At 62.3% G+C, this 55610-nt stretch carries 59 protein-coding genes, 7 pseudogenes and 1 other annotated feature (2 of these 67 only partly in view); of the genes and pseudogenes, 37 read left to right on the plus strand and 29 right to left on the minus strand.

Going from position 1 to position 55610, the window contains the following annotated elements; translation table 11 throughout:
• Positions 1–749, plus strand: partial view of an MFS transporter gene (locus ABID37_RS06000; protein WP_354193259.1) — the 3' portion only. Its footprint begins 424 nt before the window's first position; the window shows 749 of its 1173 coding nt (coding positions 425–1173); its start codon lies beyond the left edge, outside the window; the stop codon is at positions 747–749.
• A gap of 139 nt (positions 750–888) precedes the next feature.
• Here ABID37_RS06000 and ABID37_RS06005 read toward each other — a convergent pair whose 3' ends face one another.
• Positions 889–1089, minus strand: a complete 201-nt coding sequence (locus tag ABID37_RS06005; protein ID WP_354193260.1) for a hypothetical protein — start codon at positions 1087–1089, stop codon at positions 889–891.
• Positions 1090–1432: 343 nt separating this feature from the next.
• On the opposite strand from ABID37_RS06005, the gene ABID37_RS06010 reads away from it, so the two are divergent.
• Positions 1433–1837: a single-stranded DNA-binding protein gene (locus ABID37_RS06010; RefSeq protein WP_354193261.1), complete on the plus strand. Its 405-nt coding sequence runs from the start codon at positions 1433–1435 to the stop codon at positions 1835–1837.
• Positions 1838–1908: 71 nt separating this feature from the next.
• Here ABID37_RS06010 and ABID37_RS06015 read toward each other — a convergent pair whose 3' ends face one another.
• The gene (locus tag ABID37_RS06015) at positions 1909–2349 is read right to left on the minus strand and encodes a hypothetical protein (RefSeq protein WP_354193262.1); all 441 of its coding nucleotides are present in this window, start codon (positions 2347–2349) and stop codon (positions 1909–1911) included.
• Positions 2350–2612: 263 nt separating this feature from the next.
• Here ABID37_RS06015 and ABID37_RS06020 point away from each other — a divergent pair, with 263 nt between their 5' ends.
• From ABID37_RS06020 to ABID37_RS06105, 18 genes and pseudogenes are all read left to right on the plus strand, one after another.
• Positions 2613–2858: a helix-turn-helix domain-containing protein gene (locus ABID37_RS06020; RefSeq protein WP_354193264.1), complete on the plus strand. Its 246-nt coding sequence runs from the start codon at positions 2613–2615 to the stop codon at positions 2856–2858.
• Positions 2859–2986: 128 nt separating this feature from the next.
• Positions 2987–3250 carry a DUF2285 domain-containing protein gene (locus ABID37_RS06025; RefSeq protein WP_354193266.1) on the plus strand — a complete coding sequence of 88 codons (264 nt, stop codon included), beginning with the start codon at positions 2987–2989 and terminating at the stop codon, positions 3248–3250.
• Positions 3251–3423: 173 nt separating this feature from the next.
• Positions 3424–3513, plus strand: a pseudogene (locus ABID37_RS06030) (transcriptional regulator domain-containing protein); the annotation flags it as partial.
• The gene (locus ABID37_RS06035) at positions 3497–4147 is read left to right on the plus strand and encodes a DUF2285 domain-containing protein (protein WP_354193267.1); all 651 of its coding nucleotides are present in this window, start codon (positions 3497–3499) and stop codon (positions 4145–4147) included. The pseudogene ABID37_RS06030 and the gene ABID37_RS06035, both read left to right, overlap by 17 nt.
• Before the next feature lie 132 nt (positions 4148–4279).
• On the plus strand, positions 4280–4561 hold the full coding sequence (locus ABID37_RS06040) for a helix-turn-helix transcriptional regulator (protein ID WP_240578778.1): 282 nt from the start codon (positions 4280–4282) through the stop codon (positions 4559–4561).
• A 12-nt stretch (positions 4562–4573) separates the two neighbouring features.
• The gene (locus ABID37_RS06045; RefSeq protein WP_354193268.1) at positions 4574–5749 is read left to right on the plus strand and encodes a replication initiator protein A; all 1176 of its coding nucleotides are present in this window, start codon (positions 4574–4576) and stop codon (positions 5747–5749) included.
• Positions 5746–6399, plus strand: coding sequence for a ParA family partition ATPase (gene parA, locus ABID37_RS06050; protein WP_354193269.1), 654 nt, complete (start codon positions 5746–5748; stop codon positions 6397–6399). Before ABID37_RS06045 ends, parA begins: the two co-directional genes overlap by 4 nt.
• Positions 6396–6779 (plus strand): annotated as a pseudogene (locus tag ABID37_RS06055) (DNA methyltransferase); the annotation flags it as partial. The gene parA and the pseudogene ABID37_RS06055, both read left to right, overlap by 4 nt.
• A 122-nt stretch (positions 6780–6901) precedes the next feature.
• Positions 6902–7420, plus strand: a complete 519-nt coding sequence (locus ABID37_RS06060) for a DUF2840 domain-containing protein (protein WP_354193270.1) — start codon at positions 6902–6904, stop codon at positions 7418–7420.
• The gene (locus tag ABID37_RS06065; protein WP_354193271.1) at positions 7417–7977 is read left to right on the plus strand and encodes a S26 family signal peptidase; all 561 of its coding nucleotides are present in this window, start codon (positions 7417–7419) and stop codon (positions 7975–7977) included. Before ABID37_RS06060 ends, ABID37_RS06065 begins: the two co-directional genes overlap by 4 nt.
• 35 nt (positions 7978–8012) lie before the next feature.
• On the plus strand, positions 8013–8345 hold the full coding sequence (locus tag ABID37_RS06070; protein WP_354193273.1) for a DUF736 domain-containing protein: 333 nt from the start codon (positions 8013–8015) through the stop codon (positions 8343–8345).
• Between the two features lie 3 nt (positions 8346–8348).
• Positions 8349–9116: a lytic transglycosylase domain-containing protein gene (locus ABID37_RS06075; RefSeq protein ID WP_354193274.1), complete on the plus strand. Its 768-nt coding sequence runs from the start codon at positions 8349–8351 to the stop codon at positions 9114–9116.
• Positions 9117–9363: 247 nt separating this feature from the next.
• Positions 9364–11151 (plus strand): relaxase/mobilization nuclease domain-containing protein, encoded by a 1788-nt coding sequence (locus ABID37_RS06080; RefSeq protein ID WP_354193276.1) that lies wholly within the window; start codon positions 9364–9366, stop codon positions 11149–11151.
• Positions 11152–11166: 15 nt separating this feature from the next.
• Entirely contained in the window at positions 11167–13170 is a 2004-nt protein-coding gene (locus ABID37_RS06085) for a conjugal transfer protein TraG (protein ID WP_354193278.1), read from the plus strand.
• Between the two features lie 9 nt (positions 13171–13179).
• On the plus strand, positions 13180–13665 hold the full coding sequence (locus ABID37_RS06090; RefSeq protein ID WP_354193279.1) for a ribbon-helix-helix domain-containing protein: 486 nt from the start codon (positions 13180–13182) through the stop codon (positions 13663–13665).
• A 507-nt stretch (positions 13666–14172) separates the two neighbouring features.
• Positions 14173–14228, plus strand: a sequence feature (sul1 is cis-regulatory element that is thought to sense ions involved in sulfur or methionine metabolism; They are found in Alphaproteobacteria).
• A 67-nt stretch (positions 14229–14295) separates the two neighbouring features.
• A complete protein-coding gene (locus tag ABID37_RS06095) occupies positions 14296–15780 on the plus strand; it encodes a SulP family inorganic anion transporter (protein ID WP_354193280.1) in 1485 nt (494 codons plus the stop codon).
• 152 nt (positions 15781–15932) lie between these two features.
• Positions 15933–16376, plus strand: a complete 444-nt coding sequence (locus ABID37_RS06100) for a PPC domain-containing DNA-binding protein (protein ID WP_354193281.1) — start codon at positions 15933–15935, stop codon at positions 16374–16376.
• Positions 16377–16465: 89 nt separating this feature from the next.
• The gene (locus ABID37_RS06105) at positions 16466–16762 is read left to right on the plus strand and encodes a hypothetical protein (RefSeq protein ID WP_354193282.1); all 297 of its coding nucleotides are present in this window, start codon (positions 16466–16468) and stop codon (positions 16760–16762) included.
• Positions 16763–17065: 303 nt separating this feature from the next.
• Here ABID37_RS06105 and ABID37_RS06110 read toward each other — a convergent pair whose 3' ends face one another.
• Genes ABID37_RS06110 through ABID37_RS06135 form a run of 6 tightly spaced genes read right to left on the minus strand, consistent with a single transcriptional unit; the run spans position 17066 to position 21371 of the window.
• Positions 17066–17788, minus strand: coding sequence for a dihydrofolate reductase family protein (locus ABID37_RS06110; protein ID WP_354193283.1), 723 nt, complete (start codon positions 17786–17788; stop codon positions 17066–17068).
• Between the two features lie 30 nt (positions 17789–17818).
• Positions 17819–18496, minus strand: a complete 678-nt coding sequence (locus ABID37_RS06115; RefSeq protein ID WP_354193284.1) for an NAD(P)H-binding protein — start codon at positions 18494–18496, stop codon at positions 17819–17821.
• A 58-nt stretch (positions 18497–18554) separates the two neighbouring features.
• Positions 18555–19292: an SDR family oxidoreductase gene (locus ABID37_RS06120; protein WP_354193285.1), complete on the minus strand. Its 738-nt coding sequence runs from the start codon at positions 19290–19292 to the stop codon at positions 18555–18557.
• Between the two features lie 32 nt (positions 19293–19324).
• Entirely contained in the window at positions 19325–19720 is a 396-nt protein-coding gene (locus tag ABID37_RS06125) for a (R)-mandelonitrile lyase (protein WP_354193286.1), read from the minus strand.
• Positions 19721–19738: 18 nt separating this feature from the next.
• On the minus strand, positions 19739–20179 hold the full coding sequence (locus ABID37_RS06130; RefSeq protein ID WP_354193287.1) for a cyclophilin-like fold protein: 441 nt from the start codon (positions 20177–20179) through the stop codon (positions 19739–19741).
• A 1-nt stretch (position 20180) separates the two neighbouring features.
• Entirely contained in the window at positions 20181–21371 is a 1191-nt protein-coding gene (locus ABID37_RS06135) for an MFS transporter (RefSeq protein WP_354193288.1), read from the minus strand.
• 137 nt (positions 21372–21508) lie between these two features.
• On the opposite strand from ABID37_RS06135, the gene ABID37_RS06140 reads away from it, so the two are divergent.
• A complete protein-coding gene (locus ABID37_RS06140; protein ID WP_354193289.1) occupies positions 21509–22417 on the plus strand; it encodes a LysR family transcriptional regulator in 909 nt (302 codons plus the stop codon).
• Positions 22418–22480: 63 nt separating this feature from the next.
• Here ABID37_RS06140 and ABID37_RS06145 read toward each other — a convergent pair whose 3' ends face one another.
• The gene (locus ABID37_RS06145; RefSeq protein WP_354193291.1) at positions 22481–22681 is read right to left on the minus strand and encodes a hypothetical protein; all 201 of its coding nucleotides are present in this window, start codon (positions 22679–22681) and stop codon (positions 22481–22483) included.
• 661 nt (positions 22682–23342) lie between these two features.
• Here ABID37_RS06145 and ABID37_RS06150 point away from each other — a divergent pair.
• Entirely contained in the window at positions 23343–24992 is a 1650-nt protein-coding gene (locus ABID37_RS06150; protein ID WP_354193293.1) for a BCCT family transporter, read from the plus strand.
• Between the two features lie 157 nt (positions 24993–25149).
• Here ABID37_RS06150 and ABID37_RS06155 read toward each other — a convergent pair whose 3' ends face one another.
• The 11 genes and pseudogenes from ABID37_RS06155 to ABID37_RS06205 form a co-directional block, all read right to left on the minus strand.
• Positions 25150–26430, minus strand: coding sequence for a sigma-54-dependent transcriptional regulator (locus ABID37_RS06155; RefSeq protein ID WP_354193295.1), 1281 nt, complete (start codon positions 26428–26430; stop codon positions 25150–25152).
• 20 nt (positions 26431–26450) lie between these two features.
• Positions 26451–27872, minus strand: coding sequence for a sensor histidine kinase (locus ABID37_RS06160; protein WP_354193296.1), 1422 nt, complete (start codon positions 27870–27872; stop codon positions 26451–26453).
• 57 nt (positions 27873–27929) lie between these two features.
• Complete coding sequence (mnhG, locus tag ABID37_RS06165) at positions 27930–28790, minus strand: monovalent cation/H(+) antiporter subunit G (RefSeq protein WP_354193297.1); 861 nt, start codon at positions 28788–28790, stop codon at positions 27930–27932.
• The gene (locus ABID37_RS06170; RefSeq protein WP_354193299.1) at positions 28787–29083 is read right to left on the minus strand and encodes an MrpF/PhaF family protein; all 297 of its coding nucleotides are present in this window, start codon (positions 29081–29083) and stop codon (positions 28787–28789) included. The genes mnhG and ABID37_RS06170 overlap by 4 nt, the downstream gene beginning before the upstream one ends.
• Entirely contained in the window at positions 29080–29400 is a 321-nt protein-coding gene (locus tag ABID37_RS06175) for a Na+/H+ antiporter subunit E (protein WP_354193300.1), read from the minus strand. The genes ABID37_RS06170 and ABID37_RS06175 overlap by 4 nt, the downstream gene beginning before the upstream one ends.
• Positions 29397–30935: a proton-conducting transporter transmembrane domain-containing protein gene (locus tag ABID37_RS06180; RefSeq protein ID WP_354193301.1), complete on the minus strand. Its 1539-nt coding sequence runs from the start codon at positions 30933–30935 to the stop codon at positions 29397–29399. Before ABID37_RS06180 ends, ABID37_RS06175 begins: the two co-directional genes overlap by 4 nt.
• Positions 30932–31330, minus strand: coding sequence for an NADH-quinone oxidoreductase subunit K (locus tag ABID37_RS06185; RefSeq protein WP_354193302.1), 399 nt, complete (start codon positions 31328–31330; stop codon positions 30932–30934). Before ABID37_RS06185 ends, ABID37_RS06180 begins: the two co-directional genes overlap by 4 nt.
• A gap of 1 nt (position 31331) precedes the next feature.
• Positions 31332–31730, minus strand: a complete 399-nt coding sequence (locus ABID37_RS06190; protein WP_354193303.1) for an MnhB domain-containing protein — start codon at positions 31728–31730, stop codon at positions 31332–31334.
• Positions 31727–34030 carry a hydrogen gas-evolving membrane-bound hydrogenase subunit E gene (gene mbhE / locus ABID37_RS06195; protein WP_354193305.1) on the minus strand — a complete coding sequence of 768 codons (2304 nt, stop codon included), beginning with the start codon at positions 34028–34030 and terminating at the stop codon, positions 31727–31729. The genes ABID37_RS06190 and mbhE overlap by 4 nt, the downstream gene beginning before the upstream one ends.
• Positions 34031–34235: 205 nt before the next feature.
• Positions 34236–34393: pseudogene (locus tag ABID37_RS06200) on the minus strand (LysE family translocator); the annotation flags it as partial.
• A 209-nt stretch (positions 34394–34602) separates the two neighbouring features.
• Positions 34603–35325 carry a hypothetical protein gene (locus tag ABID37_RS06205; RefSeq protein WP_354193306.1) on the minus strand — a complete coding sequence of 241 codons (723 nt, stop codon included), beginning with the start codon at positions 35323–35325 and terminating at the stop codon, positions 34603–34605.
• A gap of 176 nt (positions 35326–35501) precedes the next feature.
• On the opposite strand from ABID37_RS06205, the gene ABID37_RS06210 reads away from it, so the two are divergent.
• From ABID37_RS06210 to ABID37_RS06245, 8 genes are all read left to right on the plus strand, one after another.
• Complete coding sequence (locus ABID37_RS06210) at positions 35502–36404, plus strand: lysozyme inhibitor LprI family protein (RefSeq protein WP_354193307.1); 903 nt, start codon at positions 35502–35504, stop codon at positions 36402–36404.
• Complete coding sequence (locus ABID37_RS06215) at positions 36401–36937, plus strand: hypothetical protein (protein ID WP_354193309.1); 537 nt, start codon at positions 36401–36403, stop codon at positions 36935–36937. Before ABID37_RS06210 ends, ABID37_RS06215 begins: the two co-directional genes overlap by 4 nt.
• Complete coding sequence (locus tag ABID37_RS06220; protein WP_354193310.1) at positions 36934–38418, plus strand: ankyrin repeat domain-containing protein; 1485 nt, start codon at positions 36934–36936, stop codon at positions 38416–38418. Before ABID37_RS06215 ends, ABID37_RS06220 begins: the two co-directional genes overlap by 4 nt.
• Positions 38415–39542, plus strand: coding sequence for a peptidoglycan-binding domain-containing protein (locus ABID37_RS06225; protein ID WP_354193311.1), 1128 nt, complete (start codon positions 38415–38417; stop codon positions 39540–39542). Before ABID37_RS06220 ends, ABID37_RS06225 begins: the two co-directional genes overlap by 4 nt.
• 34 nt (positions 39543–39576) lie before the next feature.
• The gene (locus tag ABID37_RS06230; RefSeq protein WP_354193312.1) at positions 39577–41121 is read left to right on the plus strand and encodes a hypothetical protein; all 1545 of its coding nucleotides are present in this window, start codon (positions 39577–39579) and stop codon (positions 41119–41121) included.
• A gap of 121 nt (positions 41122–41242) precedes the next feature.
• Positions 41243–41812, plus strand: a complete 570-nt coding sequence (locus ABID37_RS06235) for a hypothetical protein (RefSeq protein WP_354193313.1) — start codon at positions 41243–41245, stop codon at positions 41810–41812.
• Between the two features lie 32 nt (positions 41813–41844).
• The gene (locus ABID37_RS06240) at positions 41845–42330 is read left to right on the plus strand and encodes a hypothetical protein (RefSeq protein WP_354193314.1); all 486 of its coding nucleotides are present in this window, start codon (positions 41845–41847) and stop codon (positions 42328–42330) included.
• 17 nt (positions 42331–42347) lie between these two features.
• A complete protein-coding gene (locus ABID37_RS06245) occupies positions 42348–42935 on the plus strand; it encodes a hypothetical protein (protein ID WP_354193315.1) in 588 nt (195 codons plus the stop codon).
• Positions 42936–43405: 470 nt separating this feature from the next.
• Here ABID37_RS06245 and ABID37_RS06250 read toward each other — a convergent pair.
• The 6 genes and pseudogenes from ABID37_RS06250 to ABID37_RS06275 form a co-directional block, all read right to left on the minus strand.
• Positions 43406–43956, minus strand: a pseudogene (locus ABID37_RS06250) (transposase domain-containing protein); the annotation flags it as partial.
• Between the two features lie 45 nt (positions 43957–44001).
• Complete coding sequence (gene tnpB, locus ABID37_RS06255; RefSeq protein ID WP_354193316.1) at positions 44002–44349, minus strand: IS66 family insertion sequence element accessory protein TnpB; 348 nt, start codon at positions 44347–44349, stop codon at positions 44002–44004.
• Positions 44346–44744 carry an IS66-like element accessory protein TnpA gene (gene tnpA / locus ABID37_RS06260; protein WP_354193317.1) on the minus strand — a complete coding sequence of 133 codons (399 nt, stop codon included), beginning with the start codon at positions 44742–44744 and terminating at the stop codon, positions 44346–44348. The genes tnpB and tnpA overlap by 4 nt, the downstream gene beginning before the upstream one ends.
• Before the next feature lie 251 nt (positions 44745–44995).
• Positions 44996–45163 (minus strand): annotated as a pseudogene (locus ABID37_RS06265) (LysE family translocator); the annotation flags it as partial.
• A gap of 124 nt (positions 45164–45287) precedes the next feature.
• Complete coding sequence (locus tag ABID37_RS06270; protein WP_354193318.1) at positions 45288–47057, minus strand: SLC13 family permease; 1770 nt, start codon at positions 47055–47057, stop codon at positions 45288–45290.
• Between the two features lie 231 nt (positions 47058–47288).
• Positions 47289–47471: a hypothetical protein gene (locus ABID37_RS06275; RefSeq protein WP_354193319.1), complete on the minus strand. Its 183-nt coding sequence runs from the start codon at positions 47469–47471 to the stop codon at positions 47289–47291.
• A gap of 257 nt (positions 47472–47728) precedes the next feature.
• Between ABID37_RS06275 and trkA the strand changes: the two genes are divergently transcribed.
• The 6 genes and pseudogenes from trkA to ABID37_RS06305 form a co-directional block, all read left to right on the plus strand.
• Positions 47729–49114 carry a Trk system potassium transporter TrkA gene (trkA, locus tag ABID37_RS06280; protein WP_354193320.1) on the plus strand — a complete coding sequence of 462 codons (1386 nt, stop codon included), beginning with the start codon at positions 47729–47731 and terminating at the stop codon, positions 49112–49114.
• Complete coding sequence (locus tag ABID37_RS06285; protein WP_354193321.1) at positions 49111–50613, plus strand: TrkH family potassium uptake protein; 1503 nt, start codon at positions 49111–49113, stop codon at positions 50611–50613. Before trkA ends, ABID37_RS06285 begins: the two co-directional genes overlap by 4 nt.
• 151 nt (positions 50614–50764) lie before the next feature.
• Entirely contained in the window at positions 50765–50959 is a 195-nt protein-coding gene (locus ABID37_RS06290; protein ID WP_354193323.1) for a hypothetical protein, read from the plus strand.
• Positions 50960–51194: 235 nt separating this feature from the next.
• Positions 51195–51458 (plus strand): annotated as a pseudogene (locus ABID37_RS06295) (ATP-binding cassette domain-containing protein); the annotation flags it as partial.
• Positions 51459–51472: 14 nt separating this feature from the next.
• Positions 51473–51598 carry a hypothetical protein gene (locus ABID37_RS06300; RefSeq protein WP_354193325.1) on the plus strand — a complete coding sequence of 42 codons (126 nt, stop codon included), beginning with the start codon at positions 51473–51475 and terminating at the stop codon, positions 51596–51598.
• A 49-nt stretch (positions 51599–51647) separates the two neighbouring features.
• A pseudogene (locus tag ABID37_RS06305) lies at positions 51648–51834 on the plus strand (IS481 family transposase); the annotation flags it as partial.
• Between the two features lie 32 nt (positions 51835–51866).
• Here the strand turns inward: ABID37_RS06305 and ABID37_RS06310 are convergent.
• From ABID37_RS06310 to ABID37_RS06320, 3 genes are all read right to left on the minus strand, one after another.
• Positions 51867–52511, minus strand: coding sequence for a DUF924 family protein (locus ABID37_RS06310; protein WP_354193326.1), 645 nt, complete (start codon positions 52509–52511; stop codon positions 51867–51869).
• An 89-nt stretch (positions 52512–52600) separates the two neighbouring features.
• A complete protein-coding gene (locus ABID37_RS06315; protein ID WP_354193327.1) occupies positions 52601–54550 on the minus strand; it encodes a heavy metal translocating P-type ATPase in 1950 nt (649 codons plus the stop codon).
• Between the two features lie 80 nt (positions 54551–54630).
• Complete coding sequence (locus ABID37_RS06320) at positions 54631–54852, minus strand: heavy-metal-associated domain-containing protein (RefSeq protein ID WP_354193328.1); 222 nt, start codon at positions 54850–54852, stop codon at positions 54631–54633.
• A gap of 83 nt (positions 54853–54935) precedes the next feature.
• Between ABID37_RS06320 and ABID37_RS06325 the strand changes: the two genes are divergently transcribed.
• A protein-coding gene (locus tag ABID37_RS06325) for a LysR family transcriptional regulator (protein ID WP_354193552.1) crosses the window boundary here: on the plus strand, positions 54936–55610 show its 5' portion. The gene runs 369 nt beyond the window's last position; the window shows 675 of its 1044 coding nt (coding positions 1–675); its start codon is at positions 54936–54938; its stop codon lies beyond the right edge, outside the window.

Raw genomic sequence — 55610 nt, forward strand, 5'->3', positions numbered from 1 at the left:
TCGGCGTGCCTGCCGGCACATGGCTCGCGCAGGTCTATGATTGGCGGCTGGTGTTCTGGCTCATCGCCGGCATCGGTCTTGTCACCATTCTCAGCGTCACGCTGCTGGTGCCGCGGATCGACGCGGGCAAGGCCATCGCCCTGAAGGAAGAACTGCACGCCTTCGTCGACCCTCAGGTTCTGCTGGCTATGGGCATCACCATCTTCGGCCCTGCCGCCTTTTTTACCTCCATCACCTACATCGCCCCGATGATGGCCGAAGAAGCAGGATTCTCCGATCCCGCCATAGCCTGGCTGATGGTGCTCTTCGGCCTCGGGCTGGCCGTCGGCTACTGGGTGGGCGGCCGCTTCGCGGATCGATCGCTCTTCGGAACTCTGTTCGTGACACTTGCGGCGCAGGCTGCTGTATTGATCGTGTTCTGGCTCGGCGTCGGCAATGGCGTCGTCGCCTATGTCTCGGTATTCCTTATGGCCGCCTTTGGATTTGCAACCGTCTCCCCGATCCAGAAACTGGTGATGGACCGCGCCAGCCGCGCTGGCGCGCCCACCATGGCCGCCTCGGTCAATATCGGCATGTTCAACCTCGGCAACGCCATCGGCGCATGGGCCGGCGGCGCGACGATTGCGGCCGGCTTCGGCCTTGCGTCTCCGAACTGGGCGGGGGCAATCCTTTCGCTCGTGGCTCTTGGGCTGGCTGCGGTCGCCTGGGCGGGCTCCCATGACGAATATGCAGCGGTGCCCGCTGAATAGAGACCAACACGGTCCGGATCGGGCAGAATAGAGCGCAAACTACTCCCGCGAATGACAGCTCTCGCGCGAACACGGCGATCATATCAACCCTGCCTTGCCGCCGTCGTTTTCAGTCTGATTCGCCCGACACGGAAATCTGTCATCGGCATAAACCCGGCAGCCGCCAGGTGATCGTTACCTGCAAATCCAACCATTGGATGCGAATGCGTTCACCGTCATGATTCTCGCCGCTTTGCCTCTGGCCCGGCGCGAGCCATTTCAACCGATGCGTCGCCATACCGTATCCGAAACCCGATTCCGGGCTGTTCTCATCACAGACGACTTCCAGCGGCGCGCGCAAGGATGGTTGGTGGAAGAAGGAGTGAGAGTTGGGTCTGCCCGATGTCCCAGCTTCTGGGCCGGTCTGTTCGCTGTTGGCAAGGATGATGGTTCTGTCGCGCGTCCCCGTATTCGTGCTTTCAGCGGCGCCATCCCTCCGACTGACTGATCCCCTAAGTCCGTGCGGTTTCCGGCCGCAACCCACGCGGCTCCGGACCGTGTTGCCGCGCAAGCGCGGCTGCCCGCTCCACTCCGGGCCTTATGGGCGAGCTGCCAGCGAGCAGGCAGTTGCAGGCGTCTCCCGCCGGCCTTGGCCGGGTCTCGTCGGAGGGATGGTCCCTCCGAGAAGCAACGGAGACTTGAAAATGCAGAACATCGTCATTCTCGCCGGCAACATCGGTCAGGACCCCGAAACCCGCACCACCCAGGGCGGCACCAGCATCACCCACTTCACCCTGGCCACCTCGCGCCCCCGCTACTCGGAAGGCAAGGTCGTCCGCGACGAGAACGGCTACCGGGTTCAGGATACCGAATGGCACCGGATCACCTGCTTCAACGGCCTCGGCAAGACGGTCCAGCAATACTGTGAGAAAGGCATGAAGGTTCTGGTCCGCGGGCGCATCCACTACACGAAGTGGAAGGACCAGCAGGGCAACGACCGCTACGGCTGCGAGATCATCGCCGAGACGGTCGATTTCCTGAGCCGGGCAAAGCAGACTGAAAACAACAATGGCAGCCAGCCCGACTACGACGACGAAATACCGTTCTAGCGGGAAGAGATGGAACCCGGCGGCGCAAGCCGCCGGGTTTTCCTCATGTTTTCCCGGATATTTACTCGGGTCTACCCGCAGGAGATCGATGTGATCTTGCGTGAAACATCGTCGTAGAAAACGTTCATCCGTTCACGGCCGAGATCCGACGTTACCGCGCATATCGAGCACGCCATTCGCCATGTTGCGTCAGCCGGCCTTTCAGGGAGCGCATCAAGCTGTTTGCCGATAAAACCCTGAAACTCCGAAGCTCGGCACCTGTCGCCAAAATAGTAGATCCGCGGACCATCCGCCGTCTCAGCGATCCAGACGCCGGAAAGGCGTGGATGTTTGCGGATCGTCGAATTCTCCGGCGCCCAATAGGTGAAAGGCGGCAACGGATCGGCTTCCATGATCACCTTTGGTTCAGATAGCTGAACCGGCGTTGTGGTTGTCCCCTGGGACAAGGCGACTCCCGACGCCGCAACCATGGTCATAAAGAAGATGGTGAACAGAGCAGCGACAAACTGCAATTGAGATACTCTCGCACTTTTGTTGGGGGGCCCAGCGTCCAGTTTTGATCGTCAATCGACAAGCTATCCCGTGAAGGGGGCAACAAGACGGCTGGATAGGCGAGTTGTGGTGGACGCGGCGCTCGGCCAGCCGAATCACTCGATATCTCTTACGTTCGCATGACTGCCCCGGCGAGCGATTATGGCTCGATTCTTTCGTAAACTACGACTATTATAGCCGTAGTTCTGGCGCGAGACTCAGTGCCGGTGGGAGGTGATCGTGTATGATCACCGCCCATCAAACTCGGGCCGCGCGCGCATTGCTGGGTTGGACACAGGAGACGCTCGCAGACAGGGCCACCGTATCTCTGACCGCGCTCAAGCGCATGGAGTCGGTCAATGGTGAGCGCGTCTTCGAAAGCACTGCCGACAGGGTTCGCAGGGCGTTGGAAGCGGCAGGCATTGTCTTCATCAATTCCGACCGGCATATCGGAGTGATGCTGGATGTCCCGAGCACTGGGCGTCGCTGACGCCATTTCCCCAAACCGGACGCGATGCCGCATGCGTGTGCGTTATGGTGAATCGCCGTTTACCAATCACGTCATTGTGATATTGTGCGCGCCATCGCACCAGACGTCGCAATTGGGGAAAGGGCGCAATGGCGACGCTATCCTTTCGTGATGAAGCGCCCAACGGCGATTTTCTCACCGACTACGACCGCACGCATGTGAAGCTCTATTGTCGCCTGCTCGATGCCGAGGCGGATGGCGCCGACTGGCAGGAAGCCGTCGAAATCCTGTTCGGCATCGACCCCGGCACCGAGCCTGAGCGCGCGCGCCGGGTACACGATACGCACCTCGCCCGCGCCCACTGGATGACCGAACACGGCTACAAGATCCTGCGCCTCGGCCGCCTGAACTGAAGTTTCGTAGCCCGTCGCATTGCTGACAAGGCAAGGCGGTTTGCGGCCCGAGGCACTTGCGCGGTGCGCAACCCGACCGGATCATCTTCCTGTTTGACCTGCGTTCGTAGCCTGGGAGGAATATCATGAGACCCGACACGTCGCGCTGGCGGGCAGAGTCCGCTTATGGGTTTATGGACGAGGCAGGCGTCGATCATCTCGCCTGGGAGTGTCTGCGCCGGAACGGCGACTATCAGCAAGACTATCGTGACCTGTGGCGCGCAGACCGCCTCGGCCAGCCGCTCCCCGAACCGATGGAGAGCCGCTGGGGGCTGCGATTTCGCGGCCCGGCCACGTCTGACAGCAGGCGACCAACCGATCTTCTGGAGCGAGACCGCCGACACCACTATTCTGCGGGTGGCGGGCAACCTGGCGCCCGCGCGGGAGGGAGCCGTCACCCTGCGCGCCTTCCTTGCCGGTGAGAAGAGGATCGCGCCAGACGAACTCCATCTCCTCCTGCGCGAGATCGGCCCTGGCCTGCACCTGATCGCCGATCCCGAGATTCGGCCCGACGATCCGATATCGGTTGCTATCGCGCTCGACCGCGACGGTCTCGACCGCGTCGCCGCGCTGGATCGCCTGCTGCGTCACTTGGCCGGCTACCGTGTTCCACCCGATCAGCGCATGACCGCGCAGCAGCGACGACGCCTCAAGGTGATGCTGCGCGCCGTCGACGCCCGCCAGCATCGCGCCAGCCAGCGCGAGATCGCCCAGGTTCTGTTCGGCGTCGAACGCATCGCCGAGGAGCACTGGCAATCCTCGCCACTCCGCGACACGGTGCGCGATCTCCTCCGTGACGGCACCGCCATGATCGCGGGCGGTTATCTCAAGCTTCTGCGCTTCCGCCGCCGCCCCTGACCACTCCCGGTCAGGGTGGGGATATTTGACACTCCCTTAAATCCCCCACTCCCTGCGCCCCGCTTCTTCGCCACCGTGACCCCTGACCGCCGCTCGCCCCGAGCGGCATCCCCCAGAGCCACGGAGGCATCCATGCACCCCAATCCCGCTCTCCTGCCGCCGCGCTTTCTGCGCACAAGGGAAGCCGCAGACTTTCTCGGTCTCTCGCCCCGCACGCTGGAAAAGCACCGGACCTATGGCACCGGGCCGCTGTTCCGCAAGCTCGGCGGCCGCGTCGTCTACGCGATCGACGAACTCGAAGCCTGGGCCGAGCGCGGCACGGTCGCCTCGACCTCCGATCCGCGCGGCAGCGTGCTGCCCGCCCTGCCGGGCAACAGGCAGCACTATCCCGCGCCCGGTCGCTCCGCGCGCTGAGGGCCGTCACGCATGTCCCGACGCCTTCCCGCCTCCGAGCGCACGCGCCTCGATCCCTTTGTCATCGCGACGGGCGACGCCAGCCCGCGCGACCAGCGCGACCTGATGGAGCGCCCGTTCTTCTCGCTGGCGAAATCACGGCGCACCGTGCCGATCCTCTACGAGGCCGGTGCCGTGCGTGTCGAGGTTCTCGCCGTGCCGCAGCATGGCATGGCGACCATCTGGGATGCGGACATCCTCATCTGGGCCGCGGGGCAGATCGTCGAGGCCGAGAATCTCGGCTTGGGCACCTCCCGCTCCCTCCGCTTCATTCCCTTTCACCTTCTGACCGCCATCGGGCGCGAGACCGGCGCCAGCGACTACAAGCTGCTCAAGGCCGCGCTCGCCCGCCTGCAATCGACCTCGATCCGCACCACCATCCGCAACGGCGAGCATTGGCGGCGGCACCAATTCTCCTGGGTGAACGAATGGGAGGAACTCACGCGCCATGACGGCCGCGTCGAAGGCATGGAGCTGGTCCTGCCCGACTGGTTCTATCGCGGCGTCGTCGACCGCTCGCTGGTCCTCGCCATCGACCGCGCCTATTTCCGTCTCAAGGGCGGCATCGAACGCTGGCTCTACCGCGTCGCCCGCAAGCATGCCGGCCGCCAGCCGCAGGGCTGGGTCTTCGACCTCCATCACCTGCATGAGAAATCCGGCAGCCTGGCGCGCGTCTCCGACTTCGCGCTCCAGATCCGCCGCATCGCCGCACGTCAGCCATTGCCCGGCTACCGCCTGCGCATCGAGCATGATGGCGGCCGCGAGATGCTGCGTATCCTGCCGGCGCACTTATCCACAGGGCCTGTGGATAATCCTGTGGAAACGATCGGGAGATCACACGCAAGGACCATCGGGAGATCACACGCAGGGCCATCGGGAGATCACACGCAGCGACACCAGCTAACCCTTTGGCCAGACACGACGATTCCGGGCCTTAACTTAGAGTCTAACAATAAGAATAACTTTAAAGGGCGCGCGCGCGATGTGGAAAACCTCATCCGTGAGACCGCCCGGAGCCTCGACGCTGCCGTGAAGTCGGGCCGTTCGAGCGCCGCGTCCAGCAGATCGCCGACCCCGTTCGACCGCCTGGACCCTTCCGACCCCATTGACCCGCTCCTCCCTCTCGATCCGCCGGGAGGCCGCCGATGATCGTGGCGCTCCTCAACCAGAAAGGCGGGGTCGGGAAGACCACGCTCGCGCTCCATCTCGCCGGCGAGCTGGCGGTGGGCGGGAGCCGCGTTACCCTGGTCGACGCCGACCCGCAGGGCTCGGCCCTCGACTGGTCCCAGCAACGCCCGCGCGAGGGCCTGCCGCGCCTGTTCGGCGTCGTCGGCCTGGCGCGCGACACGCTGCACCGCGAGGCCCCCGAACTTGCCCGCGAAGTCGATCACGTCGTCATAGACGGCCCACCGCGTGTCGCCGGCCTCATGCGCTCCGCGCTGCTCGCCGCCGATCTCGTGCTGATCCCGGTGCAGCCGTCGCCGCTCGACGGCTGGGCGTCGGCCGAGATGCTGGTGCTGCTCGCCGAGGCCCGCATCTACCGGCCGCAGCTCGTCGCCCGCTTCGTGCTCAATCGCTGCGGCGCGCGCACCGTCATCGCCCGCGAGACGGCCGAGACGCTGGCCGACCACGATCCGCCCCTGCTCGCCGCCACGGTCGGGCAGCGCGTCGTCTTCGCCGACGCTGCCCAGACCGGACGGCTCGCCTCGGACATCGACCGCCAGTCGCCCGCCGCGCGCGAGATCGCGGCGCTGGCGGTCGAGGTCGAGCGCCTCGGCACCGGGAGGGCCGCGCCATGATGGTGCTCCCCGAGATCATCCTGTCCGGCGACTGCCGCGACCGCATGCCGGCGCATGGCCCCTACGACATGATCTTGGCCGATCCCCCTTATGGCGACACATCGCTCGCCTGGGATCGGCGCGTCGAGGGCTGGCTGGCTCTCGCGCGCGCCGCGCTTGCGCCGACCGGCTCGATGTGGGTCTTCGGCTCGCTGCGCAGCTTCATGGCGACCGCCGACCGCTTCGCCGACGCCGGGTTGCGGCTCGCTCAGGAGATCGTCTGGGAGAAGCAGAACGGCACGAGCTTTCATGCCGACCGCTTCAAACGGGTCCACGAGCTGGCCGTCCAGTTCTATCCGGCCGAGACGCCCTGGCGCGAAATCTACAACGATCCGCAGACCCACATCACGCCGGCGCTGCGCGGCCGCATCAAGATCGCGGCCTTTCGGCGCGGTGTCACTGTCGCCGACATGCTGCGCGACCTTCTCGCACGGGAGTTTCCGCCGAACGACGGAGACACGCCATGACCGACTTTCATGACCACCGCATGGGCGGCCATGCGCGGCCGAACGACGCGCCGCCCTTCACCACGCTGGTTCACCTCACCTGGGAGGAAGGCCGCATCGAGCACCGCATCCGCTTCGGCAAGCCGATCTACCAGCGGACGATCGACCGGCATAGCCGCGTCGTCGGCTTTGCGCCGAACAGCGTCTTCGCCTTCGTTCGCTGGGCGTCGAACGACTATGGCACCGTCGTGTCGCGCATCGACATCCTGCGCGCCATTGGACGCGGCGAGCCGTTCCAGACGCTTCCCTTCGTGCGGCCCGGCGGCGATCTTCTCCTGAAGCTCCACGGCTGGCCGAAGGTCGAGCGCGTGCTTCAGCTCATCGACGCGATCGAGGCGCTTCGCATCCACCCGGCAGACGCCGCGCCTGCATATTGGCGGCACGTCCACAACCGGCTGACCGCCGGTGTGGAACCGCGTCTCTATACGCGCGAGCAGCACGACGCCTGGCGCGTGCGCCGGAGCATCCTGCCATGAGCCCGCGCAGCATCACGCTCCTCGCCATGCTCGCCGGTGCGGCTCTGGTCGCCACGCCCGTCGTCACCGGCCATGCGCCGCGCTTCATCTGGAACGCATCGCCGAGCGTTCCGATCGGGCTCTACGAGATCGCCCCGGCCGACGCGGTCGACGTCGGCGATCTGGTCGCGGTGCTGCCGCCCGACGACCTCGCCGCCTTCCTCGCCGCGCGCGGCTACCTGCCGCGCGGCGTCCCGCTCATCAAGCGCGTCCTGGCGCTGCCCGGCTCCGAGGTCTGCCGCCGTGGATTGACGATCATCGCCTACGATCACGCCTATGGCGACGCGCGGCCGCGCGATCGCTTCGGTCGCGACCTGCCCCAATGGCAGGGCTGCCGCACCATCGCGGACGGCGAAATCTTCCTGATGAATTGGGACGCACCCGACAGCCTCGACGGCCGCTACTTCGGCGCGCTTCCGGCCTCGACCGTCATCGGCCGCGTGCTCCCTCTCTACACCGACGAATACGGCGACGGACGCTTCCGCTGGCGCTTCACCGATCCGGCCTTGGAGCCGTGAGCCTTCCGCAACCATCAACCACAGGAGACACGACCATGGCGAACCTCGGTAATTTCACCCGCACGGAAACCGGCTTCAAGGGACGCTTCCGCGCAGTCGGGATGGACGAGCCGCTGACCTTCGTTCCGGCCAAGCCGTCGGAGGCCGAGAACGCGCCGGCCTACCGCATCCTGCTCGGCGACGAAGACGGCCTCGACATCGGCGCCGGCTGGTCGCATGTCGGCGAGAAGGCCGGCGAGTTCGTCTCCATCGAAATCTACAGCCCGCCTATCGGCTGGCTGCGCGCCAACCTGTTCCGTGACGGTGACGACGACACCGCCTGGAGCCTGCATAGCAACGAGCCGAAGAAGAAGCGGACGGAGAGCTGAACGGTGGCGGTTCAACGTCCTGCCGGCGTCGAACGGTCGTGCGCCGTCCGACGCCCCGCACTCTTCCTTCTCCTTTCCGGCCTGCTTCTCGGCCTCGCGCCAGCGCCCGCGAGCCGGGCCGAAACCGTGCAGGCCGCGCAGCCAGCGGCCGGCGCTCCCTACGCCGTCGACATCGCCGAGGCAGCGCACCGCTTCGGCATCCCGGCCGGCTGGATCGCGGCCGTCCTCGCCGCCGAAAGCAATGGTGATCCGACCGCCGTATCGTCGGCCGGTGCAATGGGCCTGATGCAGCTGATGCCCGCGACATGGGATGAACAGCGCGCGCTCCATCTGCTCGGCAGCGATCCGTTCCAGCCGCGCGACAACATCCTCGCAGGAGCGGCCTACCTGCGCGCCATGTGGGACCGCTACCGCACCGTCACCGACATGCTCGGCGCCTACAATTTCGGTCCCGGCCGGTATGACGAATACCTGGCCGGCAAACGCGGCCTGCCGCTAGAAACGCGCGACTACATCGCCGCGCTCGCGCCCGTTCTCGCCGGCGAGCCGCTCGCGCTGGGCGCGCTCGCCGGCCCGCCGCGCGTCACCGACTGGCGTGACGCTCCCCTCTTCGTCACGGCCCCCACCAGCACGGGAACAGCACCCGGCTTGCACGGCGAGCGCAGCGCCGGCGCACCTTCGGATGCGCCTGCCGCGTCGCCCGGTTCGCTCGCGCCGGCCCCTGCCGAGGCCCTGTTCGTCGTGCGATCCGGCTCGGGAGACGCCCCATGAGCTGGATCGCACGATTTCGCGCTGTAGCGGAGTGCCGGAAAGGACAGGAAGGGTCGCGCGCCGGAAGGGGCACGGCGACTGGAATACGGCAAGATAAAAGCGCCTGCGCAAGCCACCGTCAAGCCATTGGAATGGCTCGGTGTTTTGCGCATATGGCGGTCGGTCGTGCATACGCATGGGCGATTTTGCCAGCAAAATCAAAGGCATTTCGTATGGGCGGCTTCGCCGTGCCTCTCGGAAGGCACGCATGAGCGGCGACGACAACGAGTTTCGCATCCGCCCCGGCAAGCCGCGCTCGACCCGCGCGCCGCGCGCCAAGACCTTCATCAACCAGGTGCTGCGCGCCGCCAGGCAGGCGAGCAATGCGCCCGCCAGTGGATCGGCATCGGGATCGGGACGCCGGGGCGGCGGCGCAGGCCGCTCCACCTTCGGCCGCGGCCGCAATGTCGTGTCGCGCAGCTACCTGCTCGGCTCGCGGCGCCGCGTCGTCGCACAGACACGCATCGCCCGTCACAGGGGCCGCGCCTTTCGCTCCGCGCCGATCTCGGCGCATCTCTCCTATCTGAAGCGCGAAGGCGTCAGCCGCGACGGCGAGAAGGGCGTCATGTTCGATGCCGACAACGACCGTGCCGACGATCTCGGCTTCGCCGATCGCTGCCAGGACGACCGGCACCATTTCCGTTTCATCATCTCCCCCGAAGACGCCACCGACATGGAAGACCTGCGTGCTTTCACGCGGGATCTCGCCAAACAAATGGAAGCGGATCTTGGCACCCGCCTCGATTGGGTCGCCGTCGATCACTGGAACACCGACAACCCGCATGTCCATCTCATCGTGCGCGGTGTCGACGAAACCGGCGCCGATCTGGTCATCTCGCGTGACTATATCAGCCATGGCCTGCGCGGACGCGCCGAGGATCTGGTCGACGCCGAGCTCGGCCCCAAGCCCGAGCACGAGATCCGCTCCAGCCTCGCGCGCGAGGTGGAAGTCGAACGCTGGACGCGGCTCGATCGGGAGATCGCGCGTCAGTCCAACGAGCTGGGCTATATCGACCTGCGGCCCGAGGCGAAGGGGCCGGACGATCCCGAGATCCGCCGCCTGCTCGTCGCCCGCCTGCGCCATCTCGAAAAGATGGGTCTCGCCGCCGATGCCGGCGTCAACGAATGGTTCGTCGAGCCGGGCGCGGAACGGACGCTGCGCGATCTCGGCGCGCGCGGCGACATCATCAAGACCATGCACCGCGCCTTCGCCGGGCTCGGCGAGGAACGCGGCGTCGCCGACTTCACGATCGACGCCGGCAGGGATGGGCCGTCCATCATCGGCCGGCTGGTCGACAAGGGCCTTCATGACGAGCTGACCGGCGAAGCCTATGCCGTGATCGACGGCGCCGACGGACGCGCCCATCATGTCCGTCTGCGCGGCATCGAGGCCTTCGAGAACGCGCCGCCCATCGGCGGCATCGTCGAGGTCCGCCGCTTCGGCGGTCCGGATGATCCCCGGCCCACCATCGTCCTTGCCAACCGATCCGACCTCGATCTCCAGACCCAGATCACCGCGCCGGGCGCAACCTGGCTCGACCACCGGCTGGTCGAGCGCGATCCGATGCCGCTCGGAATGAACGGCTTCGGCCGCGAGGTGCGCGAGGCGATGGACGCGCGAGCCGAACATCTCGCAGACGAGGGCCTCGTCCGGCGTGAAGGCCAGCGCATCGTCCTGCAGCGCAATCTTCTGGCGACGCTGCGCCGGCGCGAGCTTGACGCCGTGGGCGAGCAGCTCTCGGCCGAGACCGGCCTTGCGCATGTGAAGGCGCAGGCCGGGGATTATGTCGCCGGCACCTATCGCCGTCAGCTCTCGCTCTCCTCCGGCCGCTTCGCAGTGATCGAAGGCATCGCCCCGGACGGCGGGCGCGGCTTCCAGCTCGTTCCCTGGTCCCGCGAGATCGAACACAAGCTCGGCCAGCACATCTCCGGCGTCGCCCGAAGCGGCGGCGGCATCGACTGGTCGCTCGGCCGCAAACGCGACCTCGGCCTCTGACGAAAGGAACCTTCCATGTCCGGCACGAAAATCCTCTGGGGCCAGATCAGCATCGTCTTCCTGATCGTCCTCGTCTCGGTCTGGAGCGGCACGCAATGGGTCGCCTTCCGGCTCGGCTTCCAGCCGCAGCTCGGCCCGGCCTGGTTCGAGGTCGCCGGCTGGCCGGTCTATTATCCGCCGGCGCTGTTCTGGTGGTGGTATTTCTATGAAGCCTATGCCCCGCGCATCTTCGCCGAGGGCGGCATCATCGCGGCGTCGGGCGGATTCCTTTCCATCGCCGTCGCCATCACCATGTCGGTGATGCGCGCCCGCGAGGCGTCCGACATCGACACCTACGGCTCGGCGCGGTGGGCCGAGCGGTCCGAGATCGAAAGCGCAGGCCTTCTCGGGCAGGACGGCGTGGTCCTGGGCCGTTATGAGCGCGACTATCTGAGGCACGACGGCGCCGAGCACATCTTATGTTTCGCGCCGACACGATCGGGCAAGGGTGTCGGGCTCGTGGTCCCGAGCCTGCTGACCTGGCCGGGAAGCTGCATTGTGCATGATATTAAAGGCGAGAACTGGCAGCTCACCGCCGGCTTCCGGGCGAAGCACGGCCGCGTCCTTCTCTTCGATCCGACCAATGTGGCCTCGGCGGCCTACAATCCCTTGCTCGAGGTGCGGCGCGGCGAGTGGGAAGTGCGCGACGTCCAAAACATCTCCGACGTGCTGGTCGATCCCGAGGGAAGCCTTGAGAAAAGATCGCATTGGGAGAAGACCAGCCACTCGCTACTGGTCGGCGCGATCCTGCATGTCCTCTATGCGGAGAAGGACAAGACGCTCGCCGGCGTCGCGGCCTTCCTCTCCGATCCGCGCCGCACGATCGAGGCCACGCTGGACGCGATGATGGCGACGCGGCATCTAGGCGAGGCCGGGCCGCACCCCGTCGTGGCGTCGTCGGCCCGCGAGCTTCTCAACAAGAGTGACAACGAACGCTCCGGCGTGCTGTCGACGGCCATGAGCTTTCTCGGTCTCTACCGCGATCCTGTCGTCGCGGCCGTCACCTCGCGCTGCGACTGGCGTATCGCCGATCTGATTGCCGATCCGAAGCCCTCGACACTCTATCTCGTGGTGCCGCCCTCGGACATCTCACGAACGAAGCCCCTGATCCGCCTTGTCCTCAACCAGATCGGCCGACGGCTGACCGAAGACCTCCATGCCAAGGACAGACGGCATCGCGTGCTGTTGCTGTTGGACGAGTTTCCTGCGCTCGGCCGCCTCGACTTCTTCGAGTCGTCGCTGGCGTTTCTGGCGGGCTACGGCATCAAGAGCTTCCTCATCGCACAATCCCTCAATCAGATCGAGAAAGCCTACGGCCAGAACAACGCCATCCTCGACAACTGCCATGTCAGGGTCTCGTTCGCGACCAATGACGAGCGTACCGCCAAGCGCGTCTCCGACGCCCTCGGCACGGCGACCGAGATGAAGGCGATGCAGAACTATGCCGGCAGCCGGCTGGCGCCGTGGCTCGGCCACATCATGGTGTCGCGCTCGGAGACCGCTCGCCAGCTCCTCACCCCCGGCGAAATCATGCAGCTCCCGCCGGACGACGAGATCGTCATGGTCGCGGGCAGCCCGCCGATCCGGGCGAAGAAGGCACGCTACTATATCGACCCTCGCATGACCGAACGCATCCTGCCGCCGCCCGACCCGGCGAAGATCGCTGTCACTGCGCGGCCAGATGGCTGGTCAGCGCTGAACCCCCTTGCGCCCGATGCCGCGCTGGTCGCGGCCGCCGAAAAGGCCGCGAAGAAGAAGGATGAGGACAAGGCCAATTCGAGCCTTCGCCGCGAGCCCGAATTGCCGGAGCATGTCGAGATCGTTCGCGAGAAGAAGGAGCCGGCGCCCGAAGACGAGTTCCGACACCTGCTCGGTGACGATCAGGTAGACAGCGCCCGGCAGCGGCAGGTCATGCGCCGTCAGATGCGCGGCATCGCTCGGCAAGCCGCCATGGATCCGCATGACGGCATCGATATATGAGGAACCATCATGCGTGAACGCCTTTCCCTGACCCTTCCATCCGACCTGCTCGTCAGGCTCAACGACCTCGCCGACCGGCGCAGGCTATCGCGCTCGGCCGTCGCCGAGGCGGCCATCGCCTCTTTCCTGTCGCCCGACGCGCAGGATATGCGCGAAGCCGCCTTCACCCGCCGGCTCGATCGCCTGTCGCGCCAGACGGCACGGCTGGAGCGCGACATGCGGCTGACCGCCGATACGCTGGCGCTGTTCATCCGTCACTGGCTGACCGTCACCCCGCAGCTCCCGCCCGAGGAGAACGCGGTGGCCCAGACCAGGGGCCTCAAGCGGTTCGACGGTTTCGTCCAGACGCTCGGCCTACGGCTGCAGCAGGGCAACAGCTTCCTGAGTGAAATCCCTGACGATATCGGGACATCACCGGCAAAAGAAAACGATAGCGGCCGCGAGAGTGGTTCTATCCGCGACGCAGCAGCAGGTCCACCATGGCGCAATGGTTAAGCCGTTGAGTTTCGAGCACTCCGAGAAAGATGATCTTTTTCTCGCATTGCCAACCGATACGGCTTTCTGCTGCCTCAGCACATAGCGCCTCGATCGTCTTGTAAAGTTTATTACCGTAGCAAAGGTTGTTCCCAACAAGCCTGTTACCTGTGGGGTTGCTCCACACACCATCGTTGATCTCGTCATAAACCCGGTAAAGGTTCAGACGTACGTGAGAGCCGCTACCCAGTCGTTCGCGAAGAACGAATTGGGCATCCAAACCCAACTGCCGTAGATTCAGGGGGTCGTAGGTTCGATTTTGGGCAGACCTCGCCGCTTGTTCCGCTTTCTCTCCGGGACAGCAGCGCATTATCCGGAGGCGTCCTCACATGTAAATAGTCCATGCAGTGGACTGCGTGAACGCGATACCCCGCTGGCGCGACAAGCGGGGAATTTCCGCCCGCGCGCTCATTCCCTTCTCGCGGCTTGTCAGCATGATAGCGATATGGCAAAGGCGACGGCACTCGCCCCGGACCCGGTGAAACCCCGGGTGGCTCTTCCGGCCGCCGATCCGCCGGACACTCAGGACAAAAGCTCCGCCCGACGGTACGGCTCGCCAGCGCGATCCGGAAGGGCTGCAATCATGTGCCGATGTTTTCCGCTGAAACGATCCGCCGTAACTGGTTCTCCAACATTCGCGCCGATGTCCTCGCCGGAATCGTCGTCGCGCTCGCCCTGATCCCCGAGGCCATCGGCTTTTCCATAATCGCGGGGGTCGACCCGCGCGTCGGCGTCTACGCGTCAGTGGTCATCGCCATCGTCATCTCCTTCGCCGGTGGCCGGCCGGCGATGATCTCGGCGGCGACCGCCGCAACGGCGGTGCTGTTCGGTGCACTCGTTCGCGAGCACGGGCTGCAATATCTTCTGGCTGCCACCATCCTTGCCGGCGTCATCCAGATCGTGGCCGGCTGGCTGCGCGTCGGCGCGATCATGCGCTTCGTCTCGCGGTCGGTGATGACGGGTTTCGTCAACGCGCTCGCGATCCTGATCTTCATGGCGCAATTGCCCGAGTTGATCGGGGTGACGTGGGAAACCTATGTGCTGATCGCGGCAGGCCTTGCCATCATCTACCTCTTCCCACGGCTGACCAGGGCGGTGCCCTCGCCGCTGGTCTGCATCCTAGCGCTGACCGGGCTTGCGCTGGCGCTCGGCATCGATATCCGCACCGTCGCCGATCTCGGCGAACTGCCGGACGTCCTGCCCGTGCTGCTTTTCCCCGACGTCCCGCTCAACCTCGAAACGCTGTGGATCATCCTGCCCACATCGATCGCCGTGGCTGCCGTCGGCCTGCTCGAAAGCCTGCTGACCGCGTCGATCGTCGACCAGATGACCGAGACGGACAGCAACAAGAATCGCGAGAGCATCGGCCAGGGCATCGCCAACATCGCCAGCGGGTTCTTCGGCGGCATGGCCGGCTGCGCCATGATCGGGCAGTCCGTCATCAACGTGAAATCGGGCGGCCGCACCCGGCTCTCGACCCTGACGGCCGGCGCTTTCCTGCTGTTCCTGCTGATGGTGCTGGGCGACCTCGTCGGCTTCATTCCCATGCCGGCGCTCGTCGCCATCATGATCATGGTCTCGATCGGCACCTTCCGCTGGTCGTCGCTCGCCGATCTTCTGCGCCACCCGCGCCGGTCCAGCCTCGTCATGCTGGCGACCGTGACCACCGTCGTCGGCACGCACAACCTGGCGCTGGGCGTCGGCGTCGGCGTGCTGTTGTCCGGCATCTTCTTCGCCTGGAAGGTGGCGCAGATCTTCCGCGTCACCTCAACGCTGTCGGAAGACGGCGCGCATCGGCGCTATTGCATCGAGGGCCAGATCTTCTTCGCCTCGGCCGAAGACTTCCTCGCCGCCTTCGATTTCGCCGAGAAGCTGCAACGGGTGACGATCGACGTCGGCAGGGCGCATATCTGGGACCTGACCGGCGTCAACGCCGTCGACATGGCGGTGCTGAAATTCCGCAAGGCCGGCACCGAGGCCGAAGTGGTCGGGCTGAACGACGCCAGCGCGACCATCATGGACAAGCTCGCCATGCACGACCGGCCGAACGCGATGGAGAAGGTGCTCGGGCATTAGGCGTCGCGCGGGAAGGCCGGCTCACGCACGACCTTTGCGGTAACAGCGGATGCGCAACGTCCTGTCAACCGGAACTGGCAGGGGCTTTCGGTGTTACCAAACAAGACGGAGGCGGCGTTCATCCTCCACTCCAGGCCGGGAACCGCAAAACCATGCAAAGCAAACGTATCCACGACACCGACGGTCAACAGACCTATGCCATAGTCCTTTCGGCCGGGGATGAAGTGTGGGCATGTCTCGAGGCATTTGCGAAGGACGCCGGTCTGCAAGCCGCAAGCTTCAAGGCGATCGGCGCTTTTCAGAATGCACGGCTCGCCTTCTTCGACTGGGAGTCGAGAAGCTATATTCCCATTGAGGTCAATGAGCAGGTCGAGGTCGCCTCCCTGACCGGCGATGTCGCGGTCGGACCGGACGGCAAGCCTGCCCTCCATATCCACGCGGTTCTGGGACGTCGCGACGGCAGCGCTGTCGCTGGGCATCTGCAGACGGCCCATGTCCGTCCAACGCTCGAAATCATTCTTACGGAATCGCCGGAACATTTGCGCAAGAAGCTCGATCCCGACGTCGGCCTCGCGCTGATCCAGCCGGAACTCTGACGGCCGCACAAGTCGCACCCAGCTTCTTGCCATACGCCGCTGCGGCGGGAGCAAACGTTCATTTGAAGCCTTTTCTGAGCCGAGCATAGATGGAGGCAAACGGAATCGAGTATCTTGCCTTACTCTTCGACTTGGCGGTCACAATCCTCGCTACTTTCTTTCTGTCCTGTTTATACGTCTGTGGCGAGCAGGATTTTGGGGACATTGTTCCCGATGAGTTGAATCTGATCGACCGGGCGGGCTCCGAGGCAGGCATTGTTGGACTGACGATTGCCGAGCCGCTACTTGGGAACGCCATCAACCTGAAATCATGCTTGAGCGTCTGCCTCTGGTTGGCAGTCGAGCGTAAGTTGGCAGTCGAGCGTAAGCCAAAGTGTTTGTCGTAAGTTTCCTGAGTTAGTGCTAAAAATCGCCAATGCTGATTTTTCCGCGAAAGTCAGGTGCAAAAGTTGAGGTTACGTGACCGTTTCTGCGACACCGAACCGGTTTGCGGCTTGCTCCCGCCAGCCTCAAACTGGCCAATCCGCAAGCCACCCCGATCCGGCCAGTTGAAGAGTGACAGCATGATTGGCCTAAGACCCGTTTCCAGCGGGTTCCGTGCGGCATCCGTGAAAAACGCCGTGTTGCCATCTTCAGGTTAAAACCCGTCGCGGATTTGCTTCGAGCGCATCAACGCGGCTCCGATCGCTCTATTTCACGTTGTAGCGCAGCCAGACGCTGCCATCCGGCAACTTCTTCGTGTCGATCAGCTCGAATCCGACAGGATCGTTGTCGTTGTATTTCGGGTTGCCGTCGAACAGGGAAGCGGAGTCGGTCGAGCCGTCCGCCACGGGCGTCATGACGATGCTGACCTCGTCGACGAGGCCCTGTTTCAGAAGCGACCAGTTCACCCCGCCGCCGCCATTCAGGAGCAATTCGTCCTTACCGTAGATTTCCTGGATCTTTGAAACTGCCGCAGCGAAGTCCAGTTCCTCCTTGCCGGCGATGATGTAGGAGACGTTCATCCGGCGCAGGAAATCCTTGTAGGCGTTGCTGACGCTTTCCGGAATGATCTCCACCACATGCGCGCTTGTGTCGAAATAGGTGATGGTGTTGCGGCTCCATGCCAGCTTTCCGGCACGGTCGATGGCGAAATAATGGATCGTCTCGTCGTGTTCCGCGAGGAAATCGCCCGGCGGCACGTCCTTCGCATCCGGATCGAGATCCGGCTCCTTATGATGCGTAAAATTCACTTCGCTTGTCGTGCTGCCGCTGAGCCAGCCGCTATGGTTGTGATAGAACGGATCCGGCCCGAGGAACAGATTGTAATATTCGACCTGAGAGGCCTGGCTTTCCTCCGTCCGCAGGTGCGGCCCGTTGATCTTGCCGTTCAGGGACGTGTGCATGTGAATGATGATCTTTGGCCTTGCCATCCTGTTGCTCCTATATCTGCTGGATTTTGATCATTGACTCATCACGTCGGCAATCGGGGTGTCGCCGTCGTAGAAGTTCACGGTCTGCCGGACGGCGGCATCGGCCTTGATGACGTGCGCGATCGCCTCGGCGACGTTTTCGCGGGAGGTAACGCGCTTGTTGTCCGGCCAGTCGTCGCCAGCGTCTTCGGTCAGCGTGATTTTCCCGGTCGCAGGCTCGGCGGTGAGCAAGGCAGGACCGAGGATGGTGTAGTCGAGCGTGCTTTCGCGCAGTTTCTCATCCGCATCGTGCTTGGCCCTGGCATAGGGATAGAACGAATCCCCGGGGTCGAGCCGGTGCACATCCGTGCTGGCGGTTGCGTAGGAGACCATGACGAAGCGCCTGACCCCCGCCTGGCTCGCCGCCGCCATGGCGCGGATTGCGGCTTCGTAATCGACGGCATGCGTACGAGCCGGATTGCCGCCGCCGGCGCCGGCCGAAAAGACGACGGCGCGGGCGCCGGTGAATGCCGCTGCAAGCTGATCGACATCGGCCGATTCAATGTCGAGCACGACCGGATTGCCGCCAGCCGCTCGTACGGCATCGCTTTGGCCGGGATTGCGGATCACCGAGTCGACCGCGTAGCCCGCGGATTTGAGTTTTCCCGCCGCGAGCAGTGCTACCTTGCCGTGTCCGCCGACGATAACCACGCGATTGGTGTCAGTCATGAAACCTGCTCCTGAGTTGTGGTGACTGCGCAATAGCGCCGCCAGGTGGCTGCCGTGCTCAGAGTTCCTGCGCCGTCGGGCGGAACAGGATTTCGTTGATGCCGACGTCCTCCGGTTCGTTGATGGCGAAGGCGACCAGCCGGCTAAAGGTTTCGGCGGGCACGCCGACCTGGCCGACGTAATCCTGATTCGCCTTCTGGATGTCCTTCTCGCTGATGTGTTCCAGAAGCTCGGTCCTGACCGCGCCCGGCGAGATGATTGTGACGCGGATGTTGTGGGACGCCATTTCCTGCCGCAACCCTTCCGAGATGACCCGCACACCCGACTTGGTCGCCGAATAGACGGCGGAGCCGCCGAAGATCTTATGGCCGGCGACCGAGGAGAGATTGATGATGTGGCCTGATTTCTGCGCCTGCATGTAAGGAAGCGCTGCGGCGACACCGTAGAGCACGCCCTTGAGATTGACGTCGATCATCCGGTCCCATTCATCGACCTTGAGCCGGTCGAGCGGCGACAGCGGCATGATCCCGGCATTGTTGATGAGAACGTCGATGCGGCCATAAGTCTTGACCGCCGCCTCCACGAGCGCATCGAGGTCGCCGCGTCGGGTCACGTCCGTCGTGACCGCGATCGCCTTGCCGCCCGCCGCGGCGATTTCTGCCGCCAGCGCCTCGATCCGGTCGGAGCGGCGCGCGCCGAGAACCACACTGGCCCCTTCGGCGGCGAGATGACGCGCGGCGGCAGCACCCATGCCGCTGGAAGCGCCGGTGATGACGATGACCTTGTCCTTTATCATGATGAAATATCCTTTTGGTTGGCGACGTCCGATCAGACGCCGTATTGTTCGTCCGTGACATGCTCCAGCCAGTCGACGACCTTGCCGTTCTCGACCTCCTGAAGCGCGATATGGGTCATGGCGGTCTCAGGCGACGCGCCGTGCCAGTGCTTTTCGCCCGGCTCGAACCAGACGACATCGCCGGGGCGAATGTCCTCGACCGGGCCACCCTCACGCTGCACCCGCCCGAGGCCGGAAGTGACGATCAGCGTCTGGCCGAGCGGATGGGTATGCCATGCGGTGCGCGCGCCCGGCTCGAAGGTGACGTGCGCGCCCTGCACCCGGTCGGGATCGGCGGCGTTGAACAGCGCGTCGATGCGCACGCGCCCGGTGAACCATTCTGCGGGACCGGAGCGGGAAGGCGTCTGCCCGGCACGATAGATCTGCATGGTCATCTCCTATGGCTTCTAAAGTGTCTCGATGCGCAGCCTGTACTCGCCACGCACCAGCAGCGGCGCAGGCCCTTCATCCAGCCGACCCAGCCGGATCAGCCCACGCGACCAGCGATAGGGACCATGGAACATCGCCAGATTGCCCCATGGAGCGAAGTAGCAAAGATCGCCCGCGGCCTCGTTTTCGAACCGGCCGCTGCCCTCTTCGGTCAGCTTGCGCGGCAGATAGGCGATTTTCTCGTTGGTCGAATAATCGCCGATGGTCAGGTCCAGCGGCAGCATCGTCATCAAATCCCGCGCGGAAGGATTGTCCTCCAGCGTCGCCGTGAAATCCTGATCCGAAAAGCTCAATCTCACACGCATGGCGGCTCCTTGCGCACGGACGATGGAGGCGAAGAGGCTGGCGCAGCCTGCCGCCAGCAGATGGCGGCGGGACATCCGGGCGGCATGTGCCATGTCAAACTCCTTCCGGCTTCAGCATACGCTGTCCGTCGCCGATGAGCGCGACGGCGATGGCGGCCAACGCCACGCTGCCGATGAAAGTCGCCCCGATCGAGACGCCGTCCAGCAACAATCCGCCGACCACCGCGCCAAGCAGGATCGACGCCTGGATCGCCGCCACCATCAGGCTGCCGCCGGCTTCCGGCGCGTCACCGGCGTTCTGCGCCATCCAGCTCATCCAGATCACCGAAAACATGGTGTTCATCGCCCCCCAGACCACCATGAAGAAACCCGCCGCGATGACGGAGAAGCCGAACAGCAGCAGGCCGGCTGTGGCCCCGCCCATCACCAGCGCCGGCAGCTTCAGAAGGGGCGCGACATCGCCCTTGACGTAGCGTCCCGCCGCCCAGGTTCCGATGAAGCCCGCGCAGCCAAGAAGCAGCAGGAGAAGGGAAAGCACGGTGACGTCGACGCCCGTCACCTGTTCGAGGAACGGGCGCAGATAGGTGAACATGGTGAAGGCCGAGCCCCAGGACAGCATCACCGCAACCAGCCCGCGCAGGAAATAGGGGCGGCGCACCAGCTCCATCATGGCGCGAACATCCTGCCTTTGACGGACGGGCAGCGACGGCAGCGCGACCACATGCCAGACGAGATTTATGGCGACGATCGGCGTCAGCGCCCAAAACACGTCGCGCCAGCCGAACATGCCGCCGAGATAAGCGCCGACAGGGGCTGCGAAGGCGGCCGCGATCGCCTGGCCGCCATACATCAGGGCCAGCGCGCGCGGCACGTCCTGCGCCGGCACAAGCCGCATGATGACGGCGGTCGCCAACGCCCAGAAACCGCCGATGCAGACGCCGAGGAACGCGCGGCCGACCATCAGCACCGCAAAATTCGGCGCGGTCGCGACCAGAACCAGCGACAGCAGCATGAAGGCGCTCATCGCCACCAGCACCCATTTGCGGTCAAGCCTGCCGGCAACCGTGGTGACAGCCAGGCTCGCCGCGACCGCGAACAGCCCGCTGATCGAGATCGCCTGTCCGGTCTGGCCCTCCGTCGCGCCCAACCCTTCGGCCATCGGCGTCAGCAGGCTGACCGGCATGAATTCGGATGCGATCAGCATCGCCACGCACAGCGCCATCGACAGGACTGCACCCCATGCCGCGCCGGGCCGGTCTTCTGCATCGATGATGGTTGCGCCCATGCTATCCGCCTGAATTCCGGAAAACTGCCTGCGCCAAACATAAGGGAGCTCGCCGCTGTCGATTAGCCGCTAGAATCGGCATGGACTTATCGATGTGGTCGATTAATCTTGTAGAAGCATTCGCAGGGAACGACCCGATGGCCAGGATCGATTTCAACCGTCTGACGTGGTTCCGGATGGTCGCCGAGGAACGCAGCTTCACAAGGGCTGCCGCGAAGCTCGGCGTCGCCCAATCGACGCTCAGCCACACCATCAGGCAGCTGGAGGCGCAGATGGGCATCAGGCTGCTGACACGCACGACCCGAAACGTCGCACCGACCGCCGCCGGCGAACGCCTGCTTCAGACCATCACGCCGCGCATGGCCGAGATCGAGGATGAGATCGCTTCCCTGATGGCGTTCCGCGAAAAGCCTTCAGGCTCCATCCGGCTGACCCTCTCCGATCATGCGTTTCACAGCATCGTGTGGCCGAGGCTGAAGCCGATGCTCCGCGAATACCCCGATATCAACGTCGAACTGCTGCTCGACAGCACGTTCCGAAACATCGTCGAGGAGGGTTTCGACGCCGGTGTGCGATTGGGCGAAAGCGTCGAGAAAGACATGATCGCGGTCCGGATCAGTCCCGACTGGCGGCTCGTGGCCGTCGCCTCACCAGCCTATCTTGCCGAAAACGGGAGGCCCGAGCATCCGCAGGATCTGGTTCGGCATGCCTGTATCAACATGCGCCACGAAACGGCCGGCGGTCTCTACGCCTGGGAGTTCGAGAAGGATAGGCAGGCGCTTCGCGTCAGGGTTTCGGGCCAGCTGACGTTCAACGATTCCTACGTAATGATCGACGCCGCGGTGAGCGGCTACGGCATCGCCTACGTTCCCGAAGACATCGTCATAGAGCAGATCGCGCAAGGCTCGCTCACGCAGGTCCTCGACGACTGGTCGCCCTTCTTCGACGGCTATTTCCTCTATTATCCCAGCCGGCGCCAGAACCTGCCGGCCTTCCAGCTCGTGGTCGACGCACTTCGGCATAAAGTTCAGCCTGAAAGGCGCTGACCCCTTACATCTCAGGTCAGCCATGCCGAACACGCCCATCGGCATGCCGGGGCAAGATGGCCTCTATTCAGCAAGCACCGCTGCATATTCTCTACCAGAACTGACCCAAGCGACCACAGCCAGGCCAAGGACCATGAGCGAGAGAGTTGCGCCCGCCCAGTTCGGAGACGCCAGGCCGAATCCAGCGGCGATCGTCGCACCGCCGGCCCATGCGCCGATTGCATTTCCGAGATTGAACATGCCGATGTTCACCGAGGCGGCCATCGTAGGGGCTCCTGCTCGGCTGGCGCGGTCCATCACCAGTTTCTGAATCGGAGAGACCGTCGCAAATCCGAAGGCTGCCATGAAGAACACTGCAGCCGAGGCCACAGCGCCGTTGCTTACGCCGATCCAGAAGACGACAGCACCGCAGCCTGCGCCGCAAGCGTCACAAACGGAGTTCCGAGGGACGACCGATCCGCGAAGCGGCCGCCTCCCCAGTTGCCGACAGTCAGCCTTGGCCTAAACAAATCCGCCAGCCAGGCTACGCCTGCGCCAGAGAGCCCTGCTTCATCGACCATCATCATAGTAGGTAGTGGAGGTGAAGAAGCCGCCGGCACGATCGCCGATCAGAGATTCGTTGACTGGTGTCCGGCGAAGTCGCCGTTTGCCTTGGTCAGCGGATCCCGCGCAGGTTCTGCTGCCATCAGCTTGAGCGGGCAGTTCGGTACCGTCGCAGCAGTTCGCGACCTTTGTGGAATCTCGTTACTGACGCCGGCGCGATGCCGATTGAAACAGGAGCTGCATAAGCGAAATGACGGCCATTCACACACTACGGGGTTAAGGCGCGACCGCTCTTCTGATACAACACCGTTCCGGTTTGTCATCCACGGGAGCCATGACACGACGTGACCGTGACTGCGGTCAAGCAATAGGAGAGGGACATATGAGCGACACCGAATCGACAGGGATTCCTGATCCCGAAGGACCAACGGATGTTATCGAGACCGATTATGAGATTGGCCAGGATAATGTCACAAGGGCGATGGGCGCGCTGTCATTCGACGTCCACAATCCTGTTTTTGCGATCTCGGGACTTGTGATCGTTGCCTTCGTCATCGTGACGCTGGCGTTACAGAATGAAGCATCCGTCTTCTTCACAGCTTTACGTGACTGGCTTACCGCTAACCTCGACTGGTTTTTCCTGATCGCCGGCAACATCTTCGTTCTGGTGTGCCTTGCGGTGATTATACTGCCGTGGGGATCGATCCGCATTGGTGGCCGCGATGCCGTGGCCGACTTCAGCTATGCCGCATGGTTCGCCATGCTTTTTGCCGCCGGCATGGGCATCGGCCTCATGTTCTATGGCGTGGCCGAGCCGATTGGCCATTATGATGCCGCGTTTGGCGGGATCGTGGAGCAAAACGGAGCGCGCACTGACTGGGCGCCTCTCAGTGGCGCTCAAGGCGCTCCTGAAGAAGCCCGACGGCTGGCGATGGCTGCGACCATCTTCCACTGGGGTCTGCACCCATGGGCGATCTACGGCGTCGTCGCTCTCGGGCTTGCGCTCTTTACCTACAACAAGGGGCTGCCGCTGACCATGCGGTCGATCTTTTATCCGGTCTTCGGGGAGCGGATCTGGGGTTGGCCGGGACATGTGATCGACATCCTCGCAGTCTTCGCAACATTGTTCGGACTTGCCACCTCGCTCGGGCTTGGCGCTCAGCAGGCAAATGCCGGATTGAGCTTCCTGTTCGACCTTCCGGACACTGACACGTCGAAGGTGCTGTTGATCATCGGCATTACCGCGATCGCAACTGTCTCGGTCGTGGCGGGGCTCGACGCCGGTGTGCGCCGGCTTTCGGAAATCAACATGGTTCTGGCGGCGCTGCTGCTGCTGTTCGTCGTCATTACAGGCCCAACGCTGGCGATCATCACCGGTTTTTTCCTGAACCTGAGCGCCTATGTCGAGCATCTGCCGGCGCTGTCGAACCCGTTCGGTCGTGAGGACGACAATTTCCGGCAGGGCTGGACCGCCTTTTATTGGGCGTGGTGGATTTCCTGGTCACCCTTTGTCGGCATGTTCATCGCCCGCGTCAGTCGCGGCCGAACCGTTCGTGAGTTCATGATTGCAGTGTTGCTGGTTCCCTCACTCGTGTCGGTGCTCTGGATGACCAGCTTCGGAGGGACTGCAATCAGCCTGATAAACGCGGGTTTCAGCGACATTACCGATGCAGCGCTCGAACTCCAGCTCTTCGCCATGCTTTCACATTTGCCGCTCACTGCGATCACCTCGTTCGTGGGCATTGTCCTTGTGATCGTTTTCTTCTGCACTTCGTCTGACTCCGGCTCGCTTGTAATCGACACGATTACCGCCGGCGGCAAGGTTGATGCGCCGGTAGCCCAGCGGATCTTCTGGGCTATTTTCGAGGGACTCGTCGCAATTGCATTGTTGCTCGGCGGGGGCCTGGCCGCGCTGCAAGCTGCTGCGGTTTCGACCGGCTTGCCCTTCACGATCGTTCTGCTTTTAGGCTGCTATGCCCTAATACGCGGTCTGATGGCCGAACCGCGCGGCATGGCTCCAACCGCCAGTTGACCATCTGACGGGAGGAGCATGCTCCTCCCGTCAAGCCCCGCGGTGTACAAAGCAATTCTGCTTCAGGATTGCAGTCGGATTTCTTACATCGTCAAATTATTTATTCTTGCGCTTGGCCACCTGCGGGTTTTCCCGCTTACCGGTCTGGAGCACGCCGCTATGATCTGCTTCTCCCCCGCCGTTTCCACAGGGTAGTGCGCGATATGCCCAATTGCTTCGCTGCCTCACCAACACGGCCCTTTGAAGCAATCAAGGCACGCTCAATCCGATCAGCTTCCGCGCGATCCCTCGCATCGCCAAGCGTCCCGTCTTCAAGCGTCTCCAGCCGCATCTCGGGGAAAATATCATCAGCCTCAAGGATATCGCTTTTCGCAAACACGCTCGCTCTCTGCAGCCGGTTACGTAGCTCCCGGATGTTGCCAGGCCAGTCGTGACGCAACAACGCCTGCAAGGAATCGCCCGACAGTTTCAGCGCGGGTCGGTTTCCGGTGGAACTCTCCTTTAGAAATCGCCGGGATAAAGGCTCGATTTCCTCCCTACGCTGGCGAAGCGGAGGCAACACGATCTCGATCACGGAGAGCCGAAAGTAGAGATCGTCGCGGAACCTTTTTTCCGCGCGCAACTGGCCAAGATCGGCATTGGTGGCGGCGACGATCCTTCCGCCGAACGTCCTGTCGTTGCGCGATCCGACCGGCCGATAGCTTCCATTCTCAAGCACGCGGAGGAGCGTCGTCTGGAGGCGGGTGTCGAGTTCGCCGATCTCATCGAGAAAAAGCGTCCCGTCCGCCGCTTCTTCGAAAAAGCCGACATGCGCCTGAGCTGCGCCGGTAAACGCGCCCCGCTCATGGCCGAAGAACTGGCTTTCCAGAAGCTCGTGCGGGATTGCGCCGCAATTGACCGCGACGAAGGGTGAACCGGCGCGTGGCGAGCTTGCGTGCAGATAACGCGCCGCGACCTCCTTGCCGACGCCCGTCTCACCTGTCAGCAGAACCGGGAGTTCGGTGGCTGCTGCGCGGCGCAACTGTTCGGCGATCGCCTCCATCGCCGGTGAAAGCGCGAATTCCGGCATCGCCGCGCTGGCGGAAGAAGCGCTGCGGCGCGAAAGGCTCTGCCGGATGCGCCCGACAAGCTCGTCGACATCGTAGGGCTTGGTCAGATAATCCTCGGCGCCGGCCTTCACCAGCCGCACCGCCTGATCAATTTCGCCAAAAGCGGTGGCGAACAGGATCGGCGTGTCTCCGAGCCAGGGTTGTGCTTTCCGGAACACGTCCTCGCCGGAACCGTCCGGCAGCACGATGTCGGACAGCATATAGTCCGGCTGACTGCGCTTCAGGGCTGCGATTGCTTCCGCGCAGGTTTGGGCCCAGACCGGAGCAAGGCCTTCGAGTTTCAGCCGCTGCACGATCGCGCCGCCAAGGATCGTATCGTCCTCGACCACAAGGACTTGAGGTCTGGAAGTCATGTCGTCGCGCTCCTGTTTTGCAGGGGAATATGGAGCGTAATGCTCGTGCCGCTACCGGGAGCAGATTCAATCGCGACGCGCCCCTGAAGCCGTTCCACGAGGCGAATGACAACAGCGACGCCGAGGCCTGGCCCCTCGGTGGCGAGGTTCCCGCGCTCAATCGCATGCGCAAGCCGGCGGTCCAGCCCGCTGCCTTCATCCTCGACCGTTACGATAAGTTCGCGGCTCCGTACGCGGGCGGTCAGCTTCACATTGCCACCCTTCGATGAGGCGCGCACAGCGTTTAGCAGCAGGTTGAGAAGAATCTGCCGCACGTCGAGCGCGGCGACGGCGATGGTTTCCGGCACGTCGACATTCAGCGCGACACTCACGCCGCGGGAGCGGCCGTCCGCGTCTACCAGCAGGCGCAAATCCTCAAAATCTTGCCGGGAGAGCGGTCGCCATTCGGGGCGCGCGCGATAATTCTCCAGCGTCGCATCAACGACGTGCTCGAGCGCGGCGACGCCGCGCTCCAGGAACTCGACGGCCTCGCCGCGAGGCTTTTCCCGGTCGCCGAAGCGCCTCAGTGTGCTGATGGCCGTGCGCATACCGCCGAGGGGGTTTCTGATCTCATGCGCGATCGTCGCGGTCAGTCGGCCGAGATCAGCCTCACGTTGCTGCCCGGCAAGATGCGCTATCAGACCCTCGCGCTCGTTCGCGGCGTTGGCCATGGCGTTGAAGGCGAGAATCATACGCTCGGCCTGAACGTCGTCGGCAGGCATCTCGTGCGGTTCGATCGGCTTGAGCATGCCGAGCGCTGCGTCGTAAAGGTGATGCGCGACGACCGCCATCGGCCGCTGCATGCCTCGAACCATGAAAAAGCCGATGACCGCGCATGCGCCGCTGAAGAGCAGATCAGACAGAAGCAGAAACCACCGGATCGCCCATCGTTCCGCGTCGAAGGTGGCGATGTCGATATTGGCTGCAACCGTGCCGAGCTGGTTGCCATTGTCCGCTACAAGTGGTCGCCATATCCAGATTGCTCCATTGTCCGACTTGATGAAACCCGAGGCTCCTGCGCTCAGTTCCGCCGGCAGGGGCGGGCCAGGCTCAACTTCCGGACGCAACGCCTCGATAATCGATCCGTTGCGCGTATCTATGAATGTCAGCCTCCGGTCTACCACCCCTTCGTGGAATTCGAGCGCTTGCCGGAGTGTCGCGCGGATCCCGTCCGCATCCTTGCCGATGACGTGAGGCAGGAGGGCCGCCGAAAGACCGTCAAGATAGACGTGCCCCATCGTCTCCAGTTGCCGGTCTGCCTGCCGGCTCATGAAGAAGATGGCGGTCTGCGTCGATGCGACGGCGGCTACAAAGATCATGATGGCTGCGATAAGCGGTAACCGGACAGTGACCGGCACGGTAAATGCTCTGGCGCGCAAGCTGTTTTTCTCCCGGCGATTGCTTTCGTCCGAGAGTCGCAGCCTCGTCATCCCGACTCAACCGAAAACAACGATCGGCGTATCGTCATCATCTCCGGCTTGCACCTGTGCGATGCGGTGACGCGAGAGACGGGATGCCGGGTCGATCTTTCTGTCGGCAAGACCATGGTCGAACCAGGCGCCACGGGGCAGCACGAGAACGGAGCCCTTATCGAGGCGCTGGCGCAGGAATGGCGTCGGCTCCGCCTCTTCCACAATCACGCTGAATGGTATGCCGGCCTCCCTCGCAGCGTCCTCGAAGAGCTGAACGGTCCCGGCCATCCTGCGCCGCGCCTTCGCAACCAGCGTATCGCGCAATTGCGCCGCGTAGTAGTTGCCGCCTATAGGCACCGGTCCGACATTCCGCAGTGTCTTTGCATCGATGATGGCAAGCCCGATCAGCTCCGCCCCATGTTTTTTGGCAAGCGCAACGGCATGCTTGACCGCTGCTTCTATTCCGGGGCCGCTGGCGAGCCCCAGCACCACGCGCTCTATCGTCGGGTTCATGGTTTTCCTCCCCGGAAAATTGGTCTGTGGGCTGTCGAAGTCGCCACGGCGCAGCTCTCCCGCCAGTTGGTCTTCGCGCGTGCCTCCCCACAGAGACACACCCGCCACATAGCCGGCGCGGGCAAGCAGATGCCCGGCGATCGGCGTGGTCAGCAGCAGGAAGGCGATGGCGATGGCGACCTTGATCCACATGCCGGGCGACGGATAGGCGAAGGCGACGCCGATCAGCAGCAGCCCGCAGCCGGCCACGCCCGCATTTGTCGCCGCATGCATGCGCATGAAGAAATCGGGCAAGCGAAGCACGCCGACCGCCGCAAAGAGGCACAGCGCCGCGCCGGCTATGAGGAAAAAGGCGGAAAGGAAGGCCGTCATTGCTCCTCCTCCTCGTTAATCGAGCCGCGTTCGATAAAGGCAGCAAAAGCCGTAGCCGTGAGGAAGCTGACCAACGCAACGCCGAGCGCGATATCGATGAAAGCAGTAGCCCCGGAAGCGATCACCGCCATGCCGGCTCCAGCCACGCCCAGCGTTCCCAGCATGTCGAGCGCCACCACCCGATCCGGCGCCGTTGGCCCGCGTACGATGCGGATGCCGGCGCAGATCATCGCGGCGAGAAGCAACACCGCCGCGATGGCCGCCCCGGCTGTCTGGACAATCGCGACCGTCATGGAAGCACCTCCTTCACGCAGCGCTCGAAGCCGTCCTTGATCCCGGCGACGCTCTCGTCGGAGACGTTCATCACATGACAGTAGAGCGTCTTGCGGTCTTCGCTGACATGCAGGCTGGTGGTGCCCGGCGTCAGCGTGATCATGTTGGCGAGCAGGGTGATTCCGGCGTCGCTTTTTACGTCGAGCGGAACGGCGACGATGGCCGAGCGGATCGGTCGGCGCGGGTTGAGAACGGTGAAGACAACGTCTTTCACCGAAAGCGCGAGTTCTTTGAAGAACAGGCCGGTCAGGTGCAGCCAGGCAAGCAGCGCGTTCATGGATTTGCCTCCGCAGCGAGATGAGATGGGCCAATAACGGCATCGATGTAGGCGGATTTGTCGAGGAGCTGAGCTCCGGCACGCATCGAGAAGTCGACGAACGGCTCCGCAAAGAGCCCGATGGCGAGCGTGATGGCGGCGAGCGACACAATCGGCGTCAGCATGAGAAGCTTGGTCTTGCGATCTGCCTGCCAATCGCAAACAGACTCTGTTCCGCCAGCGGGGGCGGCCTTCCAGAACGCCTCGTTCCAGATCTTCAGCATCGAATAGAGCGTCAGCAATCCGACCAGCAGACCTGAAGCGGCAAGGACGATGTGGCCGGCGTCGAGGCTCGCCTTGATGACGGTGAACTTCGACCAGAAGCCGGAAAGCGGCGGCAGACCTGCGAGCGACAGTGCCGGGATCAGGAACAGCACGCCCAGCATCGGCAGGCTGGCATACAGACCGCCGAGCTTCTTGAGATCGAACGACCCTCCGGCGCGGTCGATCACGCCTGCGATCAGGAAGAGGTTCGCCTTTACGATGATGTGGTGGATCACGTAGAGGATCGAGCCGCCGACGGCGAGCGGGGTGGCGACCGCGATGCCGAACAGCATGTAGCCGATCTGGCTGATGATGTGGAACGACAGGATGCGGCGGATATCGAAATGGGCGGCCGCCCCCAGCACGCCAGTGACCATCGTGAAGATGGCGATCGCCGCCACGATCGGCCCGGTATAACCTGCATCGCCGTCGAACAGCAGCGTGAAGGTGCGGATGATGGCATAGACACCGACCTTGGTCAGCAGCGCCGCGAAGATGGCGACAATGGGAGCAGATGCCGTGTGGTAGGCGGCAGGCAGCCAGTAGAACAGCGGGAACACCGCCGCCTTTGAGCCAAAAGCCATCAAGAACATGACCGCAAGCGTCGTTACCAGCCCCTGGTTCTCCAGTGTCGGCAAAACGCGGGCGAGATCGGCCATGTTCAGTGTACCGGTGATGCCATAAAGGAAGCCGACGGTGATCAAAAAGAACGTCGTCGCGATCAGGTTCAGCGTGACGTATTTGACGCCGGCATCGAGCTGGGCGCGTGTGCCGCCGAGCGCCAGCAGGCCGAAAGACGAGATCAGCATGATCTCGAACCATACATAGAGATTGAAGATATCACCGGTCAGGAACGCGCCAGTGACACCGAGCAGAAGCCCCTGATAGAGCAGGTGATAGAAGGCGTTTTCCTTCGGCTCGATATTGCCGTTGAGACCGTAGATGCCTATGGCGACAGCCATGATGCCGGTGATGAGCACCATCGCGGCGGCGAACATGTCGGCGACAAAAACGATGCCGAACGGGGCGTCCCAGTCGCCGAAACTGGTTGCAAGCACCGTGCCGTCATAAACTGCGGCGGTAAGCGCCAGTGCAGAGCCAAGAAGCCCGAAACTCGCAATCAGACTGATGAAGCGCTGCACTGCCTTGTTGGACCAGAACAGCGCGCAAAATGCGACGCCAAGAATTGGAAAGAGTATCGGGAGGGTCAGCAAAATGTGCGGACTCATCATGCAGGTTCCTCCGCCCTGCGGCTTTTCATTGGCCCGGCCGTGGTCTGAAGCTCCGGCTCGGCTTCCCGCATGGCGTCCGCATCAAGCGTAGCCAGCCGGCGATGCGCGCTCTGGAACAGGACGACGGTGAAGGCGACCAGCGCGAACGAGATCACGATGGCCGTCAGGATCAGCGCCTGCGGCAGCGGATTGGCCCCGCCCATCAACACTGTCTCACCCTCGGGCACTAGCGGTGGAACCCGGCTGTCCAGCCGACCGGCGATGAAGATCGACAGGTTCGCGGCATTGCCCAGCACAAGAAGGCCAAGGACGATGCGCAGCACATTGCGCGACATCAGCAGATAGGCTGCAACGGCGACCATCACGCCGAAAACGATGGCGAAAACCGGCTCCATCTCAGTGTTCCTCCAGATAGTAGGACAGGAAGGTCAGCACGGAGCCGATCACGACCAGATAGACGCCGAGGTCGAACACGAGCGTCGTGCCGACCGGCAATGAGGGAAATGGCCATTGATGGGTCAGGAACGGCTCAGCAAGCAGCAGCGACGGCAGACCGGAGAGAACCGCCAGCAGAATGCCCGCGCCGATCAGTGTCTTCGGCCAGACCCGCAGCATGGAAACCAGCGACGTGCGTCCCCGGGGAATGGCGTGAACGGCGATGCCGGCGGCGGCGATCAGGCCGCCGATGAACCCGCCACCCGGTTCGTTGTGACCACGCAGGAGCACGTAGATCGAGAAGATCAACGCGGCGGGCAGGATCAGCCTGCTAGTCGTTTGAAGGATGATGGAGTTCATTTGCGTTTCTCCCCGGTGGCGCGGCGCAGTCCGGCCAGAACGGCGGCTGCCGCCACGGCCGCAAGGCCGAGCACGGTGATTTCACCCATGGTGTCGAGCGCCCTGAAGTCGACCAGAATGACATTGACGAGATTGCGGCCATGCGCTTCCGATACGCTGGCAACGCGGAACCAGTCCGAGAGCCGGGCATCGAAAGGCTGAGCCAGAACCGCCAGCAGGACCAGAGACGCGGTCACTCCGACGAATGCGGCGATGTAGGCATCCAGGCGGCGCTCCGTCGCAGAGCGGCTGTCACGCTCACGAAACGGCATGTAACCGACGATTGCGAGCATGATGACGATCGCCAGCGCCTCGACCGAGAACTGGGTGAAGGCGAGGTCGGGCGCGCCCTGGAACAGGAATAGTAGGGCCACGACGAAACCAACCACACCGGCAGCAACGATGCCGGTGACGAAATTGCGCGAGCGAGCAACCGCAATGCTTGAGACGACCAGCAACGCCGCAATGGCGAGATCCGGCATCAGGCTGCCCGCAAAGGATGGCAGTTCCAGCCCGCCACGCAGGATCAGCGTGACCAGCGCGGCCAGCGACATGATCAGCAACGTCCGGGCGACATAGGCCCGCAAACTGCCCGGCTGGATCAGCCTTGTCTGCCACAGTGCTAACCGCTGCAGACCGTCCATGACGTGATCGTAGAAGCGATCAGGCCCCCAAAGGTCGATCTGCCGGATATTCGCCAGAGTGGAGCGCAAGCCATCCCAGCGCAGATAGGCAAAGACGCCGAGCGCCAGCGTCAGCACGCTCAGGCCAAGCATCGGCGTAAAACCGTGCCAGAGCGATAGTGAGTATTCGAGCGGTTCGCCGGCGATGGCACTTGCAGCCGGTGTGATCAAGCTGTCGCCGACCAGCCATGGCGCGATACCGAATAGAAGCCCGAGTGCCGCCAGCACTATCGGCCCCGCCAGCATGGCGAAGCCGGGATCGTGCGGTGTCTTGGGCGTCGCCGTCAGATCGCCTGAGAAGCAGCGCACGGCGACGACGCCCGCCACCACGACCATCGCGGCGTTGGCGACAAAAGCTGCCGCTACCAGCGCCCATCCGGCTGATGCCGCCAGCCCGGTCTCATAGACGAGTTCCTTGGCCGCGAAGCCGATGAAAGGCGGCAGCCCCGCCATCGACAGCCCGCCCAGAAGCGCGACCGCCGCCGTGACCGGCATGAAATGGCGCATGCCGCCGAGCGCGGACGAATCCCGCATGCCGGTCTCGTGGTCGATGATGCCCGCAACGAGGAACAGGCATGCCTTGTAGAGCGCATGCACGATCAGGAAGGTCACGACGGCGACCGCCGCCAGCGCTCCCGGAATCCCGATCAGCATGGTCAGCGTGCCGAGCGAGACGATGGTGGAATAGGCGAGCACGCGCTTCAAATCTGTCTCGCGCATGGCGAGAACCGAGCCTGCCAGCATGGTCACGGCTCCGAACCCGGTCAGCAATGCGATCCACAGGGCATGATCCGAGAAAACCGGATCGAAGCGGGAGAGCAAATAAATCCCAAGCTTTACCATCGTCGCCGAATGCAGATAAGCGGAGACCGGTGTCGGCGCGACCATCGCATTTGCGAGCCACGAATGAAGTGGGGCCTGCGCGGACTTAGCGAACGCACCGGTGGCGAGCAGCACAATGATCGTCGGCGCCAGCGGATGCGCCGCGATCATCTCGCCCCGGTCGAGAATTTCCGTGATGGAAAAAGTCCCCGCCACCGAACCGAGCAGGATTATACCGGCGAGCATCGCAAGCCCGCCCCCTACCGTGACGAGAAAGCCCTGCTGGGCCGAGCGTCGCGAGGCGGCCTCTTCCGGCGAATAACCGATCAACAGGAATGAGGTGAAACTCGTCAGTTCCCAGAACACGGCCAGAAGCATGAGGTCGTCGGCCAGCACCGCGCCGAGCATCGAAGCCATGAACAACGTCAGCGCCACATAGAATCGCGGCAGGCGATTTTCCCCACGCAGATAGGCGGACGCATAGAGGAAGACGGCGCTGCCGATACCGCTGATCAACAGTGCGAAGGTGAGCGACAGGCCGTCCAGCCGGAACGCGGCTTCGATGCCGAGGCTCGGTATCCAGCGATGCGCCTCCAGAACGATCTCACCCGCCGCGATCTGCGGCAGGAGTGCACAAAAAACGACGAAGAGCAGAAACGGGAGCGCCGCCACGAGGGGCGAAGAACGCCCGCCCATCAGACCTACAAGCGGAGCGGCGACGAAGGCGAAGACTATAATTGCGAAAATTAGCATCATGGAGGCATCCGTTGTCGGAAGCCTCATAGAAAGTTTCGTGCCAGTTTCGCGATGGCTTGATGAAATTCGTTAAGATGCGGTTTTTATATCATTATTCTCACAGGCACGTGGCGTCTGGCTAAGCACCATGTTCAGGAAAGTGAACATCGCTAACGAGAAATGTTGCCTGAAGTTAACATCCTGTCACGAAGGCGCCGCCTGAACTCAAGGCAGCCGGACTGACATAGACGGCATCGGCCATTGCCGCCCCAGCCTCCCAGCCAGAAAGCTCTGCTCGAAAGTACGATTGATACACAGGGCACAAATCGGGCCGAGCGGCGCAGCTATGGCGAGGCCGAGCAGCAGGCTCTTACCGGAAAGCAACCTCCATCAGATCGCCCTTTCCTGCAAAACGACGGGCCCTGGCACAACCGACAACAGACCGATGATCGTTTCGGGTCAGGCAAAAACTTGCCTGCAGGAATCGCATGCGAGAAAGTGGCCGCCGCTACAGCGGCCATACCAAAAGGTCGTTCGCGAAAACAACCGTCTACAAAACCCCTTTGTTTGCGCCTTCGCGTAACTGGATGACTTCATTCAACCTCAACGCGGACCGAAACTCCAAAAAGCGCGAATTTATCCTCTCCCTGTGTTCTTGCCATGAATTGAATGGCACGGGTCTTGACGAAGCCGCCGCATGCGATGCTGAAGCGTGTTCTCGTTCCGCCGTCGAGAAACACGCCTGTCTGCGTGTTCGGCAGACGAAGCGCGGACGTGTTCCAGTCGGGAGCTCCGCCGCAATCGCCGTATCCGGCATGGATCAGAGCAGTCTCGCCCTGCTTTATCGTCAGTTCGGTGCGTCCGCTGGATGGCAGGTATATACCTTGCAGCCAGGCGGCAAACACAAAGCCAGCAAAGAACGCGGCTCCGGTGGCCGTCAGCCAGAGCAACCCTTGCCGGAAACGATCCCCAACATCGGTCGCCGCCGATCCGTTCTCCGTTGCCGAAACGCCAGTGGTCCCGGTTCCTCGTGCGGCCGCATAGAGTTCATTCCAGTGCCGCAGTAGGTCGCGATCCTTGTCCACGGCAAGCATCCTCGTCAGAAGAGCGAAGTTGCGTTTCTGCGGCAGGTGCTTCCCTTCGCGCCAGTTGTGAACGCTCTTTAGCGAAGCCTCATAGTCATGCGCGCCGCCCCTTTCGGAGAGTTTTCCCAATTCCGAAGCAAGAGTTCCATTGTTGCGATAGCCGCGCTCATTGCAGAGTCGATCAAAGAGAAGATGCCAGTCTTCGATGCTCAGCAAGTTTTTGTTCGCCATGTCGAATTTCGTTTAAGATATTGATTTCTCGTACGAAAGAATAGCCGTTTTTCGGCTTTTCCATCTCTTCCGATTTCAAAGGCTGACAAAACCGTCAGCAAAAGTAAACTCGTCGCAGGGTTTGAGGCCGGACAATGAGGGGCTGGCGCGCCGTGCGGCGACAACATCAATCCAGGATGATCGAATTCTACCGGTCGCTTGCGGCGGCACTGGTTCTTGCGGCGGGCGCAGTTCCGTCAGGGGCGGCACACGCTGTCGAGCGCGATGTCTCGCATGACGTTCGCGAGTGCCAGGAAGACCCGCGCTTCGGTGAAACTGGCGGTGCCATGATCGGCGATTGCCTGCTGGAGATCAGCGAGCAAGTCGATGCGGAGATCAAGCGCATCATCGCGCGGTCCGCCAAAGCCTATTGCCGTAAGGAGGACCGCTCGCTTCTGGTCCGTACGCAAAGCAACTGGCAAACCTACAGGCAAGGCTTCTGCGAACTGGTCGAACGCTCTCCCGGTAACACCCCGGCCTATGTCAATTCCGCCGCCTGCATGCTGAGCGCTGGCCGCAAGCGGCTGGCGGACCTCGCCTATATCGTGGACTACGGCCAGGCCAACTGCCCGTACCAGAAACTGCTTCTGAAAGACAGCCGTTTCGGAAATCCCGCAGGCGTCTCGGTCGAGATGTCGTCCATGCCGCTGACCTGGAAAGCGCGTGCGCAAGACGACAAGCTGACGCTGGAGTTCAGCCGCAATGAGCGGTCGGACGACAGCCTGATCGGCAACGTCGAGCTGACAGGTTGTATCTTCTGCCCGGACGGAAAAGAGGATTGCGACGACGGCGTGTTCTTTACGGAGACATACGGCGTCAACTCGGCAAACCATTCGATGTTCTATGTGTGCCACATGGCCGATGGCGCGCGTCGCCTTGAGCAGTTCCACCTCTCCGGGACGCTTGGCCCCTTTAAGGAGCGGGAAGTTACAGAGGAACACGGCTTCGCATGGTCAGTGGATTTGCGTGAACTGAAGGTCGTGCCGACGAACTCGCCGCGGACACTTATCCGGCCCGACCGTGCGGGAGACGCGCAATGAGCAAAATTGTGCCGGTCCTCGCCGCGACAGCACTCCTTTTCTTTCCGCTCCATGCAAATGCGCAGCCTGTATCAAGCACGTCCTGGCAGGTGGATTCGCTCTATCGCGACGATGGCCGACTGGATTTTCTGAACGCTTATCGCGGGGCGCGGGAAACGTCTCGCGGACCTGATGCGGGAATAGAGATGGGGTTTCTGATTTCATGTGAGGGGACATCCTCGGGGATTTTTCTCTCGGCGGGAACGCCGTTGGCTCACGGCCAGTCCAGGGTCGCGTTTCGCTTCGATGACGAAGCTGCCGAAACCGCATCCTGGGCCGTCGATCCGCGAGATGGCGTGAGCGTCATGCTGCGGGATGCTGGCGCGGTACGCTCCTTCGTGGAGCGGGTTTTGGTCGCCGATGAAATGGTCGTGCAGTTTGAGGATGCCGACTGGATGGAGGCGGCTTTCGACCTGCGAATGGACGAGGAGCAGAGACGAGAAATCTCTTCCGCATGTTCATCGGACGAGGCGGCGCAGGAGGGGACGCAATGAAACGGTCCATAACCATCGCCGCTATGCTTCTCTTCGCGGCGCCCGCAATGGCGCAGGACAACGCAGAAGTTCTTTCCCGCACACTCAACATCGCGATTGCCGACAATGACCTCAAGGCTATCGAGACGATGCGCAGCGATGGCGTTCGTATTCCCGATCTCGGCGAGAACGGCGAAATGCTGCTGGGGCTCGCCGCGGTTAACGGCACGGCAGAAATGATCAAGGTCCTGCACGCGATAGGTGCGGATATCAACCGACCTGATTATCGGGGCTACACGCCGGCGATGCTAGCATTGGAAGCCGCGCGGATCGACAATGCGAACACACTGAAGGAACTGGGCGCGGACCTGTCCGCCGTCTCGAATGACGGATACAGCGCGGCTGTTCTGGCAGAGATTGTCGGTGCGCAGGGTTTCGATGGAGGCGCGCGGGACTCGGCGGCGTTCGCGATGACTACGGAGGAAGCGACGCAGATCCTGCTTCTGGCGTCGGAGTTCGGCAATCGAGAGAATGTAGAGCTGGCGCTTGGTCAGGGCGCGGATGTCCATGCCAAAGCGGCGAACGGCTGGACGCCCGTCATGCTGGCCGCGCTCGGCGGTCATGCCGAGATCGTAGAGTTGCTGGCGCGCGCCATGTCGGATCGGACCACCGGCATCGAGGTGCCGGGCGATGATGGCAAGCCGTTCGACGTGGTGCAGGCCGCGCTCGCAGGCGAAGGTCAGGGAGAGCGCGAGAAGGTTTCCGCCACGCTCGACGTTTTGCGCAAGGACATCTTCGGCGGCCGGTTCGATGCCGGGAGGGTTTCAGCCTACCGCAAGGCAGCCCGGAACATCGGCTACGACGCAGCCTTCATCGATCGGTATTTTCCGGGCGTCGATGAGCCGGAGTTCCTGCCGCCGCTTGAATACGCACTGCCTGTCGGCCGCCCCGCCGACAAGGAGGGCTGGATGGCGGTGCAGCGCATCCTGAAAGATGAAGGGCTCTACAGCGCCGGCATCGACGGCAAGCCGGGCCAGGGCACCATGTCGGCGCTTTTGGCCTACCTCGCTCCCCTGGAAGCGTTGATGGCCGAGCGCAGCGAGCAGGCAGCTTATCGTGCCGACACACAGGGACGCGAAGGCCGCGGCCTGAGATATGGAGAAGGCAGCTTCGACCTGGGCGAGTTCGATGGCTTTTCCCGTGCCGGCTATACCCGCAACAAAATACTCTACAATCCGGACCACGCGACGTTCATGTACAACTATGCCCTTGCCGACACGGGCGAGAACATCAAAACGTCGCCCAGTCTGGTGCAGTCCGCGCAGGGCCGATTGCAACGCTCCTTCACCCTGCCTCTGCTCGATAAGATGGTCCGCGTCACGAGGGCATCCAACAAGACCAGGATCGTTATCACGGATGAGCTGGTGGAGGGAAAGGTGCTTCACCAGCTGGAAATCGACCAGAAGAACGAGCCCCTCCGGCCGAAGGCAGTGATCGAATGATGACGTGGCTTGCAACCAGCATGAGGGGTTTGCGGTGCGGCTTCGTGCGGGAAGTAACCTATGCGCAGATGCTGCATCGCGGCGTGCTTGCCGCGACAATCGCGCTGACCGCGCTCGTTTCGTCTTTGATATTCCCTTCGTCAGCACAAGACGCACGCTCCCTGCTGGAAGGGATGAGCTCGGAGGACCGCGCGGCGTGGGAGGAGCAGCAGGAATGGCTGGCTCAGCAGCGTGAGGAGCATTTGCAGCAGTTGGAGACTTCGCGCAGGTCGTTATCAAACACCGTCAATGAACTGCGCGATGCGCGCGGAGAAGCTCCATTGGCAATCGACGACGGCGTTTCAGCACAGGAACAGCCAGCCACTCCTGCCGGCGTAAAGACCTCGATCGCTGCCCATGACCAGGATCTGATCCGCGAGATACAGACCGGATTACGCGATGCCGGCTGCTATGCCGACGATATCAACGGTCTATGGGGCGACCTCAGCATTGCTGCCGCGAAGCGATTTGCAGAGCATGGCGATGTCGTGCTTCCCGACGAGCCATCAAAGATCATGCTGGTGGTCGTCGATGCCTTGCGTCCACGCGGCAGAATCTGCCCGCTCGTTTGCTCTGTGACCCAGGAAGTGCGCGATGGGCAATGCGTGAAGAAGACCTGCCCGGCGGGAGAGCAATTGCTGCGGGACGGACGATGCGTCAGCGCGGGAGCACAGGTCATTAAGGCTATGCCGGAACGCCTGCGTGAGCTTGAACTGAACCGTGAAATCCAGACCCTGCTGTGGGATGCCGGTTGCTACACCTATGCAGTCGACGGCGATTGGGGACCGCGCAGCAAAAGGGCGGCAAAACTCTTTGCCGAGCATGCTAGGGTCACGCTGCCCGACGAACCTTCGCAGGACATGCTGGCGATCCTGAACGCGAACAAGCCGCAAGGCAGGGTCTGCCCCGCGCCACAACCCGTGCAGAAAACCGTGCCTGTTCGTCACGGCTCATCCTGCACGATGGGCACATCACGGCTTCCAGAGCGCGACTGCCACTTCTGGCATTCGATGATGCAGGAGGACCGACACAAGGGAATTCGGGGCGGTCCGGCCGAGACGCGTTACAATTGTCAGTGCCGATGAACTGGTTGGCGAGAACCAGGGGAGAACTCCAGCGATGAATTTCTCAAAGCTGAAAGCGCCGCAAACGCAGACATCATTGAAAGAGGGGCAGACGATGGTTGGAGGAAGCCAGACTGACAGAGCCTCACGCCGCGTTGCTATTGCAGCGACCACATGTGCGGCAGTGCTGTTGACGTTGTTGGGTGCCGTTCATGCCAGTTACTTCAACCCGACAGACATCAGCGACTGCAACATTTGGTCTGGGCGCTATGACTTCACGAACAAGAAGCAGAGTGCCTTCGACAGAGCAAGCCAGTGTAGCCGCAACCGAAGCGACAACGAGATTATCCAAGAGGTATTGGCGGGTGGCGGAACCCGAACCAGCTGTTGGGGCTATCAATCACGTAGGTGTGCCCCTCTCTACGAGCAGGTTTGTCAGATAGAGGCACAAGCAAAGATTGTGCAGCAGAGTTGCAGGGCAAAGCTGCAAATCTACAAGCAGCAAGAGGCGCGGAAACGGGCCGAGGAAGAAGCCGTGCGCCGGGCGGCCGAGCAGGCGCAGCGGGAGGCAAACAGGTTCAACATGCAATCCGGCCGTCTGGCGGCAACCGGCGACGTGCGTGACGAGATCAAGTCGCAGGGCAACATGATCGGCTATATCAGGAGTGGCGGTAAGCTGCTTGCGAACCGCGTTGGCATCTCCACCGACAAGATGGGCGGCGCATATCACCTGTCGGAAGCGGTCTCCGATGTCGCTCTCCGCTACCTGCAGGGGACAGGTGAAAACTCGCTGCGTGCGCTCGAAGACGCGATGAAGCAGGCTGCCTTCAGAGAGAACTATGCGCAGGGGCTGGCCCTGAACGATCAGATACTTCAGATGCGGGACAGCGCCGCCCAGGCGGCATACCCGATCGACTCCGAACACGGGCAGGCGCAATCCTCTGGCCCGTACTCGCGCGACAACCCGATGCCGACGCAGGCCGAGTCCGACCGGATGCGCGAGGAAATCATGGAAAGGACCGTGGAGACGGCCCTTCTGGAAGGCGATCTTCCTTTCGGTAACGAGAGCGCGGTGGTGGGCGAGAACGCGCAGCACCTGACGGAGATCGCCCGTGCCCGCGCGGAAGGCAGGCTGGATACACCGCTTCACCAGATCGATGTGAGCGACGCGGCTGCCAGTATCCAGAGTGGCGACCACTCCAACATCGCGCTTGATGAAAACCGTATGCCTCGGCAGGGTTCAAGCGCCCTGCGCGAGCAGCGCACCGCCGCGCTCGGCCAAATCCGCACCAGCATCAGAGAGCGAAGGCAACGGGAAGAGGCAGAGCGTAAGAGGGCACAGACGCCGCGCGTAACGTCAAGACGGCCGGTGCAGAATAAGCCGCGGCTGCAGGGCACAAGGCGGCCAGCAGGCAGTTGCGTAACACTTACCAGAACAAGAGATCGCTTCGGGCAGGAACATACGTCCGTGAAGAACAACTGTCAGTATGTGATTAATTGGTCCTGCGATGGCGGGAGAACATTTCTCAGAGCTGGACCGACTGCACATGCTTGGGGATGCGACTGGCCACATCCTAAGATTATCACTCGTCGTGAGTAAGGCAGATATCGGATATCGCCAGTAGTAGGCAGAGGAATAAACGTTGCAGTATCCCTGTGTGGTATTTGGAAATCATTGCGAAGACCAAAATCTCCTTCGTCTCATAAGAGATCTGAAATCAATGAAAATTGAACCATCGGCGAACGTGATTAGTGGAGCCCCGCGGCACGTTGCCGTTGCCACGCTCGCATGTGCGGCGGCGCTGCTCACGTCGCTCGGGGCGGTTCATGCTAGCTATTTCAATCCGACAGCCGTGGCGAACTACCACACGTGGTCAGGTAAATTTGCGATTTCCCAATCGAACGAGGGGCTAAGCCGTTACACCGAGCAGTCCCTTGAGATGGCTAATGCGGGCGAAGCAAACGGTGAAAAGGTTACGTCATCTGCTTCTACCAAATGGGTGGCAACCGATTTCGATGCTGGCACCCGAAAGGAGACTGTAAAGCTTCTTTCCGCTTTCAATCCTCGCAGTCCGCATGCCGACATATCCGTTCCCCTCAACGTGCTGATGCACTCGAATGATGCCGAGCTTCGGAGTATGGCTGCATCACTCCTGTCCCAGCATATCGGCTTTCTCCGTTCACAGGTGCAATCGGGGAGGAAAATATCGCGGGAACTGAAGCGGTATCGTCAGCGCGACCAGCGCCGTCCAGCATGGGACAGAACGCCCCGATCACCTCTCGAGTTCTAGGGTGATCTATTGCCGGCGAAGGGGAACATGACTTGACGCTGAAACTGCCAAGCATAGCTCTACTCGGCGCATGGGCCATGACAACAGGCATCGCATTTGCGGATGACGAGGTGCATGATCCGACACCCGGCGTGCATGCCTTCGCCCCGCATGTGTGGGAGTGGCATTTCCGGCCTGACGGCAATACCGGCATCGACAAGGTCGTGGCGCTTGCCAACAGCGATATCGCCCTCGTTGGTATAACGCGTGACAGCGAAACCTACGCTGACGCCTGGATAGCCCGCCTGACGCCCGAGGGCGAAACCGTCTGGCAGAAAACCTTGTCTTCCCCCGGCTGGCAGGACTTCTGGGACGTGGCGGAAGATGATCTGGGTAACCTCTACGCCGCAGGCTCTGCCAGACACGGCGAAAAGGGTGAAGACGGCTGGCTCGTCAAATTCGATGCTGGCGGCAAAGAGCTCTGGCAGAAATTCTATGGCGGCGCTGGCGACGATGCATTGTCGGCCGAGCGGGAATGATGGACTTGAGATCATCCATGTGCAAAGCGAGTCGCAGGGTCGCCATCGCAATGTCGATGGCTGCCGCATTGCCGTTGTCCATCGCGGCAAAGGCCGAATCTGTGCCGGAGACAGTCGACTTTGCCTGGAGCGCGCAGACGGCGGTGATCGACTTCGCCTCGCCGAACGGTGGGCGGCAATTCGGTGAAATGGTCGAAGCCGCGCACGAAAAAACGATCCTCTATCTCGACTGGACCATGAAGGGCGCAGCCGGATCGGGCCTGTTCGACCAGGTTGGTGAGGACGGCGACGATCGCCCCGTCGCCGACGAGGCGATCTGCGGACATGTCGAGCGCGGCGCCAATCGTCCTGCCGGGTTCGTCGTCTCCGGGAAGCCCGACCCCGAAAACAATCATCTGCTGTTCGAGATGACACTTGATGTTGGCCGTGGCGCGCCTTTCGCCCGCGCACGCTGCGAATATGCGGATGCCGGACAGGCGCTGCGTGTTCGCGGCTTCTTCTATGTCACCAATATCGGGACGGCGACCGCCGATAGGTATGAGTTCCATCCGATTTCGGTGCCGGCCCACGTTGTGCCGGAACGATTTCTGAAAAACCTGAGATAAAGCTGCCCGCAACCGGAAGGTCATCGTTTGTCATTGCGATCGTGCTTCGGGCAGATCGGCACTTCGCGTACCATCCATCTCGACACGGATGTCTTCCGGCACCTCCAGCCGGAGCTTCGGCCCCTTTGCCAAACCTATCCCCTTGGTTGAATCGTTGAACACACATCTATGGTGCGTCGCGAGCGGGCTGCCGAAGCGTCCCCGTTCCAAACCAAACATATCTGAGTCCGGAAATAAGCACCCCCTTCGTTCAAAGGGGTTCCGATGAATCCGGCGCTGCGCCAATCAGCGATCGACGAGCACCGCTTGGGGAAAGCACTGCGACGCGCCAAGCTGAACAGGCGACATCGGCCCAATGCGCACAATATCGTGGCGGCGATGGCTTTTGCGCTCAGCACTAATCGATTCGGTATGGCCTATGTCACGGCGACCGTCACCGTCTGGGACGAGGATGCACGCCGCGCCAACGAGAAGCTGCGGCTGGTCGAGAACGGCGCCGGCGGTTCGGTGATCGCCTCGCAGTCGCTACACGAGAACTTCTCGCGCACCGTTTCGATCACCTTCCAACGCCGCGGGATCACCTCCAGCGTCTCGGTGATGTCCTCACCCAGCTTCGACAGCCTGCCACCGCCACAGCATGGACAACTCGTCGGCGCCTCGATGACACGCGCTCGCGCTCGATATCGTTGGGAAAGGGCTTGCGGACCGGCCGCTTGCGCTGGAAGGAGCGGACGGTCTCCGCCTTCGCCGCCACCTCGTGGGCGGCAAGCTCGTCCTCCGTCGCTGCGGCCTCGAGTTCTTCCAGCTGCAATTCCATCTGGTCGAGCAGGCGTGTCTTTCGTTCCGAACTTGACCCGTAGAGCGTCCGCCCGAGCTTCTCGATCTCCAGCTTGAGGTGGGCGATCAGCGCCGCCTTGCTGGAGCGTTCCGCCTCAGCCTCCATGCGCGCGGCCCGCTCCGCGAGGATCATCGCATGGGCGGCGGCAAGGTCGGAAGGGAGCGATTCAGAAGCGGCGGTCACGCGGATGATGGAATCATATCCACCGTCGCATGCAACCCCAAATCGTCACCCGACGCTTGTCGGACGCCAGGTTTCCTGCGGGTGTCGCCAGTCGATACCTTCGAGCAGATAGCCAAGCTGCGCCGGTGTGATCGTCACTGCGCCGTCGACTGGGCTCGGCCACAGGAATCGGCCCCGCTCCAGCCGTTTCGTGAACAGGCACGCGCCCTGGCCATCGTGCCAGATCACCTTCAAAAGATCGCCCCTGCGGCTCCGAAAGCAGAACAGATGACCGCTCAGCGGATCGTGCTTCAGCACCTCCTGCACCTGCAGCGAAAGAGACGGGAATCCTTTCCGCATGTCGGTGTGCCCGGTCGCCAGCCACACTCGCACACCAGTCGGAATCGGGATCATCGCTGGCGCGCCAGAACATTCAGAGCGCGCGCAAGAACTTTGCCGTCGACCTGATTGTCGACCCGCACGCGACAGCCGTCCGCAAGCTCGATCTCGATCCGGCCCGCACCAGACGCAGGGACACTGGCTATCATGGGCGGCGAAGAACCTTCCGCGACCCCGGGGCCGTCGGCGACTTCGACCGGCAGAAAGGCCGGCGCCCCGCGAGCGCGTCTCACCCCGAAAGCGCGTCGCCAGCGGTACACCAGAGAGCGATCAATATCGTGGCGACGCGCCACCTCGGTAACCGTCACATCGGGATCAAGCGTTTCCGAGACGATCTGCTCCTTCAGCGCGTTCGACCAGTTTCGGCGCCGCTCGGCACCGCTCAAAATCTCCATGCGATGAACGGACACGTAGCTATCCTCGCTGCTTGCATCGTGGCTATGGAATCAACCACAAAAACAGCGCGTCACCGGCTCGCAAACAAGGCGGCCCTCATCGGAGGCGTACAGAAGGTCATCCAGTCTCGCGATTTCAGCGTCACGGTGGAGACGGTCAACGCCGTCGACGCCTGGCTCGGCAGCTTGCCCGGACACGCCTACGCGACGATCCCGCGGTCTTCCTCGGATGCGTACCATCCTGTCACGAAGGCGCCGCCTGCACTCAGGGCAGCCGGACTGGCATAGACGGCATCGGCCCTCGCCGCTCCCAGACCCCCAGCCAGATCCGCCTGAAAGCTCTGCTCGAAAGTACGATTGATACACAGGGCACAAATCGGGCCGAGCGGCGCAGCTATGGCGAGGCCGAGCAGCAGGCTCTTACCGGAAAGCAACCTCCATCAGATCGCCCTTTCCTGCGGAACGACGGGCCTTGGCACAACCGACAACAGACCGATGATCGTTTCGGGTCAGGCAAAAACTTGCCTGCAGTAATCGTATGCGAGAAAGTGGCCGCCGCTACACCGGCCACACCAAAAGGATCATGGGCACGGATACCAGAATGATGATGATCTCCAGTGGCAAGCCCATCCGCCAGTAATCGCCGAACCGGTAGCCGCCCAGGCCCATGATGATCGTGTTATTCTTGTGGCCGATAGGGGTAAGGAAAGCGCAGGACGCGGCCACCGCCACGCCCATCAGGAAAGGATCGGGATTGACACTCATGGAATCTGCTACTCCGACAGCGACAGGTGCTGCGATGAGCGCGGTCGCTACATTGTTGAGAAAGTCCGAGAGCGTCATGGTGACAATCATTACGAGAGCAAGCACGCCCCATATCGGCAGTGCATCCGTCTGCTCGACGATGAAGCCGGCGATGAGGGCCGTACCACCTGTCTCCTCCAATGCGAGCCCAAGAGGTATCAGCGAACCGAGGAGTATAATCACCGGCCATTCCACAGCTTCGTAAACTTCGCTCGGACCGACGATGTTGAAGAAGGCATAGAGCGCAACAGCCGTCGCCAGGGCGATCGTCAACGGCAGCAACCCCATGACCGCAGCTGCCACGGCGACCGCAAAGATTCCGATGGTCGTCAAGGCTTTGCTGCGCTGGATGACGTTATGGCTCTTGTCTGCCAGAGCCATAACGCCCATCCATTCGATGGCGTCTGCCACACGGTTGGCCGGCCCCAGCAGCAACAGCACATCACCTGCGCGGATTGCGGTTTGGCGCACGCGATTGCGTGAGCGGGCGCCCTGCCGCGACAGCCCTAGCAAGGTCACGCCGCGCCTGCCCAGCAGGCGCATGTTGTCGGCGCTGCGTCCCACAGCTCGCGCACCGGCTGGCACAATGGCTTCCACGATGGTCATGGAACGGCTTGTCAAACCGTCCTTCGCGGGGGTGCCGGTAATCTCAAGTTTTGCCTTGCCGGAGAAACCCTCGATGGACCTGGGGTCGCCCTCGAGTACGAGACGATCGCTTCGCATTATGGTCTCGTTGGAGGAAAAACCCGCCAGGCGCTTGCCTCTTCGGACGAGACCGAGAATTGCGACATCATGTTGTTCCGCAATTTCGACGATGTCGCGCGGTGTCTTGCCGACCCATTCGCTGTCTTCAGGAAAGCCTGCCTCCGCGACATAGAGAGCCGATTCCGCTTCTTCCTGCGGCGACACCTGAAGCCTCTTCGGCAGAAATCGCCACCCAATCGTCGCAACGAAGGTGATCCCGGCGATGGCGCAGACGATTCCCACGGGTGCGAAGTCGAACATGGCGAACGGCTCACCAAAAGCGTCGCTGCGATACTGCGCAATCACGATATTCGGCGGCGTTCCGATGAGCGTTATCATTCCCCCCAAAATCGTGGCAAAAGAAAGCGGCATCAGCGACAGAGAAACGGAACGTGCAGCCTTTTTCGCAGTTTCCATGTCCAGCGTCATCAAAATGACGAGGGCTGCGACATTGTTGATGACCGCGGAAAGAGCCGCTCCGACCACGGACATGATGCTGATATGAGCAGGAAGGCTGCGTTGCGCGTTCACGACATATTGCGCGATGAATTCAACGGCTCCCGCGTTGACCATCGCGCGCGAAACCACAAGCACGAGTGCAATGATAACCACGGCCTCGTGTCCGAAGCCGGAGAAGGCATGTTCCGCTGGCACCACCCCGCCCATCACCGCAATAACCAGAGCGGAAAGCGCAACGAGGTCGTAGCGAACCCTGCCCCATACGAGCATGGCGAAGACGCCGCCAAGCAAGATGAAGATGAAAATCTGTTCGTACGTCACAGGCTGTTCCTTAAACAATCAATCACACGGCATATCGCCGGAGTGTACGCGTCAGCGAGTGCGTGAAGGCGGCGACGTGCGACGCACAAAATTGACTCTGATCTATAATTGTTTGCGGCTGGGTGAGGCCGCATATCCTCGGCAGGATGGAATTTACCGCATGAAGGCACGCGAAAAATCGAGATGCGAAAATCGACAATGATAAAATGCGATTTGCTATCTCCGCGCCGCTCAATCCGAGCCGGTCCAGATAGCGACGACGTCCGCCTCCGGTGTATCGGAGGCTTCGCTGCCCGAAATGTCGTGGACTGAGACAGGCTTGTGGTGGACGCTCAACACCGTGAGATAGTGGATCTTGCTGTCATGCTTCACTGCAATCCGGTCGCCCGGCGAAGGAGAGGCGACGAAATTCAAGACACCCCAGTCCTGGGTAGCGCTGTCAACCGACCCTTTCTGGACCAGCAATCTCAAACCAAGCAATTCACCCCTCCCGAGCCAACGCAATTTCAGATTTCTACGATCGCCCCTTGGGACAAGATAACCGAGCGCTGTTTCCGCGACCAGAAAAATCGAAATGCGCAGAATTCCGGTGCCCGATCATCCTACGGTTGGATTCCACGCCAAACAACGCTACTTGACCGGCTTTTGAATGCGGTGGACGGAGGTTGTCCATGAGGGTGATTATTTGCGGCGCCGGGCAGGTCGGCACGACCATCGCCCGCCACCTGGCGACGGAAGGTTTCAACGTTACCGTCATCGACACCGATCCCGAACAGGTTCGCCGGGTCGATGAAAGTCACGACGTGCGCGGTGTGGTCGGATACGCTTCCCATCCCGAGGCGCTTCGTAATGCGAACGCCCAGGATGCGGACATGCTCATAGCTGTCACCCGTTCCGACGAAGTCAACATGGCCGCCTGCCAGATCGCTTACTCTTTATTCGGCGTCAAGCGAAGGATCGCTCGCCTGCGCCACGCTGGATATCTGGCACAGGATAAATCCGGTCTTTACGCTGCCGAACACATGCCGATCGACGTGGTGATTTCCCCCGAAATCGAGATTGCGAAAGGAATTGTGCGCCGTCTCGCCACGCCCGGCGCATTCGATATGGTCCCCATGGCCAATGGCCTCGTTGAACTACTCGGCATCCATGTCGAGGATTCACGTACCCCGATCGTAAAGGAGCGCATCGGAGATCTCGTCAAGGACACCCAGTTTCAGGGAATGTCGATTGTCGCATTGGTCCGCAAGGGGCGGTGTTTCGTCCCAGACAGTCAGGACAGGGTAACTGTCGGCGATGACGTTTATGTGCTCGCCAGACGGGGCCGGGTCGACGAGGTCATCACGGCCTTCGGTCACCGCGAACGGGTCGCGAAGAAGCTGATCATCGTCGGGGCAGGCAATGTCGGTCTAAATCTGGCCAAGACCGTTCGCCGCCGCTCTCCCCTCATCGATATCAAGCTTATCGAGCGAGACGAAGCGCAAGCGGAATACGTTGCAGCCGAACTCGGCAGCGCCGTCGTGGTCCTGCAGGGCGACGGCCTTGATCGCACCCTCCTGGACGAGGCGCAAGCCGCGTCCGCGGACACCCTGGTTGCCGTTACCAACGACGATGAGACCAACATCTTCGCTTCGGTGCTTGCCAGGCAGGCCGGATGCAAGCGTACGATCACGCTCGTCAACAAGCGCTCTTACGAGACAGTTCTACCGGCTTTGGGACTCAATACGGTAGTGAGCCCCAGCGCCGTTACGATTTCGACAGTTCTGCGTCATGTTCGGCACAGCTCTGTCACAGCGCTTTACACGTTGCGTGAGGATTTTGGGGAGGTCGTCGAGGCGGAAATTCCCGAAGGATCCCGATTGCTACGCCGTCCTCTGGGCCAGTTGGGCTTGCCCGTGGGGATGAAGATCGGTGCGGTGATACGCGAACAGAAGGTGGTGTTTCCGCAACCCGAGATGCAATTGCAACCGGGCGATACGGTCATCGCCCTTGTGACCTATAGCTATCTCAAGCTTGCCGAGGCCCTCCTGGGCTCAAGCGGAATTCGCAACAGATGAAGATCGCTGCGAAAAAAGCCTCGCTGCCCCGGCCAATCTCGGCTCAGGGCTTCAAGCCGGTTGCGTATTTCTGCGGCATAGTGCTGCTGGCAACTGCGACGATGATGGCGTTCCCTATGCTTGCCGATCTCTATTTTGGCAATGAGGACTGGAAAGCGTTCGCATTCGCAGGTGTCCTGACCTTCATTCCGGGTATGTCACTGGTTTACTTCACGAAAGGCTCCCTTAAGGCAGGGTTGGGTCTGAGGCAGGCATTCCTGCTGACGCCACTCAGCTGGTTGGCGGTGTCCATATTCAGCGCCATTCCGTTCTACCTGTCCGACTATGGCATCGTACGCGGCAGTCTGGCGGATTCTTTTTTTGAAGCCGTTTCAGGCATCACTACGACCGGGGCGACGGTCATCTCGGGGCTGAATGCTGCTCCTCCGGGGATGTTGTTGTGGCGCGCTCTGCTTCAATGGATGGGCGGGATAGGCATCATCGCAACGGCGATAGCAATTCTGCCGGCGCTGGGTATCGGCGGAATGCAACTGTTCAGGACTGAATCATCGGATCGTTCCGAAAAAGCCATGCCCCGTGTGCGCCAGATCGCGGCAACGCTCGGAAAAACCTATCTCGGCCTTACCGTTCTGGCTGTCCTGGTCTACTGGGCGACGGGGATGCGGATCTTCGATGCAATCGCCCATGCCATGACCTCGATCGCCACGGGCGGCTATTCGACGTCTGACGCCTCTTTCGGGCAATGGGAGAGTAACGGAATACAGTGGTTCGCAACCTTGTTCATGCTGTCCGGAACGATCCCGTTCGTGCTCTACGTACGCTTCATCGCGGGAGACCGACGCGCCTTCCTGGACCGGCAGATCAGGACCCTGGCGGTCTTTCTGGCGGTCACGATCACGCTGATCGCCGGATGGCTTTTCAGCTCTGGCACTTATGCACTCGAGCCCGCCTTCCGCCACGCCGCGTTCAATGTGGTGTCGGTCGTGACGACGACGGGCTATGCTACGACCGACTACACCTTGTGGGGAAATGCCCTTGTCGGTGTCTTCTTCGGGCTTACCTTTGTGGGCGGATGTACCGGCTCGACATCGGGCGGGATAAAGATTTTCAGGTTCGAAGTGCTGGCGATCATGCTGAAGGCGCACTTCATGCGCCTGATTTATCCGCGCGGGGTCTTCCCGCGCTATTACGGGGATCGCAAGCTCGATGACGATGTCGTCGGCTCCGTCGTCGCCTTCTTCGCAGTTTTCTTCCTCGCCTATTCCGCGTTGACCGTCGGCCTGATGGGGTTCGGCCTCGACTTTCTGACAAGCGCCAGCGGGGCGGCAACCGCGGTCGCCAATGTTGGCCCAGGCCTCGGGGATACGATCGGCCCGGCTGGTAATTTCGGTTCGTTGCCGGATGGAGCGAAATGGCTGCTTTCGCTCGGCATGCTGCTCGGAAGACTGGAGCTCTTCACGGTGCTCATCCTGTTTGTTCCGCGGTTTTGGCGTGGGTAGAAAAATCACGATTCGTTCGAACCCTGGAGATTGCCTGGCCCAGCCGGCGACGAAAATATCCTCTCTTGAACATCCTCCACGAGGCAATATGCTCCGGTAGCTCCAATATCTTGAATGGGGCTGAAAGTTGCATTTTGTTAGCGAGACTTCGATGCTTCACAAGAGCGCTCCGGAGCTTTTCATCAGCGATCAGCCGTCCCCATGGAAGATTACATTCCGCGTCATCTTGCTGATGATCATGCTCCTTGCATCCGTCTGGTGGGTCAAAAGCTATCAGCAGGCTGCGGACGAGAACATCCAGGATGGGAACGAGGACAAGCAGGTGTCAGATGAACAACGGTCGTAATTGGAGAGAATACCCTTTCCCGGTCTGGGCATTGATGCTGTTTCTGATCGTTTTTGTTTCGGGAGTGTCCTGGTTCGCGGTTTGAAATCCAAAAGAATCCACCCGCGGCGGGAAAAGCACTACGCGGCATTGTCATGCCCAGTCGGCGACAGGCTGTCACAGCTCCGACCAACGCCGATCTCATCGTCATGTTAGTTGGTCTCGACGCCGGGGCCTAGAAGTCGGTCGGCGTGCTGCGGCCAAGCCGGCGCTGCTGTCGGGCGGCGAGGCGCAGCGCGTGGCCATTGCGGGGGCGCTGGCCAACCATCCCCGCATCATTCTGGCCGACGAACCGACCGCTGCGCTCGACAGTAAGCGCGCCGGGCTGGTGATGGACCTTCTGCGCAAGCTTGCCCTCGAGCAGGAAGTCTGCATCGTCACCGTCACCCATGACGAAAAGATTTTCGACCGGTTTGACCGCCCGATCCACCTGCGCGACGGCAGGCTGGCCGACGCATGACACCGGAGGCGGTCATGACCGCAAGATCACTTTCCCATTCCATCGTCGCTGGCGTGGCGGCCGTGTTTGGCTTGGTTACCGGCATTTCGGGCGGCTGCGCGCTTTTCGGCGAGGCCGACACGAGCGCGGTGGTTGTTTGATCCCGAGTTTTGATGGTGCATTGTTTTCTCAATCTTGGAGCGATGCGCTATGGGACAAATTCTACACGGCACGCCACGACGACAGAGGCAGCCCGTCGAGCGATACAAAATAGTGAGAGAGCCTGAGGACGCTGGCGAAGCGTTACGGGATCGACCAGAAGACGGTTGCAAAATGGAAGAATCGGACCTCGGTAGCCGATCTTCCAACAGGGCGGCCGAAGGAGTCGCGCTTTACCGGCCAGTTCTGGCCAGCGACCGATATTGAACGTCAGCCCTGAAACGCTCTTTGGTGAGGAAAGTCCCCCGCCGCGATATAGCTTTCCTCCTCCGGTGCCGATTGCCGGCCGAGGACCTGATTGCGGTGCGGGTGGCGGCCGAAGGCGGCGATGATCTTGCGCACATCACCAGCCTGTTTCACCAGTGACCGATAGATTGGTTGAAGTGGGACAGGCGCTTGCAAAGCGATTTCCTCGCGCAGGCTGATGAGCAGGTCGATGCGTTGGAGGTGATCTGCGCCTTCGCAATGGCCAAAGGGCTGGCTGTAGACGATCCTGAACCACGGTGTCTTCAAGGACTCGTAGTGACCATTCGACAAACCTACTATCGCCAGCGACAGCGCGGCGGGGTCCTGCGCGAAGGCGCGTGGTGTGCCACGCCAGAGCGAACGCGAGAACTGGTCAAGCACGACGATGAGCGCCAGCCTGCCTTCGGGATCAACGGCCCAAGCGTCAAGTTCGCCTGAAGCTGCACCCCTCGTGAGATCGGCGAAGCGTTCGACGATCACGGTGTCGGCTCCGCCATGCAACCGCCATGACCAATGATCGCGATGCGGTTCTGCTTCCACGTCCAGCGAGCAGCCTTCGGGAAACCAGAAGTCGAGGATGTTGGCCCATGGGGTGGTTGCGGCAGTCATGTCGGTCCTTTCCCGCGCGCGATGAGACCGCTTCCACTGGGTAAAAACAAGAGACCCGCGCATTCGAGCAGGGTCTCCGGGAGGTCGCCTCAGCTTTGTGCAGCGACAGTCGCCTGCCGGGCGGCAATCGCTTTGGAAGCCTTGCCGGCGGTTGCAGCGATCTTAGGTACACGAAGCAGCCGCATGCCATTGGCGATGACGATCAGCACCGAAAGCTGATGGATCAACATACCGCCGGCCATATGGACATTGCCGGAAAACACCCCGGCCAAGAGGCCCGCCACCGTCACCAGCGCGATGACGAGGTTCTGGCGCATATTGTCCAGCGTCGCGCGCGAGATCGCCATCGCCTCGGGGATCCTGCCGAGATCGTCCTTTAGCAGCGCGATGTCGGCGGTCTCGATGGCGACGTCGCTGCCGGCCGTGCCCATGGCGATCGAAGTATCGGCGGCCGCAAGAGCGGGGGCATCGTTGATGCCGTCGCCGACCATTGCGACATGCGCGCCATAGGCCTTCATCTGCCGGATCAGATCCAGCTTGTCCTCGGGCATCAGACCGGCATGGACCTCTTCGATCCCAATCTCGCGGGCGACCGCATCGGCCGCGCCGCGCTGATCGCCGGTCAGCATCACGACACGACTGATGCCGACGCCGCGCAGCCGGGCGATGGCTTCCTTTGCCCCCTCCCGAACCATGTCGGACAGGCCCAGCAGCCCGATCAGCCGACCGTCGCCTGCGACCAGCACCGGCGTCTGGCCACCGGCGAGCAAGTGTTCCAGGGCGGCCTCGCCTTCCGTCTCGAGTTTGATGCCAAGGGTATCCATCAGGCGGCGGTTGCCGGCGGCGATCATGCGAGCGTCGATGCGGGCGCTGAGCCCCATGCCGGCGTGCTCTTGCAATGCCTCGGGCGTCGGCAGCGGTCCCTGTTGGCGTGCGGCCTCAACGATGGGGCGGCCAAGCGGGTGGGTCGAGCCGGCTTCGACGGCGCCGGTCAGGCGCAGGAGTTCGGCTTCGGAAATGCCACCGAGCGCGATGATGGAGGCGAGTTGCGGCTTGCCTTCTGTCAATGTGCCGGTCTTGTCGAGCGCCAGCGTGTCGATGCGGCCGGCGCTTTCCAGATGCTGGCCGCCCTTGATGAGGATGCCGCTACGTGCCGCGCGGCCGATGCCGGCGACGATGGAAACCGGCGTTGAGATGACCAGTGCGCCGGGGCAACCGACGACAAGCAGCGTCAGCGTCAGACGGACGTCCTGCGTCACTGCATATGTGCTGACGGCAAGCAGAATGATCGAGGGCGTATACCATTGCGCGAAGCGCTCAATCATGCGCTGGCTCGGTGCCTTTTCCTCCTGCGCTTCCTCGACGCGCTGAATGATGCGCGCCAGCGTGGTGTCGGCGCCGATGCCGGTGGCGCGGATCCGCAGCAGGCCGTTTTCAGCGATGGTGCCAGCGTGAACGCGAGCGCCGGGCGCCTTTTCGGCCGGCATCGGCTCGCCGGTGATTGCGGCCTCGCTGACTGCCCCGGCGCCTTCGGTAACCTCACCATCGACCGGAATGCGCTGCCCAGCTCTCACCAACACGATCTCACCGAGCTGGACCATATGCGCGGGCACCTCGATGGGCTCGCCAGCGCGCAGCACGGTCGCCGTGGCGGGAGCGGCATCAAGCAGGGCCTTGAGCGCGCCACGGGTCTGCCCCATGGTGCGCGCCTCCAGCCAGCCGCCGAACATGAAGAGGAAAGTGACGGCCGCCGATTCCCAGACCTCGCCGATGAACAGCGCGCCGACCGCCGCGATGGTGACGAGCAGTTCGATGCTGAAATGTTTGACGCGCAGCGAGCGCCAGGCGCGGATAGCGATGTCGGAACCGGCAAGAAAAGCGGCCGCGACCATCACCATCGCCCATAGCTCGATCATGCCGAAGCCGTAACGCGCCAATAGGCCGGCTGCGATCAATCCGCCGCTGCCGACCGTCAGCCAGAAGCGCCGCCGCGCTGGATGCGCGATGGCGCTTCTGATACCGGTGACGAGATTGATCATCTCTTCCTCCTTTCATCTTCATGTCTGGAAATGGACCTGCCGCGCTGGGCTGCAGCGCGACGGAGCGAGCGGAGCGTCAGTCAGAAGGCGGCAAGCCGCGCTTCATAGCCGGTCCCGCGCACCGCCTCGACCAGCGCCTCGACACTCGACTGCGCTGGATCGTGCTCGATCTCGATCTTGCCGGTGTTGAAGCGCACTTCCGCCTTTTCGACGCCCGGCAACGCGTTCAGCGCCTTCTCGATCTTCGGCACGCAAGAGGGGCAGGAAAGTTCGTCGCTGCGAAGAATGGTCTTCTGGGTCATGATCGTTCTCCTTTCGAGTGTGAGCCGGGGATGGCCCCTTGCCTCAAAGCTCATCTATGACCTTAGGAACCGCGCTACGATTGGTGAAGCAGGCAAGCTGCCTTTGCAAAAATGCACAGACGCAAACCTTGGCTGCGCATAACGGAGGGGCTTATATTGTCAGTATCCGTCATGGCCGGTTGAAGGTTTGGGAATTTCTTTGCGTGAACGCACAGGTCGAAAATTGGGACGATTTGCGCCTTTTCCTTGCTGTGGCGCGGTCGGGAACGCTTTCCGGCGCGGCGCGGGTGCTTGGCGTCAACCATTCGACGGTGTTCCGACGCATCGGGTCGTTCGAGGAAGCATTGGGGGTGCGCCTGTTCGAGCGTCTGCCAAACGGCTATCTGCTGACCCCTGCCGGCGAGGAGATGCATCAAGGCGCATTGCGGGTCGAGGAAGAGATTGCGGGCCTGAGCCGCAAGGTCACCGGACAGGATTTGCGGCTGAGCGGCACGGTGCGCGTCACCACCATCGACATGCTCGCCTTCGGCCTTCTGCCGCGCCACCTCGCGAGTTTCCGCATGGCTTATCCGGGCATCGAAATCGAACTGGTCGTAGGCAACGCCACGCTAAACCTGAACCGGCGTGAGGCGGACGTGGCGCTGCGCGTCGGCAATGACCCGCCGGAAAGCCTTGTCGGCCGCCGCGTCGGCCAGCTGGTTTTTGCCGCCTATGGCAGCGCGGATTATTGCAGAAGGAATACCGAGCCAGATCTTGCG

It is taken from the genome of Aquamicrobium terrae (assembly GCF_040545735.1).
Taxonomy (GTDB): Bacteria; Pseudomonadota; Alphaproteobacteria; order Rhizobiales; family Rhizobiaceae; genus Mesorhizobium; species Mesorhizobium terrae_A.

Bases quoted from the DNA above. Each gene is read 5' to 3' on its own strand.
- ABID37_RS06010 (WP_354193261.1), top strand. From the start codon at position 1,433: ATGCAGAACATCGTCATTCTCGCCGGCAACATCGGTCAGGACCCCGAA.
- ABID37_RS06020 (WP_354193264.1), top strand. From the start codon at position 2,613: ATGATCACCGCCCATCAAACTCGGGCCGCGCGCGCATTGCTGGGTTGG.
- ABID37_RS06025 (WP_354193266.1), top strand. From the start codon at position 2,987: ATGGCGACGCTATCCTTTCGTGATGAAGCGCCCAACGGCGATTTTCTC.
- ABID37_RS06040 (WP_240578778.1), top strand. From the start codon at position 4,280: ATGCACCCCAATCCCGCTCTCCTGCCGCCGCGCTTTCTGCGCACAAGG.
- ABID37_RS06045 (WP_354193268.1), top strand. From the start codon at position 4,574: ATGTCCCGACGCCTTCCCGCCTCCGAGCGCACGCGCCTCGATCCCTTT.
- parA (WP_354193269.1), top strand. From the start codon at position 5,746: ATGATCGTGGCGCTCCTCAACCAGAAAGGCGGGGTCGGGAAGACCACG.
- ABID37_RS06060 (WP_354193270.1), top strand. From the start codon at position 6,902: ATGACCGACTTTCATGACCACCGCATGGGCGGCCATGCGCGGCCGAAC.
- ABID37_RS06065 (WP_354193271.1), top strand. From the start codon at position 7,417: ATGAGCCCGCGCAGCATCACGCTCCTCGCCATGCTCGCCGGTGCGGCT.
- ABID37_RS06070 (WP_354193273.1), top strand. From the start codon at position 8,013: ATGGCGAACCTCGGTAATTTCACCCGCACGGAAACCGGCTTCAAGGGA.
- ABID37_RS06080 (WP_354193276.1), top strand. From the start codon at position 9,364: ATGAGCGGCGACGACAACGAGTTTCGCATCCGCCCCGGCAAGCCGCGC.
- ABID37_RS06085 (WP_354193278.1), top strand. From the start codon at position 11,167: ATGTCCGGCACGAAAATCCTCTGGGGCCAGATCAGCATCGTCTTCCTG.
- ABID37_RS06090 (WP_354193279.1), top strand. From the start codon at position 13,180: ATGCGTGAACGCCTTTCCCTGACCCTTCCATCCGACCTGCTCGTCAGG.
- ABID37_RS06095 (WP_354193280.1), top strand. From the start codon at position 14,296: ATGTTTTCCGCTGAAACGATCCGCCGTAACTGGTTCTCCAACATTCGC.
- ABID37_RS06100 (WP_354193281.1), top strand. From the start codon at position 15,933: ATGCAAAGCAAACGTATCCACGACACCGACGGTCAACAGACCTATGCC.
- ABID37_RS06105 (WP_354193282.1), top strand. From the start codon at position 16,466: ATGGAGGCAAACGGAATCGAGTATCTTGCCTTACTCTTCGACTTGGCG.
- ABID37_RS06110 (WP_354193283.1), bottom strand. From the start codon at position 17,788: ATGGCAAGGCCAAAGATCATCATTCACATGCACACGTCCCTGAACGGC.
- ABID37_RS06115 (WP_354193284.1), bottom strand. From the start codon at position 18,496: ATGACTGACACCAATCGCGTGGTTATCGTCGGCGGACACGGCAAGGTA.
- ABID37_RS06120 (WP_354193285.1), bottom strand. From the start codon at position 19,292: ATGATAAAGGACAAGGTCATCGTCATCACCGGCGCTTCCAGCGGCATG.
- ABID37_RS06125 (WP_354193286.1), bottom strand. From the start codon at position 19,720: ATGCAGATCTATCGTGCCGGGCAGACGCCTTCCCGCTCCGGTCCCGCA.
- ABID37_RS06130 (WP_354193287.1), bottom strand. From the start codon at position 20,179: ATGGCACATGCCGCCCGGATGTCCCGCCGCCATCTGCTGGCGGCAGGC.
- ABID37_RS06135 (WP_354193288.1), bottom strand. From the start codon at position 21,371: ATGGGCGCAACCATCATCGATGCAGAAGACCGGCCCGGCGCGGCATGG.
- ABID37_RS06140 (WP_354193289.1), top strand. From the start codon at position 21,509: ATGGCCAGGATCGATTTCAACCGTCTGACGTGGTTCCGGATGGTCGCC.
- ABID37_RS06145 (WP_354193291.1), bottom strand. From the start codon at position 22,681: ATGGCCGCCTCGGTGAACATCGGCATGTTCAATCTCGGAAATGCAATC.
- ABID37_RS06150 (WP_354193293.1), top strand. From the start codon at position 23,343: ATGAGCGACACCGAATCGACAGGGATTCCTGATCCCGAAGGACCAACG.
- mnhG (WP_354193297.1), bottom strand. From the start codon at position 28,790: ATGACGGCCTTCCTTTCCGCCTTTTTCCTCATAGCCGGCGCGGCGCTG.
- ABID37_RS06170 (WP_354193299.1), bottom strand. From the start codon at position 29,083: ATGACGGTCGCGATTGTCCAGACAGCCGGGGCGGCCATCGCGGCGGTG.
- ABID37_RS06175 (WP_354193300.1), bottom strand. From the start codon at position 29,400: ATGAACGCGCTGCTTGCCTGGCTGCACCTGACCGGCCTGTTCTTCAAA.
- ABID37_RS06180 (WP_354193301.1), bottom strand. From the start codon at position 30,935: ATGATGAGTCCGCACATTTTGCTGACCCTCCCGATACTCTTTCCAATT.
- ABID37_RS06185 (WP_354193302.1), bottom strand. From the start codon at position 31,330: ATGGAGCCGGTTTTCGCCATCGTTTTCGGCGTGATGGTCGCCGTTGCA.
- ABID37_RS06190 (WP_354193303.1), bottom strand. From the start codon at position 31,730: ATGAACTCCATCATCCTTCAAACGACTAGCAGGCTGATCCTGCCCGCC.
- mbhE (WP_354193305.1), bottom strand. From the start codon at position 34,030: ATGATGCTAATTTTCGCAATTATAGTCTTCGCCTTCGTCGCCGCTCCG.
- ABID37_RS06205 (WP_354193306.1), bottom strand. From the start codon at position 35,325: ATGGCGAACAAAAACTTGCTGAGCATCGAAGACTGGCATCTTCTCTTT.
- ABID37_RS06210 (WP_354193307.1), top strand. From the start codon at position 35,502: ATGATCGAATTCTACCGGTCGCTTGCGGCGGCACTGGTTCTTGCGGCG.
- ABID37_RS06215 (WP_354193309.1), top strand. From the start codon at position 36,401: ATGAGCAAAATTGTGCCGGTCCTCGCCGCGACAGCACTCCTTTTCTTT.
- ABID37_RS06220 (WP_354193310.1), top strand. From the start codon at position 36,934: ATGAAACGGTCCATAACCATCGCCGCTATGCTTCTCTTCGCGGCGCCC.
- ABID37_RS06225 (WP_354193311.1), top strand. From the start codon at position 38,415: ATGATGACGTGGCTTGCAACCAGCATGAGGGGTTTGCGGTGCGGCTTC.
- ABID37_RS06230 (WP_354193312.1), top strand. From the start codon at position 39,577: ATGAATTTCTCAAAGCTGAAAGCGCCGCAAACGCAGACATCATTGAAA.
- ABID37_RS06235 (WP_354193313.1), top strand. From the start codon at position 41,243: ATGAAAATTGAACCATCGGCGAACGTGATTAGTGGAGCCCCGCGGCAC.
- ABID37_RS06245 (WP_354193315.1), top strand. From the start codon at position 42,348: ATGTGCAAAGCGAGTCGCAGGGTCGCCATCGCAATGTCGATGGCTGCC.
- tnpB (WP_354193316.1), bottom strand. From the start codon at position 44,349: ATGATCCCGATTCCGACTGGTGTGCGAGTGTGGCTGGCGACCGGGCAC.
- trkA (WP_354193320.1), top strand. From the start codon at position 47,729: ATGAGGGTGATTATTTGCGGCGCCGGGCAGGTCGGCACGACCATCGCC.
- ABID37_RS06285 (WP_354193321.1), top strand. From the start codon at position 49,111: ATGAAGATCGCTGCGAAAAAAGCCTCGCTGCCCCGGCCAATCTCGGCT.
- ABID37_RS06290 (WP_354193323.1), top strand. From the start codon at position 50,765: ATGCTTCACAAGAGCGCTCCGGAGCTTTTCATCAGCGATCAGCCGTCC.
- ABID37_RS06300 (WP_354193325.1), top strand. From the start codon at position 51,473: ATGACCGCAAGATCACTTTCCCATTCCATCGTCGCTGGCGTGGCGGCC.
- ABID37_RS06310 (WP_354193326.1), bottom strand. From the start codon at position 52,511: ATGACTGCCGCAACCACCCCATGGGCCAACATCCTCGACTTCTGGTTT.
- ABID37_RS06315 (WP_354193327.1), bottom strand. From the start codon at position 54,550: ATGATCAATCTCGTCACCGGTATCAGAAGCGCCATCGCGCATCCAGCG.
- ABID37_RS06320 (WP_354193328.1), bottom strand. From the start codon at position 54,852: ATGACCCAGAAGACCATTCTTCGCAGCGACGAACTTTCCTGCCCCTCT.